At 72.7% G+C, this 57,671-nt stretch carries 48 protein-coding genes (1 of these 48 running past the window's edge); 23 read left to right on the top strand and 25 right to left on the bottom strand.

Annotated features, from left to right (window positions below; translation table 11 throughout):
- Positions 1–560 carry the 3' portion of a DUF6197 family protein gene (locus ACWF79_RS00240; RefSeq protein ID WP_453725769.1) on the top strand. Its footprint begins 28 nt before the window's first position, so only the last 560 of its 588 coding nucleotides appear in the window; the start codon falls outside the window, past its left edge; the stop codon is at positions 558–560.
- Positions 561–638: 78 nt separating this feature from the next.
- Here ACWF79_RS00240 and ACWF79_RS00235 read toward each other — a convergent pair whose 3' ends face one another.
- Complete coding sequence (locus ACWF79_RS00235; protein WP_453725768.1) at positions 639–1,367, bottom strand: VOC family protein; 729 nt, start codon at positions 1,365–1,367, stop codon at positions 639–641.
- 258 nt (positions 1,368–1,625) lie between these two features.
- Here ACWF79_RS00235 and ACWF79_RS00230 point away from each other — a divergent pair, with 258 nt between their 5' ends.
- Positions 1,626–2,801, top strand: coding sequence for an aromatic acid exporter family protein (locus ACWF79_RS00230; RefSeq protein WP_453725767.1), 1,176 nt, complete (start codon positions 1,626–1,628; stop codon positions 2,799–2,801).
- Positions 2,802–2,841: 40 nt separating this feature from the next.
- Here ACWF79_RS00230 and ACWF79_RS00225 read toward each other — a convergent pair whose 3' ends face one another.
- Positions 2,842–3,033, bottom strand: coding sequence for a hypothetical protein (locus ACWF79_RS00225; protein WP_453725766.1), 192 nt, complete (start codon positions 3,031–3,033; stop codon positions 2,842–2,844).
- Positions 3,034–3,214: 181 nt separating this feature from the next.
- Between ACWF79_RS00225 and ACWF79_RS00220 the strand changes: the two genes are divergently transcribed.
- Positions 3,215–3,493 (top strand): hypothetical protein, encoded by a 279-nt coding sequence (locus ACWF79_RS00220; protein WP_453725765.1) that lies wholly within the window; start codon positions 3,215–3,217, stop codon positions 3,491–3,493.
- Here ACWF79_RS00220 and ACWF79_RS00215 read toward each other — a convergent pair.
- The 3 genes from ACWF79_RS00215 to ACWF79_RS00205 are packed head-to-tail and all read right to left on the bottom strand — an operon-like array spanning position 3,487 to position 7,191.
- Positions 3,487–5,094: an alpha/beta hydrolase gene (locus tag ACWF79_RS00215; RefSeq protein ID WP_453725764.1), complete on the bottom strand. Its 1,608-nt coding sequence runs from the start codon at positions 5,092–5,094 to the stop codon at positions 3,487–3,489. The two genes, ACWF79_RS00220 and ACWF79_RS00215, sit on opposite strands and share 7 nt — an antisense overlap.
- A 34-nt stretch (positions 5,095–5,128) precedes the next feature.
- Positions 5,129–6,529 carry a sensor histidine kinase gene (locus ACWF79_RS00210; protein WP_453725763.1) on the bottom strand — a complete coding sequence of 467 codons (1,401 nt, stop codon included), beginning with the start codon at positions 6,527–6,529 and terminating at the stop codon, positions 5,129–5,131.
- Positions 6,526–7,191 carry a response regulator transcription factor gene (locus ACWF79_RS00205; RefSeq protein ID WP_453726157.1) on the bottom strand — a complete coding sequence of 222 codons (666 nt, stop codon included), beginning with the start codon at positions 7,189–7,191 and terminating at the stop codon, positions 6,526–6,528. Before ACWF79_RS00205 ends, ACWF79_RS00210 begins: the two co-directional genes overlap by 4 nt.
- A 231-nt stretch (positions 7,192–7,422) precedes the next feature.
- Between ACWF79_RS00205 and ACWF79_RS00200 the strand changes: the two genes are divergently transcribed.
- Complete coding sequence (locus ACWF79_RS00200; protein WP_453726156.1) at positions 7,423–9,252, top strand: S8 family peptidase; 1,830 nt, start codon at positions 7,423–7,425, stop codon at positions 9,250–9,252.
- Here the strand turns inward: ACWF79_RS00200 and ACWF79_RS00195 are convergent.
- Complete coding sequence (locus tag ACWF79_RS00195) at positions 9,249–9,470, bottom strand: hypothetical protein (protein ID WP_453725762.1); 222 nt, start codon at positions 9,468–9,470, stop codon at positions 9,249–9,251. The genes ACWF79_RS00200 and ACWF79_RS00195 overlap by 4 nt on opposite strands.
- Before the next feature lie 55 nt (positions 9,471–9,525).
- Complete coding sequence (locus ACWF79_RS00190) at positions 9,526–10,071, bottom strand: EF-hand domain-containing protein (RefSeq protein ID WP_453725761.1); 546 nt, start codon at positions 10,069–10,071, stop codon at positions 9,526–9,528.
- Positions 10,072–10,172: 101 nt separating this feature from the next.
- Here ACWF79_RS00190 and ACWF79_RS00185 point away from each other — a divergent pair, with 101 nt between their 5' ends.
- Positions 10,173–11,216, top strand: coding sequence for a M28 family peptidase (locus ACWF79_RS00185; protein WP_453725760.1), 1,044 nt, complete (start codon positions 10,173–10,175; stop codon positions 11,214–11,216).
- A gap of 85 nt (positions 11,217–11,301) precedes the next feature.
- Complete coding sequence (locus ACWF79_RS00180) at positions 11,302–11,598, top strand: antibiotic biosynthesis monooxygenase (RefSeq protein WP_453725759.1); 297 nt, start codon at positions 11,302–11,304, stop codon at positions 11,596–11,598.
- Positions 11,599–11,634: 36 nt separating this feature from the next.
- Here ACWF79_RS00180 and ACWF79_RS00175 read toward each other — a convergent pair whose 3' ends face one another.
- Positions 11,635–12,096 (bottom strand): RrF2 family transcriptional regulator, encoded by a 462-nt coding sequence (locus ACWF79_RS00175; RefSeq protein WP_453725758.1) that lies wholly within the window; start codon positions 12,094–12,096, stop codon positions 11,635–11,637.
- Positions 12,097–12,292: 196 nt separating this feature from the next.
- Between ACWF79_RS00175 and ACWF79_RS00170 the strand changes: the two genes are divergently transcribed.
- A complete protein-coding gene (locus tag ACWF79_RS00170) occupies positions 12,293–14,962 on the top strand; it encodes an FAD/NAD(P)-binding protein (protein ID WP_453726155.1) in 2,670 nt (889 codons plus the stop codon).
- A gap of 19 nt (positions 14,963–14,981) precedes the next feature.
- Here ACWF79_RS00170 and ACWF79_RS00165 read toward each other — a convergent pair whose 3' ends face one another.
- Positions 14,982–16,208: a Tm-1-like ATP-binding domain-containing protein gene (locus ACWF79_RS00165; protein ID WP_453725757.1), complete on the bottom strand. Its 1,227-nt coding sequence runs from the start codon at positions 16,206–16,208 to the stop codon at positions 14,982–14,984.
- Positions 16,209–16,320: 112 nt separating this feature from the next.
- Here ACWF79_RS00165 and ACWF79_RS00160 point away from each other — a divergent pair, with 112 nt between their 5' ends.
- The 3 genes from ACWF79_RS00160 (at position 16,321) to ACWF79_RS00150 (ending at position 18,287) form a co-directional block, all read left to right on the top strand.
- The gene (locus ACWF79_RS00160; protein WP_453725756.1) at positions 16,321–16,899 is read left to right on the top strand and encodes a Type-2Aa cytolytic delta-endotoxin; all 579 of its coding nucleotides are present in this window, start codon (positions 16,321–16,323) and stop codon (positions 16,897–16,899) included.
- 88 nt (positions 16,900–16,987) lie between these two features.
- Positions 16,988–17,608, top strand: coding sequence for an L-threonylcarbamoyladenylate synthase (locus tag ACWF79_RS00155; RefSeq protein WP_453725755.1), 621 nt, complete (start codon positions 16,988–16,990; stop codon positions 17,606–17,608).
- 28 nt (positions 17,609–17,636) lie between these two features.
- Positions 17,637–18,287 (top strand): DUF4232 domain-containing protein, encoded by a 651-nt coding sequence (locus ACWF79_RS00150; RefSeq protein WP_453725754.1) that lies wholly within the window; start codon positions 17,637–17,639, stop codon positions 18,285–18,287.
- 22 nt (positions 18,288–18,309) lie between these two features.
- Here the strand turns inward: ACWF79_RS00150 and ACWF79_RS00145 are convergent, their stop codons facing one another.
- Positions 18,310–19,962, bottom strand: a complete 1,653-nt coding sequence (locus ACWF79_RS00145) for an FAD-dependent oxidoreductase (RefSeq protein WP_453725753.1) — start codon at positions 19,960–19,962, stop codon at positions 18,310–18,312.
- A gap of 29 nt (positions 19,963–19,991) precedes the next feature.
- Positions 19,992–20,906, bottom strand: a complete 915-nt coding sequence (locus ACWF79_RS00140; protein ID WP_453725752.1) for an AurF N-oxygenase family protein — start codon at positions 20,904–20,906, stop codon at positions 19,992–19,994.
- Between the two features lie 264 nt (positions 20,907–21,170).
- Here ACWF79_RS00140 and ACWF79_RS00135 point away from each other — a divergent pair, with 264 nt between their 5' ends.
- The 4 genes from ACWF79_RS00135 (at position 21,171) to ACWF79_RS00120 (ending at position 28,054) form a co-directional block, all read left to right on the top strand.
- A complete protein-coding gene (locus ACWF79_RS00135) occupies positions 21,171–24,002 on the top strand; it encodes a hypothetical protein (protein WP_453725751.1) in 2,832 nt (943 codons plus the stop codon).
- Between the two features lie 84 nt (positions 24,003–24,086).
- Positions 24,087–24,884, top strand: a complete 798-nt coding sequence (locus ACWF79_RS00130) for an N-formylglutamate amidohydrolase (protein WP_453725750.1) — start codon at positions 24,087–24,089, stop codon at positions 24,882–24,884.
- A 41-nt stretch (positions 24,885–24,925) separates the two neighbouring features.
- Positions 24,926–26,518 carry a molybdopterin-dependent oxidoreductase gene (locus ACWF79_RS00125; RefSeq protein ID WP_453725749.1) on the top strand — a complete coding sequence of 531 codons (1,593 nt, stop codon included), beginning with the start codon at positions 24,926–24,928 and terminating at the stop codon, positions 26,516–26,518.
- Positions 26,519–26,608: 90 nt separating this feature from the next.
- Positions 26,609–28,054, top strand: coding sequence for a glyceraldehyde-3-phosphate dehydrogenase (locus ACWF79_RS00120; RefSeq protein WP_453725748.1), 1,446 nt, complete (start codon positions 26,609–26,611; stop codon positions 28,052–28,054).
- Between the two features lie 116 nt (positions 28,055–28,170).
- Here the strand turns inward: ACWF79_RS00120 and mmsB are convergent, their stop codons facing one another.
- The 6 genes from mmsB to ACWF79_RS00090 all read right to left on the bottom strand — a co-directional run bounded on the left by mmsB (position 28,171) and on the right by ACWF79_RS00090 (position 35,408).
- The gene (mmsB, locus tag ACWF79_RS00115; RefSeq protein WP_453725747.1) at positions 28,171–29,433 is read right to left on the bottom strand and encodes a multiple monosaccharide ABC transporter permease; all 1,263 of its coding nucleotides are present in this window, start codon (positions 29,431–29,433) and stop codon (positions 28,171–28,173) included.
- Positions 29,430–30,980 carry a multiple monosaccharide ABC transporter ATP-binding protein gene (gene mmsA / locus ACWF79_RS00110; protein ID WP_453725746.1) on the bottom strand — a complete coding sequence of 517 codons (1,551 nt, stop codon included), beginning with the start codon at positions 30,978–30,980 and terminating at the stop codon, positions 29,430–29,432. Before mmsA ends, mmsB begins: the two co-directional genes overlap by 4 nt.
- 28 nt (positions 30,981–31,008) lie before the next feature.
- On the bottom strand, positions 31,009–32,118 hold the full coding sequence (gene chvE / locus ACWF79_RS00105) for a multiple monosaccharide ABC transporter substrate-binding protein (protein ID WP_453725745.1): 1,110 nt from the start codon (positions 32,116–32,118) through the stop codon (positions 31,009–31,011).
- A 5-nt stretch (positions 32,119–32,123) separates the two neighbouring features.
- Positions 32,124–33,110 carry a hypothetical protein gene (locus ACWF79_RS00100; protein WP_453725744.1) on the bottom strand — a complete coding sequence of 329 codons (987 nt, stop codon included), beginning with the start codon at positions 33,108–33,110 and terminating at the stop codon, positions 32,124–32,126.
- Positions 33,111–33,219: 109 nt separating this feature from the next.
- On the bottom strand, positions 33,220–34,245 hold the full coding sequence (locus ACWF79_RS00095) for a zinc-dependent alcohol dehydrogenase (RefSeq protein WP_453725743.1): 1,026 nt from the start codon (positions 34,243–34,245) through the stop codon (positions 33,220–33,222).
- The gene (locus ACWF79_RS00090) at positions 34,242–35,408 is read right to left on the bottom strand and encodes a mandelate racemase/muconate lactonizing enzyme family protein (protein WP_453725742.1); all 1,167 of its coding nucleotides are present in this window, start codon (positions 35,406–35,408) and stop codon (positions 34,242–34,244) included. Before ACWF79_RS00090 ends, ACWF79_RS00095 begins: the two co-directional genes overlap by 4 nt.
- 198 nt (positions 35,409–35,606) lie before the next feature.
- On the opposite strand from ACWF79_RS00090, the gene ACWF79_RS00085 reads away from it, so the two are divergent.
- Together ACWF79_RS00085 and ACWF79_RS00080 are read left to right on the top strand one after the other, a co-directional pair.
- The gene (locus tag ACWF79_RS00085) at positions 35,607–36,377 is read left to right on the top strand and encodes an IclR family transcriptional regulator (RefSeq protein ID WP_453725741.1); all 771 of its coding nucleotides are present in this window, start codon (positions 35,607–35,609) and stop codon (positions 36,375–36,377) included.
- Complete coding sequence (locus tag ACWF79_RS00080) at positions 36,374–37,222, top strand: SMP-30/gluconolactonase/LRE family protein (protein ID WP_453725740.1); 849 nt, start codon at positions 36,374–36,376, stop codon at positions 37,220–37,222. The genes ACWF79_RS00085 and ACWF79_RS00080 overlap by 4 nt, the downstream gene beginning before the upstream one ends.
- Positions 37,223–37,259: 37 nt before the next feature.
- Here ACWF79_RS00080 and ACWF79_RS00075 read toward each other — a convergent pair whose 3' ends face one another.
- On the bottom strand, positions 37,260–38,057 hold the full coding sequence (locus ACWF79_RS00075; RefSeq protein WP_453725739.1) for a hypothetical protein: 798 nt from the start codon (positions 38,055–38,057) through the stop codon (positions 37,260–37,262).
- Between the two features lie 84 nt (positions 38,058–38,141).
- On the bottom strand, positions 38,142–39,266 hold the full coding sequence (locus tag ACWF79_RS00070) for an AI-2E family transporter (RefSeq protein ID WP_453725738.1): 1,125 nt from the start codon (positions 39,264–39,266) through the stop codon (positions 38,142–38,144).
- Positions 39,267–39,417: 151 nt separating this feature from the next.
- On the opposite strand from ACWF79_RS00070, the gene ACWF79_RS00065 reads away from it, so the two are divergent.
- Both ACWF79_RS00065 and ACWF79_RS00060 read left to right on the top strand, forming a co-directional pair.
- A complete protein-coding gene (locus ACWF79_RS00065) occupies positions 39,418–40,269 on the top strand; it encodes a DMT family transporter (RefSeq protein WP_453726154.1) in 852 nt (283 codons plus the stop codon).
- A complete protein-coding gene (locus ACWF79_RS00060; RefSeq protein WP_453725737.1) occupies positions 40,266–41,510 on the top strand; it encodes an MFS transporter in 1,245 nt (414 codons plus the stop codon). The genes ACWF79_RS00065 and ACWF79_RS00060 overlap by 4 nt, the downstream gene beginning before the upstream one ends.
- Here the strand turns inward: ACWF79_RS00060 and ACWF79_RS00055 are convergent.
- From ACWF79_RS00055 to ACWF79_RS00040, 4 genes are all read right to left on the bottom strand, one after another.
- Positions 41,498–44,431, bottom strand: a complete 2,934-nt coding sequence (locus ACWF79_RS00055; protein ID WP_453725736.1) for an NHLP bacteriocin export ABC transporter permease/ATPase subunit — start codon at positions 44,429–44,431, stop codon at positions 41,498–41,500. The genes ACWF79_RS00060 and ACWF79_RS00055 overlap by 13 nt on opposite strands.
- A gap of 1 nt (position 44,432) precedes the next feature.
- On the bottom strand, positions 44,433–46,703 hold the full coding sequence (locus ACWF79_RS00050) for an NHLP family bacteriocin export ABC transporter peptidase/permease/ATPase subunit (RefSeq protein ID WP_453725735.1): 2,271 nt from the start codon (positions 46,701–46,703) through the stop codon (positions 44,433–44,435).
- Complete coding sequence (locus ACWF79_RS00045) at positions 46,700–47,506, bottom strand: HlyD family efflux transporter periplasmic adaptor subunit (RefSeq protein WP_453725734.1); 807 nt, start codon at positions 47,504–47,506, stop codon at positions 46,700–46,702. Before ACWF79_RS00045 ends, ACWF79_RS00050 begins: the two co-directional genes overlap by 4 nt.
- Positions 47,507–47,616: 110 nt before the next feature.
- Entirely contained in the window at positions 47,617–47,868 is a 252-nt protein-coding gene (locus ACWF79_RS00040; RefSeq protein ID WP_453725733.1) for a hypothetical protein, read from the bottom strand.
- Positions 47,869–48,224: 356 nt separating this feature from the next.
- On the opposite strand from ACWF79_RS00040, the gene ACWF79_RS00035 reads away from it, so the two are divergent.
- From ACWF79_RS00035 to ACWF79_RS00015, 5 genes are all read left to right on the top strand, one after another.
- Positions 48,225–50,264: a prolyl oligopeptidase family serine peptidase gene (locus ACWF79_RS00035; RefSeq protein ID WP_453725732.1), complete on the top strand. Its 2,040-nt coding sequence runs from the start codon at positions 48,225–48,227 to the stop codon at positions 50,262–50,264.
- Positions 50,265–50,522: 258 nt separating this feature from the next.
- Positions 50,523–52,001 (top strand): globin domain-containing protein, encoded by a 1,479-nt coding sequence (locus ACWF79_RS00030; protein WP_453725731.1) that lies wholly within the window; start codon positions 50,523–50,525, stop codon positions 51,999–52,001.
- Positions 51,998–52,810, top strand: a complete 813-nt coding sequence (locus ACWF79_RS00025; protein WP_453725730.1) for a pyridoxamine 5'-phosphate oxidase family protein — start codon at positions 51,998–52,000, stop codon at positions 52,808–52,810. Before ACWF79_RS00030 ends, ACWF79_RS00025 begins: the two co-directional genes overlap by 4 nt.
- A 105-nt stretch (positions 52,811–52,915) precedes the next feature.
- Positions 52,916–53,509, top strand: coding sequence for a DUF998 domain-containing protein (locus ACWF79_RS00020; protein ID WP_453725729.1), 594 nt, complete (start codon positions 52,916–52,918; stop codon positions 53,507–53,509).
- Between the two features lie 192 nt (positions 53,510–53,701).
- Positions 53,702–55,261 (top strand): pectate lyase family protein, encoded by a 1,560-nt coding sequence (locus tag ACWF79_RS00015; RefSeq protein WP_453725728.1) that lies wholly within the window; start codon positions 53,702–53,704, stop codon positions 55,259–55,261.
- A 46-nt stretch (positions 55,262–55,307) separates the two neighbouring features.
- Here ACWF79_RS00015 and ACWF79_RS00010 read toward each other — a convergent pair whose 3' ends face one another.
- Complete coding sequence (locus tag ACWF79_RS00010; protein WP_453725727.1) at positions 55,308–56,075, bottom strand: hypothetical protein; 768 nt, start codon at positions 56,073–56,075, stop codon at positions 55,308–55,310.
- Positions 56,076–56,204: 129 nt separating this feature from the next.
- Positions 56,205–57,455 (bottom strand): serine hydrolase domain-containing protein, encoded by a 1,251-nt coding sequence (locus tag ACWF79_RS00005; protein ID WP_453725726.1) that lies wholly within the window; start codon positions 57,453–57,455, stop codon positions 56,205–56,207.
- Between the last annotated feature and the right edge of the window lie 216 nt (positions 57,456–57,671).

The raw sequence follows: 57,671 nt of genomic DNA, 5'->3' as shown, positions 1-57,671 counted from the left end.
ACCTCGACCGCGCGGCCGTCGAACTCCACGACACCGCCGTATGGCAGGAAATCGTCCGCCGCTGGGACGAGCCGGCCGCCGGCGAAGGTGACTGGCGGCGGCTGCTCTCCGTCCCCGTCGACCAACTCGTCGCCACCGCCCTCGCCGGCCTCGCCCCGCCGCCGCCCGCCGAGCGGCCGCTCCCCGGCCGGCTGGGCGCGATCCTGCCCGACCGGCTGCACGCCTGGCGCCGTCTCGGCCAGCCCGACGTACGCCCCTCCACCCACCTCGCCCATGCCCGGCGCGTCCTCGTCGAGTGGGGCTGGCAGAACAAGCCGTACAAGCTCCGCGACGCGCGCGGGGCCCGCTGCCTCTGCGGCGCCCTGCTCACCGCGCACCGCCTCGGCCACGGCAGCGCCGACACCATGAACCGCTCCGCCGCCTGGTTGGTCACCGAACTGCGCGCCCAGGGATGGACCGGTCTCATCGGCCCCTGGAACCGCGCCCCGGGCCGTACCGCCGACCAGGCGCTCGCCCTCGTCGACGCGACGATCCGACGCGCGGCACACGCGGGGGAGTGACGGCGGAGAGGTGACGGCGGGGGAGCGACGGCAGAAGAGGAGCCGGCCGGGCGCCGCAACCGCCGAAGCCCGCCGCCGTCACTCCGTGCTGTCGGCCACCGTGAAGAGTCCGCCGTCGGGATCGCGCAGCGCCACACTCCGGCCGTTGCCCGACGGCTGGACCGGCGAGGCGGTCGTACCGCCCAGCCGGACGGCCGCCGCGACCGCGTCGTCGATGTCGGGGACCCGGAAGTGCACGTGCCAGCGGGGCCTGACCTGCGGGTCGGGGGCGTCCTCCACCGCGCCCCCGTGCAGCCGCGCCACCGTGGAGCCGCCATGGCTCAGGACGACATGGTCGTCCTCGTAACTGACCTGGCAGGCGTTCGGCCGCTCACCGGCCCAGTCCAGCACCTCGGCGTAGAAGATCGCCGCGTCGAAGGCGTTCCTGGTCCGCAGCTCCAGCCAGGCCGGGGCGCCGCCCTTGCCGACGCTCCAGTCGGGGATGACCTCGCCCTCCCAGATGCCGAAGACGGCCCCCTCGCGGTCCGAGGCGAGCGCCGCGCGCCCCGTCCCGAACCGCAGCGGCCCCACGGCCACCGTGGCGCTGCGCTCGCGGATACGGGACGCCGTCAGGTCGGCGTCGTCGACGGCGAAGTACGGGGTCCAGGCGACGGCCACCGCGAGACGCGGCGCCAGCGCGCCGATCCCGGCGACCGGGGCGCCCTCGCTCAAGGCGACGGAGAACTCCTCACCCAGTCGGGTGGGCCGGAACTCCCAGCCGAAGACGCCCCCGTAGAAGGTCTCGGCGGCGCCGAGGTCGCGGGCCATGAGACTGACCCAACAGGGGGCGCCGGACACCGCATGGCTCGAGGTCGACACAACCTTCATTCCATCCGTCGTGGACGCGTGATCGCTCTCATCCCACCGTACCCCCGGCGAGATCGCCATTCCGGCACGCCCGTCCCCGCACATGACCGCCGTACGCCGTACGTACGGCATGCGAAGAGCCCACCTGGGCATGCGAAGACCTCGCCTGTACGAAAACCTGACCGGGTGAGGGACGTGCGCGCTGCGCTACGACGAGCCGTGACCGACTTGTGGGCCCGGCGCCGGGAACCGGCGGTCGTCCAGACCGTCCGGTCGACGGCCGCGGCCACGATCTCCTATGTCGTCGCGCTCTGGCTGAGCTCCGAGCCCGCCCCGCTGACCGCCCCGCTCACCGCGCTGCTGGTCGTGCAGGTCACGCTCTACTCCACGCTCACCACCGGCATCCGACGGGTCAACTCGGTGGTCGTCGGCGTCATCATCGCGATCGCCTTCAGCGCCCTGGTCGGCCTCACCTGGTGGAGCCTCGGGCTGATCATCCTGGCCTCGCTGGTGGTGGGCCGCTTCGTACGCGTCGACGAGTTCGTCCCCGAGGTCGCCATCAGCGCGATGCTCGTCCTCGGTGTCACCCAGGCCACCAGCGCGGCCTGGGACCGGGTCCTCGAAACCCTCATCGGCGCGGTGGTGGGCCTGCTGTTCAACACCGTGCTCGTGCCACCGGTCTGGGTCGGCACGGCGGGGGAGTCGATCGAGGGCCTGGCGCGGCGGATGCGCCTGCTCATGCTGGGGATGGGCGAGGGACTCACCACCCCCATGCCCGTCGGCCGGGCCGCCGCCCGTCTGCACGAGGCCCGCCGTCTCGACAACGACGTGGCCGACGTCGACGCGGCGCTGCGCCAGGCCGAGGACAGCCTCCGGTTCAACCCCCGGGTCAAGGAAGGGGTCTTGCACCGGATCGTCCTCCGCACCGGCCTCGACACCCTGGAGATCTGCGCCGTCGTCCTGCGCGTCCTGGCGAGGACCCTGACCGACCTCGCGAAGGAGCGCGCGGAGACCGACCTCTTCCCGAAGGACGTCGCGTTGGCGCTCGAAGACCTCCTGGCCCGGGTCGCCGACACCCTCGTGAGCTTCGCCGTCCTCGTCTCCACGCACGTCAGCGCCGACGCCGACGCCGCCGAGGAGCGGCTCGCCGGCGAACTCCGCGCGGCCCGCGCGGTCCGCGACCACGCGGCGGAGCTGCTGCTCGACGTCGTCCAGCGCGACCCCCGCCAGTGGCAGCTGTACGGAGCGCTGCTCGCCGAGATCGACCGGATCCTCGACGAACTGGACCTCGAACACCGCGGGCGCCGACTGATGGAAGAACTCGACCGCCACTCGCGAGAACGCGCCGAGCGGCGGCCGAGGCTGTCGGCGTTCTACGACCGACTGGGGGTCTGAGGGGGGGGTGGTGCTTCGGGCACATCGGAAATTCCGGCAGTCACCGCCGGTCGTTCATCAGCTCCTGGAAAGAACTCATACAAGGGGTGCAGTGACGGTCGGTCCTTTCGCGCTCCTCGAGCGGCTCCTCGTGGAGCGACTGCCCGCAGAGGGCGATCGCCTTGCCGATGGCGGCCACGTGCCAGACGAAGACCCCGTCCCGGGGCGCTATGCCGACGTGCATTTCGTACATTGGTCGTCTCCATGCTCGGCGGACGCTTGCTCTTCCAGTGCACCCGACCGAGGGCGGGTTGCACGCCCGGAGGGCGGCTGTTCGGGTGATGACGCCCGTGAGCACTGGAGGCCGCCGGAGTGCCGGATGCGTACGCTGGAGCGAGGGGCGGCGTGACGGCGACCTGGTCGGAGGCGACCCCATGAGACGACGCCACCATTTCCACATCGACCACGCGGGGCACTCGGTCAGCGTCACCGTGCAGACCGGCCACAGGGCCGTGGTGGAGGTCCTTGTCGACGGCAAGGAGACGGGGTACGCGACGACCGCCGCCGACCGCCCGGTGACCGTGCACATCGAACTGCCGACCGATCCGCCGACCCCGGCGACGGTCCGGGCCGCCGCCGGACCGGGCATCCCCCGCTGCGTCCTCGAGGTGCCGGGCGCCGAGCCCCAGGTCATGTCGCCTCGGCTCTACTGACAGGTCGCCCCGGCGCGGACCGGCTTCAGCGAGACGAGGTAGGCGTCGACCGCGTCCGTCACACACGCGCCGCCCCGGCCGTACGCCGTGTGGCCCACGCCCTCGTACGTCAGCAGCATCCCGCCGGGCAGCTGCGCGGCGAGGCTCTCGGACTCCTCGTACGGCGTCGCCGGGGCGCCCGTGGTGCCGACCACGAGGACCGGCGGCACGCCCTCGGCGCGGACGCGGTGCGGCTGCCCCGCAGCCGCCGGCAGGTCCTTGCACGTCATGGCGTCGAGGACGCTCGTGGTGCCGTACGGGCCCGCCGCCCTGTCGGCCGGCGCGAGGGCGTCCCAGTACGGCTGGGCGACGCGGGGGTGCGGGGTGTCGGCGCAGTTCACGGCGAGGAGCGCGGCGTCCTCGTTGTCGGCGGGCACGGCCTCCTCGGCAGGCGTCGGGCTTCCGGCCTCCTCCTCGCCCTCCGGCTCGGGGGTCTCCTCACCGTCCGCCAGCGCGGCGAGCTTCGTACCGTCGCCGGCGTCGGCGGCGGTCAGCGCCTGCGACAGCTCCTTCCACTGGGCCTCGGGCGTGTACATGGCCATCGACAGCGCGTCGAGCAGGGTCCGCTCGTCGGCCCCGGCCTCGGACCCGTCCACCGGGAGCGGAGCGCGGCCCGTCCGGGCGAAGAGCCTGTCGACGACCGCGCGTATCGCGTCCGGCGTCGCTCCCGGGCAGACATCGGCCCCGGCGACGTCGGCGCAGTACGTGGCGTAGTCGTCCACGGCCCGGCGGAAACCGACGGCCTGGCTCTGCGCGCGGGCGCGCCAGTCGAGCGACGGGTCGATCGCCCCGTCGAGGACCAACGCGCGGACCCGGCGCGGGAACTGCTCGGCGTAGGAGGTGCCGAGGCTCGTCCCGTACGACCAGCCGAGATACGTGAGCCGGGACTCGCCGAGCGCCGCCCGGAGCACGTCCATGTCGCGTGCCGCGTCGCGCGTCCCGACGTGCCGCAGGATGTCCCCGCTCCGCGCGACGCACTCCGCCGCGGCGGCCTTGGCGAGGGCGAGGGCGCCTTCCCGGTCGGCGTCGGTACGGGGGTTGAGCGGATGCTCGTTGCGAGGGGCGCCGGCTCCCTCCCCCTCCTTCTCGTCCCTGCCGTCGTCACAGGTCAAGGCAGGCGTACTGGCTCCCACGCCTCGCGGGTCGAAGGAGACGAGGTCGAAGCGCTCTCGGACCTTGGCGCCGAAGGAGTCGACGGCTCCGTCCTTGAGGTGGTCCACGCCGGAGCCGCCGGGACCACCGGGGTTGAACACGAGCGAGCCCATCCGGTGCGCCGGGTCGGCGGTGACCGCCTTCGCGACCGCCAGCTCGAAGGTCCGCCCGTTCCCGGGATCGGCGTAGTCCATCGGAACGGTCAGCCGCGCACACCGGAACTCGCCGCAGCCGGTCCACTTCAGCTTCTGCGTGTAGACCGCCCTCAACTCCTCCCGCACGGCCGGATCGACGTCCCGGCCGCGCCCGTCGGCCTCGGGGGCCGACGCCGTGCACGCGGAGAGGGCGGTGACACCGAGAACGGCGACGGCCAGAACGAGGGCGGGACGAGAACGAACGGCGCGCTTCACGGGAGTACTCCTGGGGTCCTGGGTGCGGTACACCTCAGCTTCCCGGGACGATGCTGAGTTTTTCCTGAGGAGCCCCCGCGGGCAGGCGCAGGACGAACCGCGCCCCGCCGCGCTCGCCCGGTCCTTTGCCTCCGCCGGCCGTGTCGAGGACCCCGCTGGTGGCCGTGAGGCTGCCGTGGTGGGCGTGGGCGACCCAGGAGGCGATGGAGAGGCCCAGGCCCGTCGAGGCCGCGCCGCTGCGGAAGCGTTCGAACAGCGCGTCCGCCACGCCCGGCGGGAGGCCCGGGCCGGCGTCCCGCACCGTCACGGTCGCCTCCCGGCCCGCCCGGGCGACCTCGATGTGCACGTCGGCCGGTTCGCCCGGTGCGTGGCCGTGCGTGAGGGCGTTGACGAGCAGGTTCGCGACCGCCCGGCGTACGAGATCGGGGTCGGCCTCCACGACCGTCGCCTCGGTCCGTACGGTCACCCGGTGACCCTCGGCAGGGGTGTCCTCGACCACCGCCTCCACCAACTGGTCGAGCCGCAGCGGCTCCCGCGCCAGAGTCTGTACGCCCGTCATCAGGCGGGCCCGCGTGAGCAACCCGTCCACCAACCCGCCCATGGTGTCCGCGAGCCGCATCGTCCGGCGGAGCACCTCCGTGCTGTCCGTGTCGCCGCGCAGGGCGGTCTCCGCGAGCATCCGCAGGGAGGCGACCGGGGTCCGCAGATCGTGGGCCGCGTCGGCGAGGAAGGCCTCCTGCTGCCCCAGTGCCGTCAGCGCCGGGCGGATCGCCCGCCCCGACAGCACATGACCGACCGCCGCCGACAGCACCACCAGGACCGCGCAGCCGGCCGCCAGCAGCCAGGTCGTCCGCCGGTGGTCGGCCAGCGCCTCGGTGGTCTCGTAGAGGGTGACGACCGCGCCGTCCCGGCCCTCCTCGCCCTCGGCGTCGGGCGCGAAGAACGGCTCCGCGAACAGCCGGACCCGCCGCCCGTCCACCGCCCGCCCGTCGACGGCGACGGCCTCCTCACGGCGCAGGGCGGTCCTTGCCACGGCCCGGACGTCGTCGGGGCGCCCGACGAGACAGGGCCGCTCACCGGCGAAGTCCACGACCGGGCCGGAGGACCCGTCCCTGGGGACGGAGAGCACCGTCAGCTGCGGGCAGCCGGTGTCCATGGTCCCGACGAGGTCGGTGGTGTCGAGGCGGTCGTCCGCGTCGTACGTGAGCAGGCTGATCGCCTGGGTGGTGTCGAGGTTCATCGCCTGGTCGAGCTGCTCGCGCCACCGCGTGTCGTCGCTGCGCACGGCGAGGACGGCCATCGTGACCAGCCCGACGGCGCTGGTGAGCGCGAACAGCGCGGTGATCCGCCGGCGCAGCCGCCGGACCCGCCCGGTGGGCGTCAGCGCCCGCCGCCCCGATCCGCCCGCCCGACCCCCGCCCGGCCGCCCGCTCACTCGCGCCCCGGTGGGGCCAGTCGGTAGCCGGTGCCTCGTACGGTGCGGATCAGCGGTGGGTCTCCGAGCTTGCGGCGAAGTTGGGAGACCAGGACCTCCAGGACGTTCGAGCGCGGCTCCGCCATCTCGTCCCAGCAGCTCTCGATCAGCTCGGTCCGTGACACCGCCTGGTCGGCGCGGGCCGCCAGGACCTCCAGGACCGCGAACTCCCGCCCGGTCAGGGTCAACAGGACTCCCGCGCGGCGGACCTGGCGGCGCGCCGTGTCGATCTCCAGGTCGGCGACGTGGTGGACCGGCGGCCGGACGACGGCAGCCTGGCGGCACAGGCTGCCCACCCGGGCGACGAGTTCGGGCACCGCGAACGGCTTGACGAGGTAGTCGTCGCCGCCGCTCGCGAAGCCGCCGACCCGGTCGGCGACGGTGTCCCGGGCCGTGAGGAAGAGCACCGGCACGGCGCCGCCCCGGCGGCGCAGCTCCGCGACGTACCCGGCCGCGTCCCCGGAGGGCAGCATCCGGTCGAGGACGGCGCAGTCGTAGGGCGTGACGAAGAGCGCCTCGTCCGCCTGCGGAAGGTCCGCGATCTCGTCGACCGCGAACCCGGCGGCGCGCAGCGCGGCGGCCACCCCGAAACGCAGATCCTCGTCGTCCTCGACCAGCAGCACCCGCACGGCGCCCACCCTAACGAACCGTCCCAACCACGTCGAAACCCTCCCCGACCGGCACACCGCCAGGTCAACACTGTGTAACGCCAACGGGCTTGTCGGACTGAAGGCTTCCCTCCGCCCCCGGCCTCTGGGATCTTGCCTCCACCCCACACATCACAGGGCCCGGCCGACGCCACCAGCGTCACCGGGCCATCGGAGGACGCATTGTTTTCCCACATATCCAGCAGGCTGAGACTCCCGGCCACGGCCGTCACCGCCTTCGGAGCGGTCGTCGCGCTCGCCGCGCCCGTCGCAGCCACCCCGGCCGCTCCGGCCGGTATCCCGGAGCCCAGGTCCGCCTCGGCGGCGCCCCTGACCACCGCGGCCTCCGCCGCGTCGGAGGCAGCCGCGGCGCTCCGCGGGGCCGCAGCCTCCCCCGCCGCTTCGGCGGCCTGGGCGGCCGGCACCCGGGCCTACCTGGTCATCACCGCTCCCGGTGACACCACGGCCGTGCGAACCGCCGTCGCGAACAACGGCGGTTCGGTCTTCTCGTACTTCGACGCCATCGGCGTCGTCGTGGCGCACTCGACGTCGGGCACCTTCGCCTCGACCATGCGCACGGTCTCCGGCGTCCAGCAGGTCGGCGCCACCCGCACCTCCGACGTGCCGGCCGACGCCTACAACCCGGCGCTGCCGAGCAACCCGTCGCAGTCGGCGCCTCCGACCACCGAGCCGGTCCGCTCGGACATGACCCAGATCAAGGCCGACCAGGCCTGGGCCGTCACCACCGGCTCGCCCACCGTCAAGGTCGGCATCCTGGACACCGGCGTGGACGACCAGCACCAGGACCTGGCGCCGAACTTCAACGCCGCCGACTCGGTCTCCTGCGCGTACGGCAAGCCGGACACCCGGGCCGGGGCCTGGCGCGACGTCGACACCCACGGCACGCACGTCGCCGGTACGGTCGCGGCCGCCAAGAACGGCAAGGGCGCCATCGGCGTCGCGCCGGGCGTGAAGATCTCCTCGGTCCGCATCGCCGAACCGGGCAGCACCCTGTTCTTCGCGGAGAACACGATCTGCGGCCTCGTCTGGTCCGGTGACCACGGCTTCAAGGTCACCAACAACAGCTACTACACGGACCCGTGGCAGTTCAACTGCCCGAACAACCTGGATCAGGCGGCCATCCTGGAGGGTGTGGGCCGCGCCCAGAAGTACGCGGAGGGCAAGGGCTCGCTGCAGGTCGCGGCGGCCGGCAACGCCAACTACGACCTGGCGAACAAGACCACGGACACCTCCTCGCCCAACGACTCCACCCCGGTGAGCCGGACCATCACCAACGACTGCCTGGACATCCCGGCCGAACTGCCGGGCGTGGTCACGGTCGCGGCGAACGGCACCAACGGCTCGTCCAAGGCGTCCTTCTCCAACTTCGGACGGAACGTCATCGAGGTGTCGGCGCCCGGCGAGTCGGTGTACAGCACCATGCCCGGCGGCAAGTACTCCTCGCTGAGCGGCACCTCCATGGCCTCCCCGCACGTCGCGGGCGTCGCGGCGCTGCTGGCGAGCACGAACCCGACCGCCACCCCGGCGGACATCCGTACGAAGCTGGGCGTCCAGGCCACCGACCTGGCCTGCCCGTCGGACAGCCGGTGCACCGGCACCACGGCCAACAACAGCTTCTTCGGCGAGGGCCGGGTCGACGCGCTGAAGGCCGTCAGCGGCACCACCCCGCCGCCCGGGGCGTACTTCGAGAACCTCACCGACGTCACGGTCTCCGACAACACCACCGTCGAGAGCCCGATCACGGTCAGCGGCGTGACGGGCAACGCCCCGGCCACGCTCAAGGTCGGCGTGGACATCAAGCACACCTACATCGGTGACCTCAAAGTCGACCTCGTCGCCCCCGACGGCACCGTGTACACCCTGCACAACCGGTCCGGCGGCGGTACGGACAACCTCGTCCAGACCTTCACCGTCAACGCCTCCGCCGAGGTCGCGAACGGCGTCTGGAAGCTCCGTGTGAACGACAACGCGAACCAGGACACCGGAAGGATCGACGCCTGGAACCTGACCTTCTAGGCCCTGCCCGGGCGCCCCTCGCCGTCACGGCGGGGGCGCCCGGACTGCGTACCGGAGTAGAGGTGGTCGACCTCGGGGCGCAGATCGAGTATGTCCAGGAACTCCGCCAGCTCCGCCGGATCGGCCGTCCGGCTCGCGACGGCCCGCCGCGCGGCACGACGCCGCTCTCCGGGACCCTGCGGCCCCGGCGAACCGTCGTTCGCCTCTGTGACGTCCATGCGCCGATCCGACCACACCCCGGCCGGGCGCGCACGGTCAGGGGCCGCCGAGACGTCAGCGCACGCCGAGGAAGATGCCTCCGGGCGTGTTCAGGTTGTCGTTGTGGAGATGGAACGCGCGCAGCGACCGGGCGATCTCCCGCTGCGAGACGTACGCGTCGCGGTCCAGGTCCAGATGCCTGAAGGCCTCCGCGCCCTCGTCGCCGGAGACGTCCCAGACGGCGAGGTAGGCGGCGAACTCCTCCTCGCTGACCCGCTTGTCACCCTTGGTGTCCATGATGCGGAAGATGGCGGCCGCGAGGTTCTCCAGGATCTCGGGCCGGTCCGTGTCGTAGCCCACCGCACGGTGCGCCGCGACGAAACCGTCCTGGTCGAGACGCTCACGCCCCGGCACCGACTGGGTGAGCAGACCGAGCCACTGCGCCCAGTACGCCCGCTCCAGGGCCTGGATCCTGGGATCGTCCGCCGCCAGCCCGTACGCGGCGGCGTACGCCTTCACGACGCGTTGGTGGTCGGCCCAGGTGACGTACCCGTCGCCGTCGCCGTCCAGGACGGCGAAGAGCCGCAGGAGCCGCCGAGTGACCGGATCGAGCGTCGCCATGCCGGGTTCCTTCCGTGGGAGGGGTCGTATGGAGAGGGACGGCAGAACCCCCAGTGTGGTTGCCCGAGCGCGGCGGCGCCGTGTACGCCACCATCGACGCCATGGAGGCAGGTGCCGACGTGGCCGCCCTCGCCCGGGAGCTGACCCGGCGGGCCGATCCGGCGCGCCTGCGGGACGACGTCGCGTTCCTCGCCGACCGCCCGCGAAGCCGGATCCACGCGCCCGAGGCCATGCTACGGGCCGAGGCCCGTGTGGCGGACCGGCTGGCGGAGGCGGGCTGGCGGACCGAGCGCCGGCCGTTCGAGGTCCGGTGGCGGCCGGGCTGCTCCGACCGCCCCGGAGGCGGCCATCTGTCCCCTCTCCGGTTCCGCGTGCACCGACGCCTCACCGGAGCCAACCTGCTGGCCGATCCGGCGGACGGGGGCGACGGTCCCGCCGTGCTCGTCGGCGCCCACCTGGACACCGTCAGGGGCAGTCCCGGCGCCGACGACAACGCCTCCGGTGTCGCCGCCCTCCTGGAGGTCGCCCGGCTCCTCGGCGGGCTGCCCCAGCCGCCGCCGGTGCGGCTCGCCTTCTTCGACATGGAGGAGCTCGGCTTCGTCGGCGCCCGCGTCGCCGCCCGCGCGGCACGCCACGGCCGGCGGGTCTGCGGCATGCTCTGCCTGGAGTCCGTCGGCTGCTTCGCCGACGCGCCCGGCACGCAGGCGGTGCCGGCGGGCTTCGGGGCCCTCTTCCGGGGCGCGGCCGGAGCCGTACGCGCCCGTGACCGGCGGGGCGACTTCACCCTCGTCGTCCACCGGCGCTCCTCGGCTGCTGCCGCCGACCTCTGGCGCCGGGCGGCGGGCGCGGCCGAGCCGCCGCTGCCCGTCGTCACCCTCCGCGACCCGCGTCCGGACGGCGCGTGGGGCACGCTCGCCGGCCTCGCCGCGCCCCCGCTGAACCACCTCGGCCGCAGCGACCACGCCGCGTACTGGAACGCGGGAATTCCGGCCGTCCTGCTCACCGGCACGGCGAACTTCCGCAATCCCCGCTACCACCGGCCCACCGACACGCCCGACACCCTCGACTACGCGCGCCTGACGGCCGTCGCCGTGGCCACCGCGGTCACCGCCGCGCTCTGGTGGCCGTCCGGTCACCGTCCGTAGCCGCCTCGGAGGCGGAACCGGCCCGGCGGACCTACCGTGGTCGAAGAGTGCGCCGCCACCGTTCCCCGTTCCCGAGGAGGCCGCGATGGAACAGCGCTTCGTCTGGGTGACCACGCGCAGGATCAAGCCGGGCACCCTGCAGGAGTTCGAACAGGCATGGCGCCCCGGATCCACCCCCGACGGGATGTACCGGGCGTACGCCTACTGGACCGAGGACGGCGAGGAGATCACCGGCGTCTCCCTCTGGGACTCGCGGGAGGCGTGCGACGCCTGGCGGTCCTCCGAGGCGGAGCGGTCGCGCCGCGAGACCATGGCTCCGTACGTCGTCGAGGAGAGCGAAGCCTTCTACCGGGGCGGCGAACTGGGGCTCCCCGGGCGGTAGCCGCCCGCGCGGAGAACCCGCGGACACGGCCTGGGGCTACGGATACGTCCGTACGTCGTCCGTGTACTCGCGCGCCCGTTCCCGTACGAGCTCCGGCAGCGCGCCCGACGCCAGGTCCTCGAGGGTCGTCCCCTCCAGGACCTGGCGCAGGCTCGCCCGGACCGCGCGCCACACGTCCGGCATGGGCGCCGCCGAACCCCGGTACTCCAGACCGGTCAGCTTCAGGTCGCGCACGCTCACCAAAGGCCCGTCCATCGCCCGCAGCACATCGGCCAGGGTGATCTCCGCGGCCGGCCTGGCGAGGGCGTACCCGCCGTCCGGGCCGCGCACGCTCCGCACCAGCCGGGCCTGGCGCAACTCGCTGAGAACGACGAAGAGGAAGCGGACCGGGATGTCCTGCCGGCCGGCGACGTCCTCCGCCTTCAACGGCCGGTCGGGGGAAGAGGCCAGCTCCGCCATGGCCCTGACCGCGTAGTCCGTTCGTGCTGAGATCCTCACCGCCTCAATGTCTCACGGTTGGCGCGAAACCGATCCGGTCGCCGGGTGAAGGGACGGTGCACCCTTGTCCGTTCATGTTGTTCATCGACATAGTGAACAACCTCGTGCACTGTCCATCCCCGGCCGGAGGTCCCTCGTGCCCACGCCCAAGTCCGCGCCCAAGACCCCGACCGCTTCCCTCCGTACGCGGCCGACCGTGGCCGTCGTCGGCACGGGCGCGGCCGGGGCGCTGGTCGCCGTCCAGCTCTGCGAGACGGCCGCCCGGCGGCGGACCCCGCTCGATCTCCTCCTGATCGACCCGGCGGCCGAGGCGGGACGCGGCACGGCCTACGCCACCGAGGTGCCCGAGCACCGGCTCAACGTGCCGGTCGGCGGGATGAGTTGCTACCCCGACGACGCCGGCCACTTCCGGCGCTGGCTCTGCCGCCACGGCGAATCCACCGTCACCGCCGCGGACTTCGCCTCCCGGTACCGCTTCGGCTCCTACCTCGCCGACACCCTCGGCCGCGCCGTCATCACCGCCCACGGCACCGTCGCCGTCCGCCGTCTGCGGACCCGGGCGACCCGCTGCGCCGAGACGGCCGACGGGCGGTTCGAGCTGCGGCTCGCCGACGGCGGGACGGTGACGGCCGACACCGTCGTCCTCGCCACCGGCCCCGCCGCGGGCGCCGCGCGCTGGGCACCGGCCGCACTGCGAGGCTCCGCACGGTTCATCGCCGCCCCGTGGGCGCCCGGCGCGCTCGACGCCGTGGGCGCCGAGGACGACGTCCTCCTGGTCGGCACCGGGCTGACCGCCGTCGACCTCGCGCTCGTCCTCGACCGGCCCGGCCGCACCGTGCACGCCCTCTCCCGCAGCGGTCTCCTGCCCCGCCCGCACGCCGTCTCCCCCCTGCCACCCGTACCAGCGCCGCCCGGGCTCACGGCGCTCCCGCTGCGCCGGCTGCGCACCGCGCTCCGGCGGCACATCGCCGCCTCCCTGCGCGACCACGGCGACTGGCGCCCCGCCCTCGACGGGCTGCGCCCCGCGATCGGCGCGCTCTGGCAGGGGCTCACCGACGAGGAGCGGGCCGAGTTCCTCGACCGCGACGCGACCCGCTGGAACGTCCACCGCCACCGGATGGCCCCGGCCACCGCCGAGGCGATCGACCGGGCGCGCGCCGCCCACCGGCTGCGCGTCCACGCGGGCCGGATCACGGCGGCCCGCACCCTGGACGACGGCCGGATCGCCGTCGGGCTCGCCGACGGCCGGGAGCTGACGGCGGCCTGGGTCGTGGACTGCACCGGGCCCGGGCTCCGCGTCGACGCCACCGCCGACCCTCTCTGGGGCGCCCTGCTCGCCGACGGTCTCGCGGTGCCGGGCCCGCTCGGCATCGGCGTCGCCACCGACGCGGGCCGTCTGCGCGACGCCCGGGGCACCAGCCACCGGTCGCTGTTCACCCTCGGCTCGCCCCGCCGCGGCGAACTGTGGGAGACGACCGCGATCCCCGAGATCAGGGCGCAGGCCCGGGAGATCGCCGAGTCCGTGCTCGCCCCGCTCACCCGCGCCCCGCAGCCCACCCGCCGCCGGCCCACCGACCAGTTCGGGCTGCCGCTCTCCACCCACGCCGCCGCTGCCGCCGCCTACCGCAGCGGCCTAGGCCGGGTGGTCACCGTACGAGGGAAGGCCGCCGAGGCGTTCGCCCGGGCCACCGCGCTCGACCCCGGCTTCGCCCTCGGCCACGCCGCGCTCGCCCTGCTCGGCCACGAGTGCGGCGCCGACGTCGACGTACACCGCGAACTCGCCGACGCCCAGCGCGGCGTGGCCGAGCGCGGCGACGACCGGGAGCGCTCGTTCGTGGACGTGGTCACCCGCAGGATCGAGCAGGTCGGCGCCGACGCCGCAGCGGACGGGGACCGGGCGCTCGTCGACCACCTGGACCGGTACCCGGTCGACGCCTTCGCCCTGAGCATCGCGGTGCCCACGATCGCCTTCTCCGGCGTCGGCGACCTCGACGGAACGCTCGCCCTCCGCCTGGTGGAGCACACCGCGCCCGCCTACGACGGGCACTGGTTCCCCACCTCGCTGCTGGCCTTCGTCCGCCAGGAGCAGGGGCTCGTCGACGAGGCGGGCTTCCTCGCCACGGCCGCGCTGGCCGCCGAACCCGCCTCGGGACACGCCGCGCACGCCCTCGCCCACGTCCACTACGAGTCCGGCGCCCACCGTGCAGGCCGCGACTGGCTCGACGGCTGGATCGGCGGCCAGGGCCGGGGCGCCGTGCACCGGGCCCACTTCTCCTGGCACGTGGCGCTGCACGAACTCGCCCTGGACGACTCCGAGGCGGTACGCCGCCGCTGGTTCGCCCAGCTCGCGCCGCGCCAGGTCAACGGCGTACGGGCGCTGGTCGACTCCGGCTCGCTCCTGTGGCGGGCCCGGATGACCAGGAACTGGACGGGCAGCGCCCCCGTGGACGACGTTCTCGACGCCGTCGCCCGGGACCTCCTCGAGCGGCCCGCCACCGCGTTCACCGCCCTGCACAGCGCCGTCGCCCTCACCGCCGCGGGCGACCTGCCCGCGCTGCGGCGGCTGCGCAACCACGCTGCCGGAGCCGACGCCGTCCAGCGCGAGGTCATCGCCCCGCTCTGCCACGCGCTCGAAGCCGTCCTGGAGGAGCGGTGGACGGCGGCGGTGGACGGACTGCGCGGACTGCTGCCCACGCTGCGCCGGGTGGGCGGCAGCGCGGCGCAGCGCGAGGTCGTCGAGGAGACCCTGCTCCACGCGCTCCTGGAGGCGGGCCAGCGCGACGCGGCCCGCCACCTCCTGGAGGAACGCCTCGACCGCCGTTCCTCCCCGCTGGACCGCCGTCGCCTGTCGGACCTGCCGGGGTGAGGAGCGGCCTGCGGCGAGGTCAGTCGCCCCCCTCGATCAGGCGGTGCAGCACGTCCGCCGCAGCGCGGCCGAAGGACGGGTCGTTGAGGTCGGTGTCGAGCTCCAGCACGTCGACCGGGCTGCCCCGCAGCCCGTCACGGACCGCGTCGAACACGGCCTCGTCCAGCGTCGGATCGTGGTACGGCCCGCCCGGCGCCCCCAGCGTGGACAGCCCGCGCAGCGGCAGGCACACCGTCGTCGGCCCGGTCGCCGACCGCAGCTTCGCCGCGACGCGCGCGCCGAGCTCCGCGCACTCCTCGGCCGTCGTCCGCACCACCGATATCGACGGGTTGTGCACCCGCACGTCCCGGTCCAGGACCCGCTCCGGGACCGTGTCGAGCGGGCCGAACTTCACCATGTCCAGCGCGCCCGGGCTGACCACCTGCGGTATCCCGGCCCGACCGGCGGCGAGCAGCCGGTCGGGGCCCGCCGTCAGGATGCCCCCGCAGAGGTCGTCCGCCAGCTCGCAGAGCGTCAGATCCAGGACGCCCGCGAAGAGCCGCTGCTCCGCCAGGGACTCCAGCGTCCGGCCTCCGGCCCCGCTCGCGTGGAAGACCAGGACCTCGTAGCCGAGTTCGGTCAGCCGCGCCCGGGCCGCGTCGACCCCGGGGGTCGTCACGCCCGCCATGCTCGCGGCGACGAGCGGCCGGTCGTCCCGCACGGGGGGAGCGGCGGCCTCGAACCCCCGCGCCATCCCGGCCACCGCCTCGACCGCGTTCGCCAGGATCGGCGCCGAGACCCGGTTGACCCCGGCGATGTCGACGACGCTGTACATCAGCGTGATGTCCGACGAGCCGACATAGGGGGCGACGTCGCCCGAGGCCATCGAGGAGACCATCACCTTCGGCACCCCGAGCGGCAGGGCCCGCATCGCCCTGGTCGCGATCGACGTGCCGCCGCTGCCGCCGAGGGCGAGCACGCCGTGCAACCTGCCCTTCGCGTGCAGCCGCCGGACGACCTCGGCCGCCCCGCGCGCCATCGCGGTCACGGCCGCGCCCCGGTCGCCGCCGCGCCGTAGCCCGTCGAGATCGGCGCCCGCCGCCCGCGCCACCTCGTCCCGGGAGACGTCGGCGGGCGTCCGAGGGGGCCCGACCACGCCCGTGTCGACCACGAGGACCTCGACACCGCGGCTCTCCAGCCGCTCGCGAAGCCATCCGTACTCAAGACCTTTGGTGTCCAGCGTGCCCACCAGTACGACGATTGCCATCCCCGTACTGTCCGTCGAAGACGAGATGGCGACAAGACTGTGGCGGCCGGACGCCAGGCGGCATACTGACCCCTCTTGATCACCTTGATCACCACGACCGACAGGAGGAGTCATGGCCGCCAGTTTCAAGACCGTCATCGAGGTGGGCCCGGACCATCTCGAGCAGGCCCGCGCCATGGACCGGCTGTTCCAGCAGGCGATCGCGCCCGCCACCGTCAACTTCGACTTCGAGAACATCCACCAGGCCGCCGCCGCGATCCCGGACAGCTCCGTGGTCAAGATGGTGCGCGGCTGGGGGCTCCAGGAGTACGCCCCCGTCATGGTGATGGTGCTCTCGCTCAAGGAGGCGGTGCGGCAGGCGCTGCCCGGCGAGTTCGCGAACGCCGCGTTCTGGGGCACCGTCGAGCAGGAACTCGCCCACGCCTTCACGGACCTCGCTGCACAGGAGGGCGAGCCGGGACTCTCGTACTACGAGGAGGGGCCGGACCGCACCAGCTACTACCGTGACGTGTTCTTCGCCCTCCAGGACGAGGAGACCGGCGACCACATGTACGCGATCGCCTTCTGCATCGACGTGACCGTCGGCCTGGAGAAGGAGAAGGCCGCCGCCCTGGAGATCATGGACGTCGCGCCGTACACGATCCGGCTCAACGCGATCGTCCTGCGCCAGGAGTTGAGCCTCGCGGCCTGACGGTCGCCCTCCCTCCGCCCGAACGTGCGGGGAACCGCACCGGCCCGCCGTCCCGGGCCGGACCCACGGGGAACCTAGACTGCCCCGTATGGCGAAGTACTTCGACGTGCACCCCGAGAATCCTCAGCGGCGCACCATCAGCAGCGTGGCCGACAGCATCCGCTCCGGCGCCCTCGTCGCGTACCCGACGGATTCCTGCTACGCGCTCGGATGCAGGATCGGCAGCCGCGACGGCATCGGCCGGATCCGCACGATCCGCGAACTCGACGACCGCCACCACTTCACGCTGGTGTGCCAGAACTTCGCGCAGCTCGGCCAGTTCGTGCATGTCGACAACGACGTGTTCCGCGCCGTCAAGGCGGCGACGCCCGGCAGCTACACCTTCATCCTGCCGGCGACGAAGGAAGTCCCGCGCCAGCTGCTGCACCCCAAGAAGAAGACCGTCGGAGTCCGCATCCCCGACCACGTCGTCACCCAGGCGCTCCTCGAAGAACTCGGCGAACCACTGCTCTCCAGCACCCTCCTCCTGCCCGGCGAGGACGAACCGCTGACCCAGGGCTGGGAGATCAAGGAGCGGCTCGACCACGCGGTGGACGCGGTCCTCGACTCAGGAGACTGCGGGACGGAACCGACGACGGTGATCGACTTCTCGGAGGGTGAGCCGGCGATCGTCCGCCGAGGCGCGGGCGACACCTCGCGGTTCGAGTAGCCGTGCGCCGACATGTGATGATCGCGCCATGACCGTCATCACCGCGCGGCACGGCCTGGTCCTGGCAGCTGCCGCCCTGCTGACCGCCGGGTGCGGCCTCGGGGCCGAGATCGACCGTGAGGTCAACCCCGAGCGGACCGGGCTCCGCACGGCCGCCGGGCCGTCGGGCGTCCCGACGCGCGACGGTGGCCGCGCCGGCCTCGGGGCCGCTCCCCGGGCCGAACGTCCGTCTCCCACCGCCCCGCAGGGCTGTCCGGCGACGGGGATGAAGGTGACGACCGGCATGGTCGACGCGGCCATGGGCCTGCGTTCCATGCCGGTGACCGTCACCAACTGCGGCAAGGGGGAGCAGCGCGTCAACGGGTATCCGGACGTACGGGTACGGGACGTGAACCAGGAGCCGATGGACGTCACCGTCCTCAAGGGCCCGGCTCCCATCACCCAGCTCGACGACCCCGGGCCGCACCTCGTGACGCTGAAGCCCGGCGAGGCAGCGCGCAGCGTCTTCGTCTGGCGGTACTCGGCCGTGGACGCAGCGACCCGGAGGGGAAGCGGGGTGTACGTCGAGATCGCCCCGGCCGCGGGGGTGGCCCGCCAGACGGTCGAACCGGACGGCGGCCTCGACATCGGCGAGACGGGCCTCCTCGGCACGACCGCCTGGCAGAAGGTCACGGGCTGACCGGCCCCCTGGCCGGGACCGGTCACTGCGGCAGGCGCAGGCGGGCGCGACGGGCCGTCGCCACCAGGGCGGCCACCGTGGCGAGTTTGACGCGCGGTCGCCCGGTCGCCCGGCCGCGCGCGCGTTCGGCGCGATCGATCGCGGCCAGGCCGCGGGCGTCGACGACCTCGGCGCCGCGCCTGCGCACCAGACGCCTCAACGCCTGGGGCGTACGGGACGGAGGCGGCAGGGCGCCCGCCACGGCGTCGGCCAGGAGCGTGCCGACCGTCTCGGCGGCGCAGGTCCTGTTGGCGCCGATCCCGCCCGAGGGGCCACGCTTGATCCAGCCGACGACGTACGTCCCGGGCATCCCGGCCACCCGGCCCCGCTCGTGCGGCACGGTGCCGGTCGCCTCGTCGAAGGGCAGCCCCGGCACCGGCACCCCCCGGTAGCCGACCGCCCGCAGGACGAGACCGGTGGGTATCTCGCGCTCGCCCGTACCCTCCGTCACCCGCACGCCCCGCACCGCGGCATCGCCGTCCATCGCCACGGGTGCGGAGTGGAACCGCAGCACGACGCGCCGGTCCGCGCCCGGCGGCCGCGACCAGTCGACCGTCTCCCGCGCCACGTCCCGCAGCAGCGCCGCCTTCTCACCCGCCCCCGCGCCGTCGATCGCCGCGCCGGTCCGCGGGTCGTGGTCGTCGACGACAAGGCGCACACCGGGCAGGTGGGTGAGGGCGCGGAGTTCGGAGGCCGTGTACGCGGCGTCCTGCGGGCCCCGCCGCCCGAGCAGCACCACCTCGCGCACCCGTGAGGCGCGCAGGGCCGCGAGGGCGTGGTCGGCGATGTCGGTGGAGGCCAGGGTCTCGGGGTCCATGACGAGGATCCGGGCGACGTCGAGCGCGACGTTGCCGTTGCCGACCACGACGACCCGTTCGGCGCCGGTCAGGTCGATGGCGTCGGCGGCGGACTCGGGGTGGGCGTTGTACCAGGAGACGAACGCCGTCGCCGAGACACTGCCGGGCAGCTCCTCTCCGGGGATGCCGAGCCGGCGGTCGGAGGAGGCGCCGACGGCGTACACCACCGCGTCGTGGTGCGCGGCGAGTTCCTCGGCCGTGATGTCCTTGCCGATCTCGACGCCCAGCCGCATCCGTACCCGGGGGTGGGTGTGGAAGCGGGCGAAGGTCTCGCCGACCTTCTTGGTCGCGGGATGGTCGGGCGCCACGCCGTACCGGACGAGGCCGCCCGCGACGGGCAGCCGGTCTACCAGGGTCACCTCGGCGTTGGTGTGCAGCAGCAGGTCCTCCGCCGCGTACATCCCGGCCGGACCGGTCCCGACGACCGCGACCCGGATCGGCGCGAAGTCGGACGGCAGGCTCCGCTCGAAGGCCGGGGCGTCCCAGGAGTGGAAGTTCGGTCCTGGCGCGGCCTCCAAAGGCTCCTTGTCGGCGAAGTACGCGGCGTTGACGGCCGCGTACCCGGCCTGCGCGGGGGAGAGGCTGTCCACCGGGAAGATCGCGTCGACCGGGCAGGCGTCGGCGCAGGCGCCGCAGTCGATGCAGGTCGCCGGGTCGATGTGGAGCATCTCCGTACGGCCGAACTCCCGCTCCTGCGGCGTCGGGCGGATGCAGTTGACGGGGCACACGGCGACACAGGTCGCGTCGTTGCAGCACGTCTGGGTGATGGCGTAGGTCATGTCGTCGGCTCAGCTCGGGTCGGTTCCGGTCAGATCAGGTGCGCGCGCTGGTAGAAGACCAGCGCGGGCCTGGTGAGCAGCCCGGCCGAGGACAGGAACTCCATCAACCCGGCGCAGCTGGACCGCATCAGGGACTTGTGGTGCTCGTTCGCCTTCGCCTCGGCGACGGCGCGCTCGACGTCCAGGCCCGCGCTCTCGTAGACCCTCCGGCTCACCATGCTGGTGACGATGACGTACGAGGCGATCGCGATCACCAGCGCGTGGAAGTGGCGGCGCGCCCGGCTCGCGCCGCGCAGCCGCCGGCGCGTCTCCTCGCGGGCGAACTTCATGTGCCGCGACTCCTCCACGACATGGATGTTGTTGATCGTGCGGACGAACGGCACGACCCGCTCGTCGCGCATCCAGTCGCGCTGCATCACGTCGAGGACCTCCTCGGCGACCAGGATCGCCGCGTACGCCGCCTCGCCGAACGCGACCGTCTTGAACGCCCGGCCGAGTTCGATCGCGATCCGGCGCGGACGGTAGGCCGGGGCGCCGAGCTTCGCGGCGCCCCGCGCGAACATGATCGAGTGCCGGCACTCGTCGGCGACCTCGGTGAGCGCCCACTGGAAGCGGGGGTCGGTCGGGTCCTTGGCGTACATGTCGCGCAGCACCATCTGCTGGAGGATCATCTCGAACCAGATGCCCGTGCTGGCCACCGACGCCGCCTCCTGGCGGGTCAGCTCCTTGCGCTGGGCCTCGGTCAACTCGCCCCAGTACGCGGTGGAGTAGAGCGTGCTCCACTCCGGGCTCGCGCCGTGGAAGTCCTTGTCCAGCGGGGTGTCCCAGTCGACCTCGGTGGCCGGGTCGTAGGAGAGCTTCGCGGCCGAGTCGAGCAGCCGCCGGGCGACCTCCTGCTCGACGTGCCGGTCCTCGCTCTCCGGGGGGACGGTGCTGCGCGCCATGTGCGGCTCCTTGGATCGAGACGTCGCACGCTTGTTAGATGCGGCGTCTAGCAAGCTGTTAGACGGAACGTATAACAAGCGGGTCCCGCAGGCCTACCCCCGTGCGGCAATTTCCCGCCGATCTCTCCCCGTGCCCGGTCTTCTCCCGCCCCATGAGGCAACCCACGCCCGCCCGTTGCCGTCCTCCGGTCACGAGAGGGGACCCCGAGGCGTCCTGACATGCCCCGAGGTGTCCCGAACGGACCGATCGTGAGGAAGACCGTTTTGATACGTCTCACACGCGGGGTGACCACGGCCGTGGCGTTAGTCGCCCTGGCCGCGGCGTCGCCCGTACCGGCGTTCGCCGAACCGTCCCCAGGACCGTCCCGAGCGGGCGCCGAGAGAGCGGGCAGCGTCGACGGGACGTTGCCGGAGGGCTGGAGCCTCACCGGCGAGGGCGACGACCGGGAACTGGTCTGGACGTCCACCGACCCCGTGCCCATGGGGGACGCCCGGGTCGAGTTCTACTCGGGCGACCGGCTCCTCGGCCGCCCCGCACCGGCCGCCGACGGACACGCCTTCCGGCTGAAGGCCGACGGCGTACGGCTGGGCTCCGCGAAGGACCTGAAGGTGATGGCCGCCGGACGCCGCCTGGACGCCGACGGCCCGGGCGACGCGGACGCCGCGAGCAAGGCGCCCCGGAACCGGCCCGCCGCCCCCTCGGGCCGGGCGGAAGCGCCCCTGCCGGTCAACCCCGTCGACCCCGGCACACCTGGCACCTACCGCACCGTCAGCGGCGACTACGACCTGCCGTCCGTCCGGCTGCCCGGCTACGCCGAGCCGATCGAGATGCGCGCCGTCGTCGTCGGACCGGCCGGCGCACCCGGCAAGCGGCCCCTCGCGCTCTTCCTGCACGGCCGGCACGGCACCTGCTACAAGGGCGACGAGGTGACCGGCGACTGGCCCTGCGCCCCCGACGCCAAGCCGATACCCAGCCACAAGGGCTACCTGCGCGCCCAGCAACTCCTCGCCTCCCAGGGCTATGTGACCGTCTCGATCTCCGCCAACGGCATCAACGCCCAGGACCACGCGGCGGACGACGCAGGCGCGCAGGCCCGCTCGTCCCTCGTCCGCCGGCACCTGTCGCAGTGGGCGGACTGGTCGGCGCAGCCCGCCGGCGCTCCGGCGGCCGTGCGCGCCACCGCGCCCGCCGACCTCTCCCGCGTCCTGCTCGTCGGCCACTCCCGAGGCGGCGAGGGGGTCAACCGGGCGGCGCTCGACAGCCTCCACCGGCCCCCGGCCGACCAGGACGGAGCTCCCGGCCCCTCGCGCTGGAAGATTCGCGGCAACGTGCTGATCGGCCCCACGATCTTCGGCCAGAACCCGGCCCCGGACGTGCCCTCGATGACCATGCTGCCCGGCTGCGACGGCGACGTCTCCGACCTGCAGGGTCAGATCTACGTCGACGGCACGCGGGGTGTCGCCCGTGGCGCCGCGCTGCAGAGCGCGGTGTACATGGTCGGCGCCAACCACAACTTCTTCAACAGCGAGTGGACTCCGGGCCAGGCGGAGGCGCCCTCCTCCGACGACTTCTTCGCGGACGAGACGCCGGACCCGGTGTGCTCGCCCGGCACCGCGACCCGGCTGACCGCCACGCAGCAGCAGGCCGCGGGCGCCACCTACATCGCCGCCGCGGCCCGGCTGTTCGTCGCCGGTGACGACCGGGTCCGTCCGCTCCTCGACGGCACCGGCCGCCGCGCCCCCTCGGCCGGCCCCGCACGCATCCTCAGCCACGCCGTCGGCGGACACCGCACCCCCGGCTTCCTGCCGGGCCCCGGACTCACCGTGAGCGGCGGCGGCCGGCTGTGCGCGCAGATCGATCCGGACCCGGCCCGCGCCTGCCTGCCGCAGAACGACGACCAGACGGCCGGCCAGTCACCGCACTTCGCGTTCTGGGAGGCCTCGCCCGAACCGGGCCGTGACGCCGTCGCCCTGCGCTGGACGGGCACGGGCGGGGCGGCCAAGGCGACCGTACGCTCCGACCGTCCGGTCTCCCTCAAGGGCTCGAACGCGCTGGCGCTCCGCGTCATCGTGCCGCCCAACACCACCGGTACGCGCCTGGACATCGCGCTCGTCGACGCGGGCGGCCGCCGGGCGCCGCTCGGCCGGGTCAAGCTCGACGGCCTCCCGGGCAGCGAGCGGACCGCCTCCCACTGGGGCCGCGAGGTCCGAGTGCCGCTCGCGCTGGCCGTCAGGTCCAAGCTGGACCTGACGCGGATCACGACCCTCGAACTGACCCCGGGCGGCGGCTCGGGCCAGGCGTGGCTGATGGACGCCTGGGGCTGGCGCCCCGGCACCCCGGCCGTCGTCCCGGGTGCGATGCCGCGTGTCGACATCGGCCGGCTGACCGTGGACGAGGGCGACTCCGGCGTGCGGACCTACCGCGTCCCGGTCCACGTCTCCGGCCAGGGCAGCGGCCAGGTCCGGGTGTTCACCCCCACGCCGGAGTCGGACGAGGTGACCTCCCGGATCGTGACGGTCCGGCCGGGCAGCCAGACCATCGACGTGCCGGTCCAGGTGACGGGCAACACCCGCTACGGCTACGACCTGTCGCGGGACGTGTCCGTGAAGGCGGTCAAGGGTGTCGCCGTCGGCTCCCACCGGGGCGGGGTGACGGCGCGGAACGACGACGCGAAGCCCACCGTCACGCTGACCCCGGTCGCGGACGACGTCACCGAGGGCAAGCCCCTGACGTGGCGCGTCCACCTGTCCGCGCCCGCCGACGTGGAGGTCGGCGGCGTGCTCGAACTCCTGCCGGTCACCGTCGGCCCCGAGCTGTCCAGCGCGGACGTCGCACCTGCCTGGCTGGAGGAGCACTTCGGCCAGGTGCCGAATCCGGCCGTGCCGCTCTCCCAGCTCGGCCATGAGGGCGCGACCGCGACCCTCTGGGCGGACGTGCCCGCCGGCCGGACGAGCGTCGACGTGACGATCCCGACCGTCACGGACACGGTCACCGAGCCCACGGAGACCCTGAAGGCCCGGCTGACCACCTACGACGAGAACTGGGAGCCGCACCACGGACCCGAGTTCACGGGTTCGGTGCGGGACGCCGCGTAACCGGATGTGACGATACGGACCGGACGGCGCGCGTCGCCTCGCGCGCCGTCCGGTCCGCCACCGAAGCCGTCAGCGAGGCCAGCCGTGACCCCTTCCTTCCAGCTGCTCCCCGGAGACCCCGACTCCCCGGTCCTCCTCCATGTGCCGCACTCCTCGCGGGACCTCCCCCCGGACGTCCGCGCCGACATCGTGCTCGGCGACGACGAACTCGCGCGCGAACTGGACCACATCACCGACTCCCACACCGCCGCCCTCGCGGACGCGGCCGCGCGGGCCGCCGCCGTCACCCCCTGGCGGTTCGTCAACCTGCTCTCCCGGCTGGTCGTCGACCCCGAGCGCTTCCCGGACGAGCGCGAGGAGATGCGCGCGGTCGGCATGGGCGCGGTCTACACCCGGACCACCCACCGAGCCGAGCTGCGGCCCGAGGCCTTCGACGAACGACCGCTTCTGGAGCGCTACTTCACGCCGTACGCCTCGGCCATGACCGCCGCCGTCGACGCCCGCCTCGCGGCGGCCGGCCGCGCCGTGATCATCGACGTGCACTCGTATCCGACCGAGGCGCTCCCCTACGAGCTGCACGGCGCAGGGCCCCGGCCGCCGATCTGCCTCGGTACCGACGCCTTCCACACCCCGCCCGCCCTCGTGGATGCGGCCCGCAAGGCGTTCGCGCCGTTCGGTGGCATCGGGACGGACAGCCCCTTCGCCGGGACGTACGTACCGCCGGCGCACCACGGCCGTGACCCGCGCGTCACCGCCCTGATGATCGAGATCCGGCGCGACGTCTACATGAGCGAGCCCGGCGGCCCCGCCGGGCCCGGCCTCGACGCCCTGGGCGCGGCCCTGGCGGCCCTGGCCGAGGAAGCGGCGGCGCCGCTCGGGTGAAATCCCTCCACGACGGCCACTTCGTGCCGATGCTGAGGACCATGAACGCCACACGCGCCCCCCGCCGCCGGCTCACGCGGACCGACCGGCTGCTCGCCGTCGCCGGCGGGGTCCTCTCGGGCTACGTCGCCCTGGCCGTCGCCGACGTCCTCGCCGGCCTGATCCGCCACGAGTCCGGCCCGGTCACGGCCGTCGGCGACGCCGCGGTCGACGTGACCCCGGCCGCGATCGAGCAGTGGGCGATCCGTACGTTCGGCGAGAGCGACAAGGCCGTCCTCCTGCTGGGCATCGTGCTCGTCCTCACCCTGATCGCCGCCGCCCTCGGTCTGCTCGCCCTGCGCCACCGCACGGCCGGGGCCGCCGGTGTCCTCGGCTTCGGTGTCGTCGGCGCCGTCGCGGCCGTCACCCGGCCCGACTCCGACTCGGCCGTCGACGCCCTGCCCTCGCTCGTCGGGGCGGTGGCGGGAGCCGCCCTGCTGTACGTCCTCATCGGCAGGCTGCTCGCCTCGGACGCCGACGACCCGCCGCAGGCGGCCGCCCGCGCCGACCGCCGTGGCTTCCTCGTCGTCGCCGCCGCGACGGGCCTGGCGGCGACCGCCGCCGCCGCGATCGGACGGGCGGCCGGGCCGCCCTCGGGGGAGGGGGCCACGGCGTCCCGCAGGGCCCTGCGACTGCCCCGGCCGGCCTCGGCCGCGCCGGCCGTGCCGCCCGGGGCGCAGCTCGACGTGCCCGGCATCAGCCGGTTCCTCACCCCGAACCGCGACTTCTACCGGGTCGACACCGCGCTCGTCGTCCCCAAGGTGAACGCCGACACATGGCGCCTGCGCGTCCACGGCATGGGCGTGCCCGGCGATCTCTCCTTCGACCTCCGAGATCTTCTGGGCCGTGAGGTGGTCGAGCGGGACATCACCCTCGCCTGTGTCTCCAACGAGGTCGGCGGCCCCTATGTCGGCAACGCCCGCTGGCTCGGCGTACGCCTCGCGGACCTGCTGCGTGAGGCGGGGGTGCGCCCGCCGTCGGAAGGAGGTCCGGCCGACCAGCTCGTCGCCCGGTCCGTCGAGGGCATGACCATCGGCACCCCTGTCGAGGACGTCATGGACGGCCGCGACGCCCTGCTCGCCTTCGGCATGAACGGCGAGCCCCTCCCCTTCGACCACGGCTTCCCGGTCCGCATGATCGTCCCCGGGCTCTACGGGTACGTCTCCGCCTGCAAGTGGATCGAGTCCCTCGAACTGACCACCTTCGACGCGTACGACGCCTACTGGGTCCCGCGCGGCTGGGCGGCCCAGGCGCCCGTCAAGACCCAGTCCCGGATCGACACCCCCAAGGGCCTCGCCCGCCCGGCGGAGGGCACGGTCATGATCGCCGGGGTCGCCTGGGCCCAGCACCGGGGCATCGCGCGGGTGGAGGTCAGGGTCGACGACGGCCCCTGGCAGGAGGCCCGCCTCGGGGCCGAGGACAGCCGGGACACCTGGCGCCAGTGGGTCCACCCCTGGCAGGCCGCGCCCGGTCGACACACCCTCACGGTCCGCGCCACCGACGGCACCGGCGTCACCCAGCCCGAGCGTCGTACCGACACCATGCCGGACGGGGCCGCCGGCTGGCACTCGGTCGTGGTGGCGGTCGGGTCCTGAGCGTCCCGGCAGCGGAAGGCGGGCCCCTCGACAAGATCAAAAGATGGGCGGGTTAGCATATGAGCACCGCCTAGCTCGAAAGATGAACTCGTGACTGTCAATGACGACTCGTTCACCAGCTGGAAGAACCGCGAGGAGATCGCGGAGTCGATGATTCCGATCATCGGGAAGTTGCACCGGGAGCGGGACGTGACGGTCCTGGTCCACAGCCGTTCCCTGGTGAACAAGTCGGTGGTGAGCATTCTCAAGACCCACCGATTCGCCCGTCAGATCGCCGGCGAGGAGCTCTCGGTCACCGAGACCCTGCCGTTCCTGCAGGCGCTCACCACGCTGGACCTCGGCCCGTCGCAGATCGACATCGCGCTGCTCGCCGAGGCCTACCAGCGTGACGACCAGGGCCTGTCGGTGGAGGAGTTCACCGCCGCCGCCGTCGCCGGTGCCACCGGCGCCAACAAGATCGAGTGCCGCGACGGCCGCGACGTCGTCCTCTACGGCTTCGGCCGCATCGGCCGCCTCGTCGCCCGCCTGCTCATCGAGAAGGCCGGCTCCGGCAACGGCCTGCGGCTGCGCGCCATCGTCGTGCGCGGTGGCGGCGAGCAGGACCTCGTCAAGCGCGCCTCGCTGCTGCGCCGCGACTCGATCCACGGCCAGTTCCAGGGCACCATCACCGTGGACGAGGCGTCGAGCACGATCGTCGCCAACGGCAACACGATCAAGGTGATCTACGCCAACGACCCCTCCGAGGTCGACTACACGGCGTACGGCATCAAGGACGCCATCCTCATCGACAACACGGGCAAGTGGCGGGACCGCGAGGGCCTCTCCAAGCACCTGCGCCCCGGCATCGACAAGGTCGTCCTGACCGCCCCGGGCAAGGGCGACGTCCCGAACATCGTGCACGGCGTCAACCACGACACGATCAAGCCGGACGAGCAGATCCTGTCCTGCGCCTCCTGCACGACGAACGCGATCGTGCCGCCGCTGAAGGCGATGGACGACGAGTACGGCGTCCTGCGCGGTCACGTCGAGACGGTCCACTCGTTCACCAACGACCAGAACCTGCTGGACAACTACCACAAGGCCGACCGCCGCGGCCGTTCCGCGCCGCTCAACATGGTCATCACGGAGACCGGCGCCGCCTCGGCCGTCGCCAAGGCTCTGCCCGACCTGAAGGCGCCGATCACCGGCAGCTCGATCCGCGTCCCCGTCCCGGACGTCTCGATCGCCATCCTGAGCCTGCGCCTGGGCCGCGAGACCACCCGCGAGGAGGTCCTCGACCACCTCCGCGACGTCTCGCTGCACTCGCCGCTGAAGCGCCAGATCGACTTCACCACGGCCCCCGACGCGGTCTCCATGGACTTCGTGGGCTCGCGCCACGCCTCGATCGTCGACGCCGGCGCCACCAAGGTCGACGGCGACAACGCGATCCTCTACCTCTGGTACGACAACGAGTTCGGCTACTCGTGCCAGGTCATCCGGGTCGTCCAGCACGTCTCCGGCGTCGAGTACCCGACGTACCCGGCCCCGGCGGTCTGACCCCGGACGCGTACGCAACGCATGAGCGAGGCCCCTGCCGGAAACGGCGGGGGCCTCGCCCTGTGTCAGGCGCCCCTCGGCGTTGTTCACGCCGCGCCCGCCACTCGCGCTCGACGCTACGAACCGACCTTGCGCTTGTTCCACACGTCGAAGCCGACCGCCGCCAGCAACACCAGGCCCTTGATGACCTGTTGCCAGTCCGTGCCGATCCCCACGAGGTTCATGCCGTTGTTGAGCACGCCGAGGACCAGGCCGCCGACGATGGCGCCCAGGACCGTGCCGACACCGCCGCTCATCGACGCGCCGCCGATGAACGAGGCGGCGATCGCCTCCAGTTCGAAGTTGATGCCCGCCTTCGGCGAGGCCGCGTTGAACCGGGCGGCGAAGACCAGGCCGGCGAGCGCCGCCAGCACCCCCATGTTGAGGAAGACCAGGAAGGTGACCTTCCTGTCCCGCACACCGGAGAGCTTGGCGGCGGGCAGGTTGCCGCCGATCGCGTACACATGCCGGCCGACGATCGCGTTCCGCATGACGTAGCCGAAACCGACGAGGAGCGCCGCCAGGATGAGCAGGACGACGGGCGCGCCCTTGTAGCTGGCGAGCAGCAGCGTGAACACCAGGACCGTCGCGACGAGCGCGCCCAGCTTCACGGCGAACAGCCCGACGGGCGCGACCTGGAGGGCGTACTCCCGCTGGCGGCGCCGGTCCCGCATCTCCTGCCACACGACGAAGACCATGAGGGCCAGGCCGAGCAGCAGCGTCAGGTTGTGGTAGTCGGTGGCCGGCCCGACCTCGGGCAGGAAGCCGTTGGAGACGGTCTGCAGCCCGTCGGGGAAGGGGCCGAGCGTCTGACCCTTGAGGAAGATCTCGGTGAGCCCGCGGAACAGGAGCATGCCGGCGAGCGTGACGATGAACGAGGGTATGCCGAGGTAGGCGATGAAGAAGCCCTGCATCGCCCCGGCCGCCGCGCCGAGCAGCAGCACGAGCACCACCGCCAGTGGCCAGGCCATCCGGTGCTCGACCATCAGCACGGCGGAGACCGCGCCGACGAAGGCGGTGAGCGAGCCCACCGACAGGTCGATGTGGCCCGAGATGATGACGATCATCATGCCGATCGCCAGGATCAGGATGTAGCTGTTCTGCAGGACGAGGTTGGAGACGTTGCGCGGCAGCAGCAGATCGCCGCCCGTCCAGACCGCGAACAGGGCCACGATCAGCCCGAGCGCGATCAACATGCCGTACTGCCGCATGTTGCCGCGCAGCCCGTCGAGGATCAGTCGGCCGACACCGGGTCCGGTTCGCCCGGGCCCACCTGCCGGGCTCTTCCCCGTACCGCCGTCGTCGGCGGCCTGGGTCCCGGCCGTGAGTTCGGTGCTCATGCGCGCTCGCTCCTGTCCTTGGTCATGTGCCGCATCAGCAGCTCCTGGGTCGCCTCGGCGCGGGACACCTCGCCCGTCAGCCGGCCCGCCGCCATCGTGTAGACGCGGTCGCACATGCCGAGCAGCTCGGGGAGTTCCGAGGAGATGAAGAGGACCGCCTTGCCCTCGGCGGCCAACCGGTCGATGACGGTGTAGATCTCGTACTTGGCGCCCACGTCGATCCCACGGGTCGGCTCGTCCAGGATCAGGACGTCGGGACCCGCGAAGATCCACTTGCTGAGGACGACCTTCTGCTGGTTGCCGCCCGAGAGCCGGCCGACCGGCTCGAAGACCGTCGGCGCCTTGATGTTCATCGACCGGCGGAAGCCCTCGGAGACCCGGGCCTCCGCGTGCTCGTCGACGATGCCGCGCCGGGCCACCTTCGGCAGCGCGCTCAGCGAGACGTTGCGGTTGATCGTGTCGATCAGATTGAGGCCGTAGTGCTTGCGGTCCTCGGTGACGTACGCGATGCCGTGCCCGACCGCCTCGGGGACCGTACGCGTACGGATCTCCACGCCGTCCTTGAGGACCGTACCGCCGCCGTACCGCCCGTAGCTGCGCCCGAACACACTCATCGCCAACTCGGTCCGGCCCGCTCCCATCAGGCCCGCGATGCCGACGATCTCCCCGCGCCGCACGGTCAGCGAGACACCGTCGACGACCTTGCGGTGCTGGTCGATCGGGTGGTGCACGGTCCAGTCCCGGATCTCCAGGGCGGCAGCCGCCCCCCGCTCCGGTTCGTGCGGGGTGCGCTCGGGGAAACGGTGGTCCAGATCACGGCCCACCATGCCCCGGATGATCCGCTCCTCGGTGGTCTCCGTGGCCCGCACGTCCAGGGTCTCGATCGACCGGCCGTCGCGCAGGACGGTCACCGAGTCCGCGATCCGGGCGATCTCGTTCAACTTGTGGGAGATGATGATGGACGTGATGCCCTGAGCCTTCAACTCCTCGATGAGACCGAGAAGTTTGCCGCTGTCCTCGTCGTTGAGCGCGGCCGTCGGCTCGTCCAGGATCAGCAGTTTCACCTTCTTGGCGAGCGCCTTGGCGATCTCCACGAGCTGCTGCTTGCCGACGCCGACGTCCGCGACCCGGGTCTGCGGATGCTCGTCCAGACCCACCCGGCGCAGCAGCTCGGCGGCGTGCCGCAGGGTGCGGTCCCAGCTGATCACGCCCCGGGTCGCGTGCTCGTTGCCGAGGAAGATGTTCTCCGCGAGGGAGAGGTACGGCACCAGGGCGAGCTCCTGATGGATGATGACGATGCCGCGCTTCTCGCTGGCCGCGATGTCCCTGAACCGGCAGGGCTCGCCCTGGAAGACGATCTGCCCCTCGTAACTCCCGTACGGGTGAACGCCGCTGAGGATCTTCATCAGCGTCGACTTGCCCGCTCCGTTCTCCCCGCAGATCGCGTGCACCTCGCCCGCGCGGACGGTCAGGGAGACGTCCGACAGCGCCGTCACGCCGGGAAAGGTCTTGCTGATCGAGCGCATGTCCAGGACGGCTCCCGCCATGGCACACCCACCCCTCTCCGGTCGGGGACTAGTTGAGGTCGCTCGCCTTGATGTATCCGGAATCCACCAGGACGCTCTGGTAGTTGGCCTTGTCGACGTTCACCGGGTCGAGCAGGAAGGCCGGGACGACCTTCTTCTCGTTGTCGTACGTGGTGGTGTCGTTGACCTCGGGCTTCTTGCCGTCGAGCAGCGCGTTGACCATCTGGCCCGCGACCTTGGCCAGTTCACGGGTGTCCTTGTACACGGTCTGGGTCTGCTCGCCCGCGATGATCGACTTCACCGACGCGACCTCCGCGTCCTGCCCGGTGACGATCGGCAGCGGCTTACCCGCGCTGCCGTAGTCGTCGGACTTCAGGGCGGACAGGATGCCGATGGAGATGCCGTCGTACGGCGAGAGGACCGCGTCGACCCGCTCCTTCGCGTACGAGGAGGTGAGCAGGTCGTCCATGCGCTTCTGGGCCTGGCCGCCGTCCCAGCGCAAGGTGGTCACCTGGTTGAGCTGGGTCTGCCCGGACCGGACGACCAGCTGCTTCTTGTCGATGTACGGCTGCAGGACCTTCATGGCGCCCTGGAAGAAGTAGCGCGTGTTGTTGTCGTCGTTGGAGCCGGCGAACAGCTCGATGTTGAACGGACCCTTCTTGCTGCCGTCCTTCAGGCCCAGCTTCTCGACGAGGTAGCCGCCCTGGAGCTCACCGACCTTCTCGTTGTCGAAGGACGCGTAGTAGTCGACGTTCGGCGAGCCGAGGATCAGCCGGTCGTAGGAGATCACCGGGATCTTCGCGTCCGCGGCCTGCTGGAGCACGTTGGCGAGCGCCCGGCCGTCGATCGCCGCGATCACCAGTGCGTCGACGCCCTGCGTGATCATGTTCTCGATCTGCGAGACCTGCTGGTCCGGGTCGTCCTCGCCGTACTGGAGGGTCGTCCTGTAGCCGTACTTCTTCAGGCTGTTCACCATGTTCTGGCCGTCGGCGATCCAGCGCTCGGACGACTTCGTCGGCATCGCGATGCCCACCGTCAGGTCCTTCGCGCCCTTCTCCTCCTTGGCACCGCCCTCGCCGCTCTGGCCGCAGGCGGAGAGGGCGAGGGCGAGACAGGTCGCGAGGGTGGTGACGGTGGCGGCTCGGCGGAGTGTGCGCATGGTCATCAGTCCTTGTCAGTGGTGTCGATCGGGTCGGGGAAGCGGTGGAGGGGGCCGGGCAGCCGGGAACCGAGCGGGGACATCCCGCCGTCCGCGCCGTGCCGCGCCAGCAGGTCGAGGGCGAGCCTGCCCCGCCGTACCCGCTCGCGGGCGGTGGCGAGGACCGTCTCGCGCAGGTGGAGACCGGCGGGATAGAGCGCGGGAGCCTTCGCCAGACCGAACTTGAGGTACATCGGGGCGCCCCGCCGGATCAGCTCGGCGACCTCGTACATCCGGACGTAGCCGCCCAGGTCGTCGGGGGCCTCGATGTACATGTCCATCGGGGCGGCGCTCCACCGGCGGATCTCGGTGAGGTGCGCGAGCGGCAGATCGCTGGGCACGTTCACCGAGTCGGCGCCCAGGCGTTCGTGGACGGCGTACGCGGCCGGGTTCACCGGGCCGATCAGCGCCGAGACCTTCAGCGTGGTGTCCGCGGGGATCACACCGTGGCCGCGGGCCTGGTGCAGCGTCCACAGCACGCCCTCGTCCGCCACCAGCAGGCACTTCACGCCCAGTTCGGTCGCGCGGACGGCGTCCTCCACACAGCCGGCGACCGCGTCGTGGCCCCGGGCCCGCAGGCCCCCGCCGCGCGAGTCGCTGCGGACCGAGCCGCCGATGTCCCATGTGCCGCGCGGGCCGGTGAACAGGCAGAGTTCGACGGACCGTGCGGCGGCGGCCCGCACCATCTCGGTGATCTCGTCGTCGGTGAGCATCCAGACACCGCTGCCCTGGCTGACCCGGTGGACCGGGACGTCGAGCCGGGCGGACTCCGCGAGGACCGCCTCCAGCGCCTCGGGGCCTTCCACGGACGGCACTTCGGTACGCCAGCTGCCGCCGTCAGGGAAGGCGTGCGGGGAGGTGTCGGCGGGGGAGAGGGCGGGGGCCCCGAGCCCGAGAACGGTGAGCCCGGGTTCCCCGGGGCGGCGGGGCGGCGAAGGGGCGGATTCGGTCACGAACGGTCCTCCGTGTTCGGTATGTCGGACATGGTTCGGGTGGGTGGGCAGGAGGGGGCGCGGCCCGGGACCAGGGGCCCCCGGCGATCCGGGCCTCTGCGCTTTCGCTTCACGGGCGCAACAGCACCTTCCCGACCTTGAGGTCGGCGGACCCCACCAGCTCGACGGCCTGCGGGAACGCGCCGAGCGGGAGTTCGTGCGTCACCAGCGCGCCGAGGTCGAGCAGGCCCGCCCCGAAGGCGCGTACGGCATGGGACCAGGCCGTGGGTGGAGCGCCGAAGACCGTGTGGAGGGTGAGCCGACGGGTGACGAGCTCCGTCGGATCGAGGCCGTCGGCCCCGGGTGCGGGGATGCCGGTGAGGACGACCCGGCCGCCCCGGCGGGCGAGGTCCACGGCGGTGCGGGCGGAGCCGGGGGCCCCGGCCGCCTCGACGGCCAGATCGCACCGGCCCTCCAGGCCGCCGGCCGAGTCGACGACGGCCGTCGCCCCGAACACCCGGGCGAGCTCCGCGCGTTCGCGACGCGGCTCCAGGACGTACAGCTCGGCGGGCGAGGCGGCGGCGAGCAGTTGTACGGCGATCAGACCGAGGGTCCCCGCGCCGACGACGGCGACGCGCTCGCCGGGTCGGGGCGCGGCCGCGAGCGTCGCCGCCGCCACGCAGGCGGCCGGTTCCAGCAGGGCGGCCGCCGTCAGGTCGGCGTCGTCCGGTAGGAGGTGCAGCAGTCGGGCCGGCAGAGTCAGCGTGGGGGCCATCGCGCCCGGCCGGGTGAAGCCGGTCTCGTCGTATCCGGCCGTACAGAGGGTGGTGTCACCCGTATGACAACGTTCGCACAGCTGGCACGCGCGGAAGCCCTCCCCGACCACTTTCCGTCCGACGAGCCCCGCGGGGACGCCCTCACCGACCTGGGCCACCGTCCCGGACCACTCGTGGCCCGGAACGACCGGGTAGCGCACGTACCCTTCGGGACGGGTGCCGCCGTACACCTCGCGGTCGCTGCCGCACACCCCGCTCGCGTACACCCGGACCAGCGCCTCCCCGGGGCCCGGCGGGACCGGCTCGTGCGGGACGAGCCGGTGGGCTCCCGGTGCGTCGATCACGACGGCGAGACCAGGGCCGCCCGGCTTGCGGCTCACTCCGAGCCGCCGCGGGGCGCGGGGGAGCGGCGCTCCCAGCCGTCCGCCCACAGGTCGAAGCGGGCTTGCTGCTGCGGGAACTCGGCCGCCGCCTCGGTGTCGAGCTCGACCCCCAGGCCGGGCGCGTCCGAGAGCTGGAAGTACCCGTCCACCACCTGCGGGGCGCCCTTCACCACCTTCTTGATGTCCGCGTCCGCGAAATCGTTGAAGTGCTCCAGGATCTTGAAGTTCGGGGCGGTGAAGCCCACTTGGAGCGAGGCCGCGGTGAGCACCGGGCCGCCGACGTTGTGCGGGGCGACCATCATGTAGTGCGTCTCGGCGGTCGCGGCCAGCTTCCGGGTCTCCCAGATGCCGCCGATGTGTCCGACGTCCGGCTGGAGGATGTCGGCGGCCTGGCTCTCGAAGAGTTCACGGAACTCGATGCGGTCATGGACGCGTTCCCCCGTCGCGATCGGCAGGTCCACCTTCGCCGCCACCTTCTCCAGCGCCTTCAGGTTCTCCGGCGGGACCGGTTCCTCCAGCCAGGCCGGCCGGAACGGCGCCATCTCGCGGGCCAGCCGGATCGCCGTGGCCGGGGCGAACCGGCCGTGCATCTCCAGCATGAGCTCCGCGTCCGGCCCGATCGCGTCCCGTACCGCCTCGATCAGGGAGATCGCGTACAGCGAGTCCTGGTGGGAGAGTTCGAGGTGCCCGGTGCCGAACGGGTCGATCTTCAGGGCCTGGTAGCCCCGTTCGACGACCGCGCGGGCCGCCTTGTGGTAGGCGTCCGGGGTCCGCTCCGTGGTGTACCAGCCGTTGGCGTACGCCTTGACCTTGTCGGTGACCTTTCCGCCGAGCAGCTGCCAGACCGGCACGCCGAGCGCCTTGCCCTTGATGTCCCAGCAGGCCATCTCGATCACCGCGATGCCCGACATCACGATCTCACCGGCCCGGCCGTAGTCCCCGTACTTCATCCGGCGGACGAGGTCCTCGATCGCGAACGGGTCCGAACCGGCGATGTGGTTGGCCTCGGCCTCGCGGAGGTAGCCGAGCAGCGCGTCGGTGTGGCCGAGCATGCGGGTCTCGCCCACCCCGGTCAGCCCCTCGTCGGTGTGGACGAGGACATACGTGAGGTTACGCCAGGGGGTTCCGACGACGTGAGTGCTGATTCCCGTGATGCGCACGGCAGATGCCCCTCGATCTCGTTCGAAATTTCGTCACACGTTCGAAATGTAGGCGTGACCGTAGGGGCTGGTCCGTGGCGTGTCAACGGGTCGCGCGACCATTGCCGACTCAACGTGCCTGTGGTTAACCTGCGTTCGTGATATCGGCCATCGGCCGGAATACCGAACACCATCGACATGAGGGGTGGGTGAGCGGCGATGGGACGCCATGTTCCCGCAGTGGCACGAGCGCTGGACATATTGGAGCTGTTCCTGACGGGCGAGGAGACACTCGCCGCCCCGGACGTGGTCCGCCGGCTCGGGCTGCCGCGCACCACCGTGCACGAACTGCTCACCACCCTGGCCGCGCGCCACTACCTCGTGCACGCCCCCGACCACCCCGGCCGCTACCGCCTCGGCGTGCGCACGTACCAGCTGGGCAGCCGGTACGCCGAGCAGCTCGACCTCGCCGCCGAGGGCCGGCAGGTCGCGGGCGAGGTCGCCGAGACCTGCGACGAGACCGTCCACGTCGCCCTGTTGGAGGACACCGACGTCATCTACGTCGCCAAGGTGGACTCCACCCACGCCGTCCGCATGGTCTCCGCCGCCGGTCGCCGTCTGCCCGCCCACTGCACCGCCGTAGGCAAGATGCTGCTCGCCTCGCTGCCTCCGGCCGAGCTGGACAGCCGTATCGACGGGCGTGAACTCGTCGCGATGACACCGCACAGCATCACGGACCCCGCCGCGCTCCGCTCGGCTCTCGCCGAGATCCGCGAGCGCGGGATCGCCACCGAGCACCGGGAGTCCAACCCAGACGTGAGCTGCGTCGCCGCCCCGGTGCGCGACAGCACCGGCCGCGTCGTCGCGGCGCTCTCCGTCTCCGTCCCCGTGATCCGGTGGAGCGAGGACCGCGAGCGGGACCTCGCCGAACTGGCCGCCAAGGGCGCCGCCGACCTCTCCGTACGGCTCGGCCACCGAGCGACACGGTGAGGCGTCGACCGGCCGTCGCCGTAAGGGAACAGGCCGCGCTGGGCGAGGGCCCCACCTGGGACGCGGCCGCGCGGCGGCTGATCTGGGTGGACATCCTCGGCGCGCGAGTCCACACGTACACGCCGGAGACCGGCCGTCGGACGGTCATGGCCACCGAGCAGCACGTGGGCGCGGCGAAACCACGGGCGGGCGGCGGCCTGGTCGTCAACCTCAGGGACGGTGTGGGGGGTTACGACGCCCGGGGCACCTTCACCTGGCTGCTGCGCGACCCGGTGCCGGGTCGGCGCGGCAACGACGCGGCCGTCGCCCCGGACGGGTCGCTGTGGGCGGGCACCATGCGCTACGACGAGGCTCCCGGCGGCGGCAACCTGGTCCGCCTCGCACCCGACGGGACCGCGCGCGAGGCGCTCCCCTCGGTGACGGTCAGCAACGGCATCGGCTGGAGCCCCGACGGATCCCTGCTCTACTACGTCGACAGCCCCACCCGCCGCATCGACGTCTGCCCGGCGGACGCCGAACTCGCCACACACCGCCGCCCGTTCGCGACGATCGAACCAGGCGCGGGCTTCCCCGACGGGCTCACCGTCGACGCGGACGGCTGTGTGTGGGTCGCCCTCTGGGACGGCGCGCAGATCCGCCGGTACACCCCGGACGGCACCCTGGACCGCGTCGTCCCCCTCCCGGTCCAGCGCCCCACGGCATGCGCCTTCGGCGGACCGGACCTCCGCGACCTCTACGTCACCACGGCCCGCACCGGCCCGCACCACCCCCACCCGCTCGACGGCTCCCTCCTGGTGCTCAGGGACGCGGGTCACGGCCTGCCGAGTGTTCCCTTCGGGGGCTGAGACCGGGGGATCCGTGGTCCGCACCCTCGCACGGCCGTCACTCCCGGTCGGTGCGGGCCTCTTCGGCCCGGGCGTGGGCCTCGTGGGCCGCCTTCGCGGCCTTCGTCGCCGCCGCACGGGCCTCACGCTGCTCGGACCTGGCCCGGTCGAGCTCCTCCTCCAGGTGGGTCACCCGGGCGTCCGCCTCGGTGGCGCGGGTGTCCGCCGCGCGGAGCTCCTCGTCCCTGCGCGCCGCCTCGGCCGCCGCCTTCTTCGCTGCCTCGGCGGCCGCCTTCTCCGCGGCCGCCCGCGCGCGCCGGTCGGGCTTCGGCGGGGGCGGCTTCGGTGGGGTCGAACGCGGGGGGAGGCTCTCCGGGGTGATGCCCCCGAAGCCCACCGGCGCCTCCGGCGGCTTCGTCAGCCGGCCCGCCGACCACTGCGCGGCGATGTCCTGGTCGGCCAGGACCGCGCGGAAGAGCTGTTCGACCTCCTCCTTGACCGAGGCGCTCAGCGGGTGGCCCGCCTCCTGGGCGAGCGCCGCCGTCGCGCGGACCTCGGCGGCGATCACCTTGTTCTGCTGCCCGGCCGCCTCCCGGAACGTCTTCGGGTCCAGGAGCCGGTGGGCCTCCTGGAGCGTCTCGCCCAGCGCGAGCAGCCGCCGGACGTCCTCAGGCCGTTCCCGTACGAACCGATTCGAGGCCCAGGCGGCCAGGGTGGGCCGGCGCAGGGCCGCGATGCGCTTCGCGGCGGCCGGGTCCTTGGCGCTGCGCGCCTCGGCCGCCCGGGCGTCCCGGGCCGCGACGAACTCGCCCGGCTCCACCACGTACAGCTCATCGATGACCTGCTCGACGTCCATGACCTCACTGTGCACGAGCGTGCCGCCAAGGGCTCGGCGGCGCGGTCACCCGGTGAACCCGGCCGCTCCGCACGCCGGCCGGACTCACCCCGCCGACGCCCCGCCGGTCGCCTCGCCCGCCTCCGCCTCCGCCTCCGCCTCCGACCCTTCGCCCTTCTTTCCGGGCGCCTCCCGCAGCGCTGTCCGGACCGACCAGAGCACCGACACCAGCGGCACCGCCACCACGGCCCCCACCACACCTGCCGCGATCGCGCCCGCGATCACCGAGACCGCCACCACCAGGGGATGCAGCCGCACCGCCCAGCTCATGACGAGCGGGTGCAGCAGATGGCCCTCGATCTGCCCGATGATCACGATCAGGCCGACCACGATCGCCGCCACCCAGGGGCCCTGCGACGCCAGCGCCACCACGGCGGCGACCGCCAGTGCGATCGGTGAGCCGATCAGCGGCACGAACGCGGCGACGAACTCCAGGAGGGCCAGCGGGACCGCCAGCGGCACCCCGAGGAGCCAGAGGGCGAGCCCCACCAGGATCGCGTTCACCGCCGCGACCAGCACGATCCCGTGCGTGTAGCCCGTGAACGTACGCCAGGCCGCCCGGCCCCCGACGTCCATCCGGTCGCGCACGGACCCCGGCAGCTGTTCCCGCAGCCAGACCCACTGCCGGTCTCCCGAGTGGATGAAGAACACCGAGCAGAACAGCGCGAGGGCCAGCGTCGTGAGGACCGCCACCAGCCGGTGGGCGCCGCTCACCGCCTCGCTGACCAGGGTGGAGCGGTGACTCGACAGGAACTGGCCGATCCTGCCCTGCACATCCGAGAGCGCCTCCGGGTTCAGCCGGAACGGCGGCCGCTCCAGCCACTGCTCGATCCGCTCGACGCCGTCCCGGAACTCCCGTACCAGCGTCGTCCGCTCGCCCTCCACCGCCTCACCGACCAGCGCCAGAACACCCAGGACGAGCGCGAGGCTGCCGAGGAGGGTGAGGGCGACCGCCAGCGGGCGGGGCAGGCCCCGGGCGACCACGTCCGCCACCGGACGCAGCAGAGCGGTGATCACCAGACCGAGGAAGACGGCCACCCCGATCTCGTGGAAGCGCCCGAGCAGGGCGAACAGGCTGTACACCAGCGCGCCGACGACGAGCAGACGCCAGGCGTAGGCGGCGGCGGTACGGAGAAACGGGATCACCGGCGGCGGTGTGCCAGGCTGCATGTCCGACGACGTACCACCACGGGCCCGGCGGGCCACGCGCGCGGCCCGGTATTCGGCCGACCGGCGGCAGGAGGGGGGCGTACCGGGTGAACCGCGCGCCCGCGCCGGTGTCGTCGCCCGGCCGTCCACCGGCGCCGGTGACCATCGGGAGGTGAGTGTCGTCCTGCCGGTCCTCTTCGCCGTGTGCGCCGCGTTCAGCAACGCGCTCGCCACCGTGCTGCAGCGCCGTGCCGCGCTCACCGTCCGTCAGACCGACTCCTTCCGGCCCGGCCTGATCCTCGATCTGCTGCGGCGCCCGCTATGGCTCGCAGGCATCCTCGCCGTGATCGTCGCCGGGGTCGGGCAGGCGGCGGCCCTGGCGACCGGCCCTCTCTCCCTCGTCCAGCCGCTGTTCGTCCTCGAACTGCCGCTCGCGTTGCTGATCGCCTCACTGATCGCGCGGCAACGGCTGCCCGGGGCGTTGTGGGTCGCCGTGGCGGGCGTCGTGGCGGGGCTCGGTCTCGCGCTCGTGGCGGCCTCCCCGGACGGAAACCGGACGCATGTGGCCCTGGACCGCTGGCTGCCCACGCTCGCCGTCTCCGCGGCCGTCGTCGTCGCCCTGGCGGTGGCCGGTTTGCGTCGGCCGAACGGCCGCGCCCGCGCCGGGTGCCTCGGCGCCGCCACCGCCATCTGCTACGCGCTCACCGCCGCCCTGATGAAGACCTCCATGCACATCCTCGACGAGGGCGGAGTGCCCGCCTTCCTGACGGCCTGGCAGACGTACGCCTTCTGCGTCGCCGGGATCGCGGCCCTCCTGCTGCTCGAACACGCCATGCAGGGCGGACCGCTGGTCGCCTCGCAGCCGGCGCTGACCCTCGGCGACGCCACGGTCAGCCTGATGCTCGGAGTGGTGCTCTACGAGGAGCACGTGCGGGCCGGCTGGTGGCTGGTGCCGGAGCTGCTCGGCGTCGCTCTCGTGGTCGCCGGCGTGTTCGCGCTGGCCCGGAGCGAGGCGGCGACATGACCGGCGCGTCCGCTCCGACCACCCGGAGCACCACCCGTCGCCGGGGGCGCCTCGGATACCTCGCGGCCGCCGTCGTCTTCGCCATCGGCATGGCCGGCACGACGCTACCCACACCGCTGTACGGGCTGTACCGCGAGGAGCTGGGCTTCTCCGAGCTGATGGTGACGGTCATCTTCGCCAGCTACGCCGTCGGCGTCATCGCCACCCTCCTGCTCGTGGGCAACCACTCGGACCGGGTGGGGCGCCGCCCGATCCTGTGGGTGGCGCTGGGTCTGGCCGCCGCCAGCGCGCTCTGCTTCCTCTTCGAGGGCGGACTGCCGCTGCTGTTCGCCGGCCGGCTGCTTTCGGGTTTCTCGGCCGGGCTGCTGAGCGGGGCCGGTACGGTCACCGTGCTCGAACTGGCACCGCCGGAACGGAAGTCCCGCGCGAGCTTCGCCGCGACCGCCGCCAACATGGGCGGTCTCGGCTGCGGGCCGCTGCTCGCCGGACTCCTCGCCGAGTACGCCCCGAAACCGTTGGAGCTGCCCTTCCTCGCCCACCTCGGGCTCGTCGCGGTGGCCTGCGTGATCGTGGCGCTCCTGCCGGAGACCGTCGAGCACCCCCGTCTGCGGACCCGGCCGAGGCCGCAGGGGCTGTACGTACCGCCGGAGGTCCGAGGCGTCTTCACGCCCTCCGCGCTGGCCGCCTTCGCCGGGTTCTCCCTGCTCGGCCTGTTCACCGCCGTGGCACCGAGCTTCGTCGCGCAGACCCTCGACATCACCAACCACGCCGTCTCGGGCATCGTCGTCTTCTCGGTCTTCCTCGCCTCGACCGTGGGCCAGTCGTGGACGGCCCGGATGCCCGGGCGCGTCGCCCTGCCGCTCGGCTGCCTGATCCTTGTGCTCGGCCTCCTCCTCGTCGGAGCGTCCCTGTGGGCGGAGGCGCTGCCGCTCCTGGTCGCCGGCGCGGTCTGCGGCGGGATCGGCCAGGGGCTCGCCTTCCGTGCCGGGCTGACCGCCGTCGGCGAGGCGGCCCCGCCCGCGCACCGGGCGGCGACGGTCTCCTCGTTCTTCGTCGTCGCCTACACGGGCATCTCCCTGCCGGTCGTGGGCGTCGGCGCGTTGGCGATGTGGCTTGGCCTGGACGCCGCCGGGCTGATCTTCACCGGTTGTGTGACCTTGCTCGCCGCGGCCACCGGCCTCTACCTGGCCCGTGGCCTACGGGAGCCGGATCCGGTACACGATCAGGATCAGCGCAGCTGACGGCGGACCAGTTCGTGGAAGAGGCCGTTCGTGTCCGCGAGCAGCTCGGCCGGTGACCCCTGCTGGACGATCTTGCCGTCCGCCATCGCGATCACCCGGTCCGCGTCCATGATCGTGGACAGCCGGTGGGCGATCACGACCCGGGTGGCGTTCAGGGCCCGGGTCGACTCGATCACCACCCGCTGCGCCTCGTTGTCCAGTGCGCTCGTCGCTTCGTCGAAGAAGAGGATCCGGGGCCTGCGGATCAGCGCCTGGGCGATCATCAGCCGCTGCCGCTGCCCACCCGAGATCGTGCCGCCGCCGTCGGACAGCATGGTGTGCATCCCCATCGGCATGGCCTTGATGTCCTCGGCCAGGCCCGCCATCGCGGCCGCCGCCCACGCGTCCTCGAGCGGGAACGTCTCGGCGCCGCAGATGCAGTCGAGGATCGTGCCGGAGAACGGCTGCGCGTTCTGCAGCACGACACCGCACTGCCTGCGGACGGCCGCCTGGTCGAGCGCCGCCAGGTCCTGACCGTCGTAGCGCACGCTCCCGGACGACGGCCGGTCGAAACCGATGAGCAGCCGAAGCAGCGTCGACTTGCCGCAGCCGCTCGCGCCGACGACCGCCACGAACTCGCCCGGACGCACCCGAAAGTCCACACCGTCGAGGACCAGGGGGCCGTCGTCGGTGTAGCGGAAGGACAGGTTCTCGGCCTCGATCGCCCCGCTCAGCTCGCCCGGCTGGGCGCTGGAGCCCCGCACCTCGGGCGTCTCCCGGAACACCGGCCGGACCTGTTCGAACATCGGCTGCACGGCGGCGGCCGACAGCAGCGCGCCGGTCAGCTGGGTGACCGACGACAGCAGCATCGTCACGGCGGTGCTGAACGTCAGGAACTCACTGGCGGACATCGACCCCCGGGCCGGGCCCGCCAGCAGCATGAACATCACGAGCGTGCAGAGCGGCAGACAGACCGCGCCGAGCACGGTGAGGATGTTCGTGATCCGCCCCACGCGCTGCTGGAGCTCCCGGGTCCGGGCGAACTCGCCCGCCCAGGCCGCGTACGCGAAGCTCTCCGCCGCCGCGACCCGTAGCTTCGGCAGCCCGCGCAGGGTCTGGAACGCCTGGTTGTTCAGCTTGTTGCCGAGCCGGACCAGCCGCCGCTGGTACCGCAGCTGCCACAGTCCCAGGCCCAGGAACACCGCCGCGATCACCCCGAGCATGGCGAGCGCCGCCAGAGCCAGGGGCACGCTGTACACCAGCAGCAGGACCAGGTTCATCGTGCCGACGGTGCCGGCCTGCACGACCACCGGGCCGGTGCCGGACAGCACCCTGCGGATGGCGCTGATACCCATGGCCGCACTGGCCAGTTCCCCGGTGGAGCGGCCCGCGAAGAAGCGGGTCGGCAGGCGCAGGAGCCGGTCCCAGACGGCGGGCTGGAGGGTGGCCTCGATCCGGCCCTCCAGGCGCAGGATGGCCACGTTCTGCAGCAGCATGAAGGAGGCCGAGACGACGGCGGTCGCGAGGATCGCGAGGGCCGTCTGCACGATGAGCCCGGTCTCGCCCCGGGGCACGTACTCGCCGAGCACCTTGCCCGTGGCGATGGGCACCAGGGCTCCCAGGCCGACCGCCACCAGACCGGAGAGCAGCAGCGTACGGAGCTCGGCGCGGGTGCCCCGCACGCTGAAGCGGAGCAGCGGCAGCAGGCCGAGCGGCCGGTCGGGCAGCGGACGGTAGAGCATCACGGCGCGCGGCGAGATGGAGGACGCGGTGGCCTTCCCGACCCGCTCGCGCGCGCCGGTCGCGGGGTCGACGGCCTCGTACCGGCCACGCCGCCACAGCAGCGCGACCGGGGCCTCGTCCGCCTCACGCCGCCCCACCAGCGGCCCGCTGTACTCCCGCCACCAGCGGCCGTCGAGCCGGACGGTCCGGGTGCGGATCCGCGAGGCGAGCGCGATGCGTTCGACGGGGTCGAGACGGCCGGGAAGGCCGCTCGCCTCCGCCGCACCGGCCAGCGTGATCCGCGCCTCCTCGGCGACCAGCCGGCAGACGGCGTACGTCGCGTCGTCGCTCGCGCGGCCGCGGGAGGCCGCCCCCGAGGCGCCCGAGGTCCTTGCGGCGCCTGATGTCCCCGGCCTGCCGATGGAGGCCAGCAGCGCCTGGTCCGCCTGCGTACGGGCGGCCCGGCCGGCCTCGATCCCGGCCGCCGTACGGTCCTCGTGGGCGCGCTCCAGCTGCTCGATCCAGCTGTCCAGGGCGTACAGCAGCCGGTACTGCTGGTCGACCATGCCCTGCCACATCACCGGGTCGACGAGGAGGGTGCCGGCGGCGTCGTCCCCGTACCCGTCGTACGCCGCCCCGTAGAGCACGCTGCCGGGGGCGAGCTGCATCCACAGGACGTCCTCGTCCGCACCGCCGGGCTCGCTGCCCGCGCGACCGTCCAACGGCGCCTGGTACAGCACCCGCAGGCCGCGCCCGATGCCCAGCGCGAAGGCGTGCTCCAGCGGGCTCAGCTGCGGCTCGACGACCCCGTACGCGTCCTGGTCGGCGTACCACTGCCCGCCGTACCACTGGCCGCCCTGCGCCTGGCCCTCGTAGGCCTGCCCGCCGTACGGCTGGCCTGCGTACGGCTGGAGTTCGCGCAGCTCCACGCGGCGCAGCAGACACCCTTCCAGCGGGCGCCCGATGAGCGTGTGCTCGGGCCCGTCCACCGGGCCGAGCAGCAGGGTGCCCGCCTCCAGGCGGCCCAGGAAGTGCCAGGGGCCGAGCTGGGCGGCGTCCACGGCGAACAGGTCCACGGCGCCGTCGACGACGAGCCACAGCACGTGCGGGCCTTCGAGGGAGACGCTGGACAGACCGGTGCAGTCGACCACCGTGCCGAGCCCGCCGAGGGCCGCGACGACGGGATCCACCGTGGCTGTGGGCTGGTGAGGGAACGTCACCTCAGTGCTCCTTGACGAGTTCGGCGTACGCGCCTCCGGCGGCGACCAGCTGGGCGTGCCGGCCGCGCTCCACGACCGTGCCCCGGTCGAGCACGAGGATCTCGTCGCTGTCCCGCACCGTGCTCAGCCGGTGGGCGATGACCACGCAGGCGCAGCCCCGGCGCCGCAGGTTGTCGATGATGACCTGCTCGGTCGCCGCGTCCAGGGCGCTGGTCACCTCGTCGAGGACCATGACGCTGGGGCGGCGCACGAGCGCCCGGGCGATCTCCAGACGCTGGCGCTGACCGCCGGAGAAGTTGCGGCCGTCCTGCTCCACGCGGCTGTGGATGCCCCCGGGCCGCCGGGCCACCACGTCGTACACCGCCGCGTCCTGCAGAGCGGCGACGACGGCCTCGTCCGGAACCGAGGGGTCCCACAGCGCGATGTTGTCGCGGACCGTGCCCTCGAAGAGGAAGACGTCCTGGTCGACGAAGGAGACGGAGGCGGCGAGCGCCCCGCGCGGGATGTCCTCCAGGCGCATGCCGTCGATCCGGACGGCGCCCTCCCACGGGGCGTACAGGCCCGAGATCAGCCGGGAGACGGTCGACTTGCCGCTTCCGGAGCCGCCGACGAGCGCCACCTGCTGCCCGGGACCGACCGCGAGCGAGAAGCCCGTGAGCAGCGGGGCGTCCAGCGGGCTGTAGCCGAAGGTGATGCCGTCCAGCTCCACATGGCCCTTCAGCCGGCGGGTCCTGGCCGGTGGCTCGCGCCGGGTGTACACCGGGTCGACGGGGAAGTTCTCGACGTCCTTGAGGCGGGCGACGTCGGCCGCGAAGTCCTGGATACGGCCGGCCACGCCGTTGAGGCGGGTGATCGGCGCGGTGAAGCTGGTCACCAGGGCCTGGAAGGCGACGAGGAGGCCGACCGTGAGATGGCCCTCCACCGCCCGCAGGCCGCCGATCATCAGGATCAGCGCGCTGTTGAGCGCGGCCAGTGTGGGCGCGACGACCGCCAGCCAGGCGCTGGGCACGCCGAGCCGCTGCTGGACGTCGAGCGTCGTCGCGTGCTGCCCGGCCCAGCGGCGGAAGAAGCCGTTCTCGCCGCCGGTGGCCTTCATCGTCTCGATCAGCTGAAGGCCGCTGTACGCGGTGTTGGTCAGCCGGGCGTTCTCGGCGCGCAGCTTCTGCGTGCCGGTCGCCCGCAGATGGAGCACGATCCGCATGGCCACCACGTTGAGCAGCGCCACAGCCACGCCGACGACGGTGAGTTGGGGATCGTACGTCCACAGCAGCACGGCGTAGAGCAGCACCACGACGGCGTCGACGCCGGCCGCGGCCAGGTCACGGGCGAGGGTCTCGGCGACCGCGTCGTTGGACTGCAGCCGCTGGACGAGGTCGGCCGGATTGCGCTGGGCGTAGAACGTGAGGGGGAGTCTGAGCAGATGCCGCAGGAAGCGGGCGCTGCCGAGCGTGGAGGAGATGATCCTGCCGCGCAGCAGATTGGCCTGCTGCAGCGCGGTGAGCGTCGCGGTGAGGACGAGGGTGGTCGCCATCGCCGCGAAGAGCACGCCGAGCAGCGAGGTCTGGTTCCCGATGAGGAACATGTCGATGTACGTACGGCTCAGCGCGGGCACCCACGCGCCCACGACCACCAGGAGCAGGCTGGCGACGACGGCGGCGGCCATGGTGCCGGAGGTGCCGCGCAGGCGGGCCGACAGGCCGCCCATGACGCCTGGCCTGCGCCCGCCGGGCCGGAACCCCGGGCCGGGCTCGAAGGTGAGCACGATCCCGGTGAAGCTCGTGTCGAACTCCTCCATGGGCACGAACCGGCGCCCCTTGCCGGGGTCGTTGACGTACACGCCCCTGCGGCCGAAGCGGCGCCCCATGCCGTCGTAGACGACGTAGTGGTTGAACTCCCAGAACAGGACGGCCGGGGCGGCCACCTCGGCGAGGGCGGCCAGATCCATCTGCATGCCCTTGGCCTGGAGGCCGTAACCGCGCGCCGCCTTCAGGAGGTTGCTCGCCCGGGACCCGTCGCGCGAGACGCCGCAGGCGATGCGCAGCTCCTCCAGCGCGACGAAGCGGCCGAAGTGGCCGAGGACCATCGCCAGGGCGGCCGCGCCGCACTCGACGGCCTCCATCTGGAGCACGGTCGGCGTACGCACGGTCCGGGTGCGGCGGCCCGTGGGCACCGGTGCGCGACGGCGCCGCGCGGGCGACAGTCGGCGCGCCGAGGCCCGGCCTGCGGACCGGGACCGCGAACGGCCCTGCGGGGACTGCGGCGGCGCGCTCACGGCAGCAGCCAGTCGACGGGCCGCTGGGCGGAGAGGTGGACGGCGCCCGTGACGGGCGTACCGGAGTCGATTGCGTGCGGCGGTCCGTCGGTGGAGGACCAGGCGTAGCCGGAGGCGGTCGCGGCGGAGCGGTCGAGGGTGACCAGGACCGCGACCGGATTGCCCTGCTGGGCGAACTGCGCGGCCAGCCCGCCGTCGCCGAGGAAGGAGCCGATCTGCTCGCGCGTCTGCGGTGTCCGGCTCACCGCCTTGACGTGGCCCCGCAGGACGCCGAAACGGTCGCGCGGGGCGGACTGGACGCCGACGTCGACCGCGGCGCCCACCCGGATGGTCGCGGCGCTCTCGCCCGGCAGGTACAGGACGGCGACCAGGGGGGCGTCCTGGTCGGTCACGCGCTCCACGGTCGCCACGTCCGCCCCGGTGGTGACGACCTGTCCCGTCCGTGCGAAGAGCGTGGTCACCCGCCCGCCGGCCACCGCGCGCACGGGCCGGTCGCCCTGGTCGGTACGGACGGTCAGCACCGGCGCGCCGGGAGAGACGGGCCGGCCCTCCTCGACGAGGACGTCGGTGACCTGTCCTGCGACCGGGCTCTGCAGGAGGTAACTACCTTCGGCGTGGGTGAGGACGCCGGGCGCGCTCAGCTTGGACGCCACCGTGCCGGTGAGGGCCCAGTAGCCGGCGACGGCCATGACGACGACGGTCACGGCGAGCACGAGACGCCCCGGCGGGCGGGCGAATCGCACGGGTACGTCGAGTTCTTCGGGCGATTGCAGCTTGGAAAGCGCCTTCTGGCGGAACTGCACGGACTATTCCCTCGACTGCATTCGGATGGGGCGGGCACGGGGGTGCCGGGGAGTGCGCCCACAAACCCCGGAACCGGGGAAGGTTCCGGGGTTTGTGGGCGGCATTCGGCTCAGAGGCCGGCGAGACCGGTGATGCCGGAGGCGTTCACCGAGACGCCGGTGAGGCCCTGCGCCAGGCCGGGGACGCCGGAGGCGATGGCCTGGACACCCTGGACCGTCTGGAGCGAACCGACGGTGCCGAGCACGCCGGTGACGTCGCTGGTGGCAGCGCCGGCGAGGCCGCCGGAGACGGAGACGAGACCGCCGGACACGGCGTCCAGGTCGGCGTCGGAGATCTCAGCGGTCTCAAGGTCGTGACGCATATTGCGCACCCTTCATTCGTTGGGGGGAATCCGTTTCTGCGGCCGCAGCGGGCCGATCAAAGCACGCGAACGGGTGGCCGTACCAATTCTGTTGACGCCGCCACGTGAACGGTTGTGTCGCTGAGGAAACGGCCGTGCGGTCAAATTCACGGAACGCCGACATCTTCTCCGCAGGATCGAGTAACACATTTCGGGGGTCTGGCGCGGGCAGGGAACCTAACAGGACAGATCGGGGCCGGCCGGGCGTGCCCCGGACGGCCCGGGTCGAGGAACCGTGAAGGCGGCCGACGTCAACACACTCACGTTGTGCAGGTTTTCGTCAGGTGCGAGGGAGCGAACGCCTGCACAATGCGGGGATGACCGATGACGACCCGTACCTGTGGCTCGAAGACGTCGAGGGCGAGGCCGCCCTGACGTGGGTGGCCGAGCGGAACGCCGAGACCGCGGCCGAGCTGGCCTCCGACGACGGCTTCGCCGCCCTCAAGGAACGGCTGCGGGAGGCGCTGGACGCGTCGGACCGCATTCCTTACACCACCCGCCGCGGCGCGTTCCTCTACAACTACTGGCGGGACGCCACACACGTACGGGGGCTCTGGCGGCGCACGACGCTGGAGCGGTACCGCAAGGACGACCCGGAGTGGGAGGTCCTCCTCGACGTCGACGCGCTCGCCGCCGCCGAGGGCGAGAAGTGGGTGTGGGCCGGAGCCCGGGTGCGCCGTCCCGAGGACGACCTCGCCCTGGTGTGCCTCTCGCGCGACGGCGGTGACGCCGTCGAGGTCCGCGAGTTCGACCTCACCACCCGGGCCTTCGTCGAGGGCGGCTTCACGGTGGCGGAGGCGAAGACACGGATCGGGTGGATCGACGCCGACACCGTCTTCGTCGGCACGGACCTCGGGCCGGGATCGCTGACCGACTCGGGCTACCCCCGTACGGTCCGCAGATGGCGCCGGGGCACCCCCCTGGAGTCCGCCCCCGTGGTCTTCGAGGCCGAGCCGGGGGACGTGTCGGCCTGGGGCGCGCGCGACACCACCCCTGGTTTCGAGCGGGACTTCGTCGGCCGCGCACGCGACTTCTACCGCGGCGAGACGTACCTCCTGGCCGCCGACGGGGGACTCGTGAAGATCGACGTCCCCGACGACGCGCGGGCGTACGCCCACCGCCAGTACCTGATCGTCACCCTGAAGTCCGACTGGCTCGGGCAGCGGGCCGGCTCCCTGCTCGCCTTCGACTTCGAGGCCTTCCTGGCCGGTGACCGTACCCCCGAGGTGCTCTTCACCCCGGACGAGCGGACCGCCCTCGCCGGGCACGCGTGGACCCGCCACCACCTCCTCCTGGAGACGATGCGCGACGTCAGCACCCGGATCGAGATCCTCACGCCCGGCACGGGAGGCGGCGGCTGGACGCGCCGGCCGCTCACCGACGTACCGCCGCTGTCCGCCGTCACCGTCGTGGACACCGACCCCGACGTCTCCGACGAGTACTTCCTGGACGTCTCCGGGTTCCTGCAGCCCTCCACCCTCTACCGGGGGACCATCGGCGGGGACACCGAGATCCTCAAGCAGGCCCCGGCCCGCTTCGAGACGGCCGGGCTCGCGGTGGACCAGTTCTTCGCCACCTCCCGGGACGGCACCCGGGTGCCGTACTTCGTCGTCGGTCCGGACCGCGACCCCAAGGTCCCCGGGCCCACGCTCCTCTACGGGTACGGCGGCTTCGAGGTCTCCCTCACGCCCGGCTACGGATCGGTGCGCGGCCGTGCCTGGCTGGAGCGGGGCGGGACGTACGTGATCGCGAACATCCGGGGCGGCGGGGAGTACGGCCCGGACTGGCACCAGGCCGCGCTCGGGGCGAACCGGCCACGCGCGTTCGAGGACTTTGCGGCCGTCGCCGAGGACCTCGTCGCGCGCGGGATCACCACCCCGTCGATGCTCGGAGCTGCCGGAGGCAGCAACGGCGGCCTGCTCATGGGCGCGATGCTCACCCGCCACCCCGAGCTCTTCGGCGCGATCGTCGCCCAGGTGCCGCTGCTCGACATGACCCGCTTCCACCGGCTCCTCGCGGGGGCGTCGTGGATCGCCGAGTACGGCGACCCGGACGACGAGGCCGACCTGCCCCACCTCCGTGCGCTCTCCCCGTACCACCAGCTCGCCGCGGACCGCGTCTACCCGCCGGTCCTGCTGATGACCTCCACCCGTGACGACCGCGTCCACCCGGGCCACGCCCGCAAGACGGCCGCACGGCTGCGCGAGCTCGGGCACCGGGTGCTGCTGCACGAGAACACCGGTGGTGGCCACGCGGGCGCCAGCGACAACGAACAGGCCGCGCACAACAACGCCCTGATGCACACGTTCCTGTGGCAGCGACTCGCGAGAAGTGAAGGCGCGACGAACATTCTGTGAGGATTTCCGTGGAGCATTGCAGGCCACGGGTATCTCGCCAAGGCGGCGAGGGGCCGAGGAGTCCCTTTATGGAATCCGGCCCCCGGGGTATGGTCGAGCGCGTTCGCACACCCGTGCCCTTGTCGAGTGCGACATAGCGCAGAACTTCGAAGGGACGGGGGTGTTTACCAGGAATTCCGAAAGGGAGAGGAAAATCGGGGCACACTCGGACCCCACGCGCGAAGACCGACCGAAAGACGTTCGAGGCGAGGCAAACCGATGGATGGTCCGACCCCCACATCGGCCGACAACGAGAGCTCAGGCGGCATAGGCCGGGACGGCGGCTGGTTCGGACGAAGCCCGGGCGGCACCTCCGGCGGCGCACCGAGCGGCACGCCTGGCCCCGCACCGGGCAGCACGTCCGCCGGCGCACCGGGCCCCGCACCGAGCGGCACGTCCGCCGGCGCACCGGGCCCCGCACCGAGCGGCACGCCTGGCCACGCACCGGGCGACACGCCCGGCCGCCCGCCGGGAGGCGCGACGGACCGCACGCCTGGCCACGCACCGGGAGGAACGGTCGGCGGCGTGCCGGTCGGCGCACCAGGCCGTACGGCCCCCGCACCGCCCGAGGACACCTCGGACGCCGCGCTGCTGCGCCGGACGCTCGCCGAGATCGAGCCGATCGCCCACACCGTCACCGGGCACTTCTACGCCCTGCTCTTCCTCAAGCACCCGGACCTGCGCGCCCTGTTCCCCGCCGCGATGGACACCCAGCGCGACCGCCTCTTCTCCGCGCTGCTCACCGCCGCGACCCATGTCGACGACGCCGACACCCTCACCGCGTACCTCTCCGGCCTCGGTCGGGGGCACCGGAAGTACGGCACCCTGCCCGAGCACTATCCGGCCGTCGGCGAATGCCTCCTCGGCGCCCTCTCCCGCTACGCGCCGCGCAGCTGGGGACCACGGACCGAAGCGGCCTGGGTCGCCGCCTACACGGCGATCTCCCAGATCATGATCGACGCGGCGGCCGAGGACGAACTGCGCGCCCCCGCCTGGTGGCAGGCCGAGGTGGTCGCCCACGAGATGCGCACCTCGGACATCGCGGTCGTGACGGTCCGCCCCGACCAGCCCTACCCGTTCCTCGCCGGGCAGTACACCGCCGTGGAAACACCCTGGTGGCCGCGCGTCTGGCGGCACTACTCCTTCGCCTCCGCGCCCCGCTCCGACGGCCTGCTCTCCTTCCACGTCAAGGCCGTTCCCGCGGGCTGGGTCTCCAACGCCCTTGTGCACCGGGCCCGCCCGGGCCATGTGATCCGCCTCGGCGCACCCACGGGCTCCATGACCGTGGACCACACCACCGACAACGGGCTGCTCTGCCTCGGCGGCGGCACCGGCATAGCCCCCATCAAGGCCTTGGTCGAGGACGTGGCCCAGCACGGCCGCCGGCGCTCCGTCCAGGTGTTCTACGGGGCGAGACGTGACCACGACCTGTACGACATCGACACGATGCTCCGGCTGCAGCAGTCGCACCCGTGGCTCTCGGTCCGCCCGGTCGTCGACGACGGCCTCGAAGGGCAGATGTGCGGGCAACTCCCCGACGCGGTCTGCCAGTACGGCCCGTGGCACACCTACGACGCCTATCTCTCGGGCCCGCCCGCCATGATCCGGTGCGGTGTCGACACGCTCGTCGGCATCGGCATCCCCACCCACCGCATACGGCACGACTCCATCGAGGAACTGGTCGGGGCACGGAATTGAGCACTTTCGAACAGACCGGGTACCGGCAGCCGAAGCACTCCAGGACGCCGGTACGCACCACCCGCCCGGGCAGCGACGGCGAACACCAGATCCAGCAACGCATGGGGACCGCCGAGCGCGCCGACAAGTTCTACGACGAGCAGGTCCTCGACCGGCTCAACACGCGCATGCGGGAGTTCGTGGCCCGCCAGGAGATGTTCTTCCTGGCCACCGCCGACCGGCACGGGGAGTGCGACAACACCTTCCGGGCAGGACCGCCCGGCTTCCTCCACGTCCTGGACGACCGCACCCTCGCGTACCCCGAGTACCGGGGCAACGGCGTGCACGCCAGCCTCGGCAACATCGAGGAGAACCCCCACGTCGGCCTCCTCATGATGGACTTCCTGCGCGACCGCATCGGCCTCCACGTCAACGGCCGGGCCCGGATCGTGCCGGACGACGCCATGCGCCGCGCCCATGCCGGGCTCCCCGTCGACCCCGTGCCGGGCCGACGCGCCCAGGCGTGGGTGGAGGTCACCGTCGAGGAGGCGTACATCCACTGCGCCAAGCACATCCCGCACCTGCGGAAGGTGGACCGGAACGGCCCCGGGCGCGCGTGGGGAACGGACGACGTCAGGCGCAAGGGCGGCGACTTCTTCGGCGCCGCCGCCGACGCGCCGGAGCGCGGCCCGTACGTGCCTCCGCCGCGCGCGGACGCGGAGACCTGGCGGGCCGAGGCGGAGAAGGCGCTGGAACGTGCCGAACTGCGCCCGGCGGCCGCCGAAGCCGCGGAGTTCCACGGCTGGTTCCACAGAAACGTGACTGCTTGACCCCTCGTGGCCGGGGGCTCTCCCCGAGGCGTCGGACCACCCATTCGGACTCCGGCCCGTCCGCGTCCGCCCGGTGGCGGCCGCCGATCGGCTTACGGTGGGCCGATGCGACCTGTTCCACGGTGGGCCCTGCTCTCCTCGGGATGCGCCCCCCTCCTGCTGGCCGGGGGCTGGGTGATCGCGGCCCGGCTGCAAGGGTCCGGCTACGATCCCGCCACCCAGACGATCAGCGTCCTGGCCGCCTACGGGGCCGAGGGGTACTGGGTGATGACCGGTGCGCTGTTCGCGCTGGGCATCTGCCATCTGCTCACCGCCTGGGCGCTCCGCCCGGCGGCGCGCGCCGGGCGCGTCGCGCTGGCCGCCGGGGGAGCGGCGGCCGTGGCGGTGGCCCTGCTGCCGACCCCCAGCAGTGGAGGGTCCCTGCGCCACGGCTCGGTCGCCGCGGCCGGCTTCGCCCTCCTGGCCCTGTGGCCGGTCCTGGCCGCTCACCATGGCCGAAACGCCCCCTGGGGCCTGCGGCCCGTGCCGGCGCTCACCGCGACCGCCCTGATGGGGCTCGGGGCCCTGTGGTTCCTGATCGAGACCCACCGCCAGGGCGCTCCGGGCGCCGCCGAACGCCTCGTGACCTGCATGCAGTCGGTGTGGCCCTTCGTCGTCGTCGCCTCCTGCGTCCGTTTCTCCGCCGAGGACGGTCCCTGACCTCCAGAGCCTCCGAGCGTTCAAGTACCTGAATTTTCGTCACCGTACAGAACCTTGCCAGCGGAACTGACGACCCCTATCGTCGCCGACGGAAAGCGCTTTCCCCTCTTTGCGGGCGCAGGCCGACGCAGGCCGGACGCAGCAGATCACCCGGCATTCGCACGCAAGTCGAAGACGAACAGGGAGACGAGAATGAGGCGACCAGGCGCACGGCGACTCAGCGCGGCGCTGGCCACGACGGCCCTCGCGGCCGCGGCCGGCGCGGTCCTTTCGATGCCCTCGGCATCGGCGGCGACCGGCGGCGTCACCGGCTACGCGACCCAGAACGGCGGGACCACCGGCGGAGCGGGTGGGCAGACGGTGCGGGCCACCACGGGGACCGCGATCCACGCGGCCCTGTGCGGCCGGGCCAGCAGCAGCACCCCCCTCACCATCGAGGTCGAGGGCACCATCAACCACGGCAACACCACCAAGGTGTCGGGCACCTCCTGCAACACCGCCGACGGCGTGATCGAGCTCAAGCAGATCAGCAACGTCACGATCGTCGGCGTCGGCGGCGGAGCCGTCTTCGATCAACTAGGCATCCACATACGCGAATCCCGGAACATCATCATCCAGAACGTGACCGTCCGGAACGTCAAGAAGTCGGGCTCGCCCGTCTCCAACGGTGGTGACGCCATCGGCATGGAGAGCGGCGTCCGCAACGTATGGGTCGATCACGTCAGCCTGGAGGCGTCGGGCGGGGAGTCGGAAGGGTTCGACGGGCTCTTCGACATGAAGGACAACACGCAGTACGTGACGCTCTCCTACAGCACCCTGCGCAACTCCGGCCGCGGTGGCCTCGTGGGGTCCAGTGAGAGCGACCTCTCGAACAGCTTCATCACGTACCACCACAACCTGTACGAGAACATCGACTCGCGCGCACCCCTGCTGCGGGGCGGCGTCGCCCATATGTACAACAACCACTACGTGAGGCTCAACGAGTCCGGCATCAACTCCCGGGCCGGCGCCCGCGCCAAGGTGGACAACAACTACTTCGAGGACTCCAAGGACGTCCTCGGCACCTTCTACACCGACGCGGCCGGATACTGGCAGGTCGGCGGCAACACCTTCGACAACGTGACCTGGTCGAGCCCGGGCACCGACAACAACCCCGCCGGACCGGACCCGCAGTCCAACACCACGGTCTCCATCCCCTACTCCTACAGCCTCGACAACGCCGGTTGCGTACCGGCCGTCGTGAGCGGGACGGCGGGCGCCGGCAAGGGCCTGCGGGTCTCCGACGGCAGCTGCACCCCGCAGACACCGGCCCCCACCACCCCTCAGCCGACGACACCTCAGCCGACCACGCCGGCGCCCACCACCCCCGCACCGACCCAGTCCACCGGGACCAACCTCAGCATCGGGGCCGGTTCCGACGGCTCCAGCAAGGCTGACGGCACGAGCTACGGCCATGTGCGCGACGGCGACCTCTCCACCCACTGGTCACCGGCCGGTGCGACCGGTTCCGTCTCGATCAAGTGGGGCTCCGCCACCGCGGTGTCCAAGGTGAACATCCGTGAGGCGGCCGGCTCCAGCGGCGCCATCGGCTCCTGGAGGGTGCTCAACGGCGACACAGGCGCGGTCCTGACCTCCGGCAACGGTGCGGGTGTCATCACCTTCCCGCGGACCTCGCTCAAGAAGGTCACCTTCGAGATCACCGGCTCGACGGGCACGCCGAAGGTCGCCGAGTTCGAGACCTACGCGAACTAGGTCGTGTCCGGCGGGTCAGGGCCGGACACGACCTGGCCGCCGCTGGTCACTCACCCGGCTGCAGGTCCCAGGCCTTCGCGAGCCCCTCCAGCCAGACCGGAGGCAGCTCCACGCGGTCCCACTCCTCCCGCAGCGCGGCCGGTGCCGCGACGAGTCGTTCGAGCACGGCGACGCTGCTGGGGGAGTGGAGGAGGGAGTACCGGCCGTGGATGGAGACGTCGCTGCCGGGACCGTACTCCGCGTACAGCCGGGCCAGCCGTGCGCGCCGGTCCTCGGCGAACTCGTCGAGACGGCCCGCGTATCCGGCCCGCTCGGCGGTGCTCATCGTGCCGAGGACGGCGACGAGGACGTCGTCCGACACCTCGGGGTCGAGGTCCGAGAGGTGGGTGAAGGTGAGGTAGAGCGGGGTCACCGCGACCTTCGCCCGCTCCACGTCCACCCCGCCGACCGGGGGGTGGACGTACGCGGTGTCGGGGACGGGCGCCTCCGGGCCGAGGGCCTCGCGTACGGCGCGGTCGGCGATGCCCAGGAGGGCGTCGCCGACCGTGCGGGTACCGTCCTGCCACCCGGAGACGTAGCGCTGCCCCTGCCCCGCCGGGACACCGGCCCCGGCGTCGACGACCTCGCCGTACGCCTCCGCGAGCGCGCCCGCCTCGACGAGCGCGACGAGCTGCCCGGCCTCGTCCGTGGGTACTCCCGTGCGCGCGAGGAGTTCGAGGAGGGTCGTCTTCGCGTTCATGACGTCGGCCGAGTGCAGCAGGGTGGCCGGATGGGCGAGGTGCGTCTCATGAGGCGGCGGGAGCTCCGAGTTCATGATGTCCATGCTGCCTGAAGCGCCCCTCCGGCAGGCGAACGCCGTCGTGACCGGATCCACCGGAATTCCGCCCCGGCGGTTCGGCGGGTCCTACCAGGCCCCGGACCCCGCTCCGCCGGGACCCGGTCGTCAGTCGAGCGTCAGGGGAGTGCCCGGTGCGAGCTTCGCCGCGATGCGCTCGGCCACGTCCTCGGCCGTGTTGCCGTCCGGGGTGGTAGCGGTCTTGGTCGTGGAGACCGCGATGGCCAGCCGCTTCGAGGGAAGGTACGCCTGGATCGCCGCGTACCCCGAGAACGACGGGTTCTGCACCACCCATCCGTTGACCACGAGCACGCCGAGGCCGAAGTGCGCGGCCTCCGTCTGCTGCAGACAGATCGTGGCGGGGCAGGTGTCGGTCGCGTGGCCGAGGCCGACCGTGCCCGGGTTGAGCAGGGTGCGGTAGGAGCGGGGCGAGAGCAGTTCGCCGCTGCCGATCGCCTCCGCCGAGCGGGCCAGGTCGCAGACGTCGGTGGTGATGACCGCGCCGGGCGCCGTGGTCCAGGACGGGTTCCAGAAGGTGGACTCCTCGTACAGGCCACGGTCGGAGGTGAAGGCGTGCAGGACCGGGCGCGGGATCTTCGGGGTGAGGTTGCTCTGCGTGTCACGCAGGCCCAGGGGCTTCCAGACCCGCTCCTTCATGAAGGTGTCGATCCCGGCCCCTGTGATCTTCTCAAGGGCGCGGGAGAGCAGCAGGTAGTTGGCGTGGGAGTAGCTCCAGTTGGTCCCCGGCTCGTACCAGAAGGAGTGGCGCAGCGGGTACGCGAGCAGGTCCTGCGGGGTCCAGTGGCGGAACGGGTGGGCCTCCAGCTCGGCCCCGAACGCCGGGTCGGTCACGTAGTCGTGCAGACCCGTGGTGTTGGTGGCCAGCATCCGAAGGGTGATCTTGTCGGCCTTGGGGAGATCGGGCAGCCAGCGCTCCACGGTGTCGTCGAGCCGGACCTTCCCCTCCTCGACCAGCTTCAGCAGACCCGTGGCGATGTGGGCGAAGGCCACGGAACCGGCGCGGAAGTGCATGTCGGGCTCGGCCGGGACACCGGTCATGGACTCGCCGAGCGCGTCGGTGACGACCTCCTTCCCGTCGACGGTGACCCGCACTTCCACGGAGTTGAGACGGAGGTCGTTCTTGGCCTTGCGGGTGATGTCCAGGACCTGGCGGGCCCGCGGGTCCTGCGGGCGCTCGGTCCGCACACAGTCGCGTCCACCACGGCCGTCGGGGCCCTCGCCGAACGCGGGCGTAGCGATGGTGGTCGGGGCCGTGAGGCCGAGGAGGGCGGCGCAGAGGAGAGCCGTGCGGGCGGCCGTGCGGGCGCGCCGGCGCCTGGGGGAGGGGGTGTGCGTCATGCCCCGCACTATGGCGGGAAGCAGGGGACAAAGGGATCGAACACTCCGCAAAGGGGGTGAGACGCGCCCAAGTGGGGCAGGGCGCGTCCGCCAGGAGGCCGAGCCCCCCCCCATGGCCGGGGAACGGCCGGCCGAGGAGATTAGGCCCGCCAGGACGTGGCCCCGGCCCCAACCCCCACGCCGCGCTCATCAACAAAACCGACACACACGACGCGT

Source organism: Streptomyces sp. NPDC054975 (assembly GCF_053609105.1).
This window is presented reverse-complemented; position numbering and strand designations above follow the sequence as displayed.

Excerpts from the sequence above, each read along its gene's own strand:
- ACWF79_RS00235 (WP_453725768.1), bottom strand. The coding sequence starts at position 1,367 with ATGGCCCGCGACCTCGGCGCCGCCGAGACCTTCTACGGGGGCGTCTTC.
- ACWF79_RS00225 (WP_453725766.1), bottom strand. The coding sequence starts at position 3,033 with ATGTACGAAATGCACGTCGGCATAGCGCCCCGGGACGGGGTCTTCGTC.
- ACWF79_RS00220 (WP_453725765.1), top strand. The coding sequence starts at position 3,215 with ATGAGACGACGCCACCATTTCCACATCGACCACGCGGGGCACTCGGTC.
- ACWF79_RS00195 (WP_453725762.1), bottom strand. The coding sequence starts at position 9,470 with ATGGACGTCACAGAGGCGAACGACGGTTCGCCGGGGCCGCAGGGTCCC.
- ACWF79_RS00190 (WP_453725761.1), bottom strand. The coding sequence starts at position 10,071 with ATGGCGACGCTCGATCCGGTCACTCGGCGGCTCCTGCGGCTCTTCGCC.
- ACWF79_RS00185 (WP_453725760.1), top strand. The coding sequence starts at position 10,173 with ATGGAGGCAGGTGCCGACGTGGCCGCCCTCGCCCGGGAGCTGACCCGG.
- ACWF79_RS00180 (WP_453725759.1), top strand. The coding sequence starts at position 11,302 with ATGGAACAGCGCTTCGTCTGGGTGACCACGCGCAGGATCAAGCCGGGC.
- ACWF79_RS00165 (WP_453725757.1), bottom strand. The coding sequence starts at position 16,208 with ATGGCAATCGTCGTACTGGTGGGCACGCTGGACACCAAAGGTCTTGAG.
- ACWF79_RS00160 (WP_453725756.1), top strand. The coding sequence starts at position 16,321 with ATGGCCGCCAGTTTCAAGACCGTCATCGAGGTGGGCCCGGACCATCTC.
- ACWF79_RS00155 (WP_453725755.1), top strand. The coding sequence starts at position 16,988 with ATGGCGAAGTACTTCGACGTGCACCCCGAGAATCCTCAGCGGCGCACC.
- ACWF79_RS00150 (WP_453725754.1), top strand. The coding sequence starts at position 17,637 with ATGACCGTCATCACCGCGCGGCACGGCCTGGTCCTGGCAGCTGCCGCC.
- ACWF79_RS00145 (WP_453725753.1), bottom strand. The coding sequence starts at position 19,962 with ATGACCTACGCCATCACCCAGACGTGCTGCAACGACGCGACCTGTGTC.
- ACWF79_RS00140 (WP_453725752.1), bottom strand. The coding sequence starts at position 20,906 with ATGGCGCGCAGCACCGTCCCCCCGGAGAGCGAGGACCGGCACGTCGAG.
- ACWF79_RS00125 (WP_453725749.1), top strand. The coding sequence starts at position 24,926 with ATGAACGCCACACGCGCCCCCCGCCGCCGGCTCACGCGGACCGACCGG.
- mmsB (WP_453725747.1), bottom strand. The coding sequence starts at position 29,433 with ATGAGCACCGAACTCACGGCCGGGACCCAGGCCGCCGACGACGGCGGT.
- mmsA (WP_453725746.1), bottom strand. The coding sequence starts at position 30,980 with ATGGCGGGAGCCGTCCTGGACATGCGCTCGATCAGCAAGACCTTTCCC.
- chvE (WP_453725745.1), bottom strand. The coding sequence starts at position 32,118 with ATGCGCACACTCCGCCGAGCCGCCACCGTCACCACCCTCGCGACCTGT.
- ACWF79_RS00085 (WP_453725741.1), top strand. The coding sequence starts at position 35,607 with ATGGGACGCCATGTTCCCGCAGTGGCACGAGCGCTGGACATATTGGAG.
- ACWF79_RS00075 (WP_453725739.1), bottom strand. The coding sequence starts at position 38,057 with ATGGACGTCGAGCAGGTCATCGATGAGCTGTACGTGGTGGAGCCGGGC.
- ACWF79_RS00070 (WP_453725738.1), bottom strand. The coding sequence starts at position 39,266 with ATGCAGCCTGGCACACCGCCGCCGGTGATCCCGTTTCTCCGTACCGCC.
- ACWF79_RS00060 (WP_453725737.1), top strand. The coding sequence starts at position 40,266 with ATGACCGGCGCGTCCGCTCCGACCACCCGGAGCACCACCCGTCGCCGG.
- ACWF79_RS00040 (WP_453725733.1), bottom strand. The coding sequence starts at position 47,868 with ATGCGTCACGACCTTGAGACCGCTGAGATCTCCGACGCCGACCTGGAC.
- ACWF79_RS00035 (WP_453725732.1), top strand. The coding sequence starts at position 48,225 with ATGACCGATGACGACCCGTACCTGTGGCTCGAAGACGTCGAGGGCGAG.
- ACWF79_RS00030 (WP_453725731.1), top strand. The coding sequence starts at position 50,523 with ATGGATGGTCCGACCCCCACATCGGCCGACAACGAGAGCTCAGGCGGC.
- ACWF79_RS00020 (WP_453725729.1), top strand. The coding sequence starts at position 52,916 with ATGCGACCTGTTCCACGGTGGGCCCTGCTCTCCTCGGGATGCGCCCCC.
- ACWF79_RS00015 (WP_453725728.1), top strand. The coding sequence starts at position 53,702 with ATGAGGCGACCAGGCGCACGGCGACTCAGCGCGGCGCTGGCCACGACG.
- ACWF79_RS00010 (WP_453725727.1), bottom strand. The coding sequence starts at position 56,075 with ATGAACTCGGAGCTCCCGCCGCCTCATGAGACGCACCTCGCCCATCCG.
- ACWF79_RS00005 (WP_453725726.1), bottom strand. The coding sequence starts at position 57,455 with ATGACGCACACCCCCTCCCCCAGGCGCCGGCGCGCCCGCACGGCCGCC.